The organism is Flavobacterium nitrogenifigens (assembly GCF_003254565.1).
Lineage (GTDB): Bacteria > Bacteroidota > Bacteroidia > Flavobacteriales > Flavobacteriaceae > Flavobacterium > Flavobacterium nitrogenifigens.
Genome location: NZ_QJRI01000154.1, coordinates 1 through 41,977, shown reverse-complemented (window position 1 = coordinate 41,977; position 41,977 = coordinate 1). Strand labels below are relative to the sequence as shown.

Genomic DNA, 41,977 nt, shown 5'->3' with positions numbered 1-41,977 from the left:
CGGGAGACTTTTGAGTGGTTTTCGGGTTTTTAAGAAACAATAAAAACGCAAAGTCAGAGACATTTGCGTAGCGTTTCAGTTGAAGACTTCGTGGAGCGGGTTCATTCTGCAGGCGTGAGACGCTCGCGCCAGCAGTGAAGGACTATTGTTTTACAGAAGTTTTCTTTTTTCTGAATTTTTAAAATTTGCATTTTCGATTAATAAATTGTCTAAATGTCTGATGCTAAAATTTAGACTGAACTTTTCTTGAATCTCCTTTTGCAGTTCATAGCATTTGCAAAAGAATTTTGCATATTCAATGTCAACATTTTCTAATTCAATAATATGTTTTAATGAAGAGGGAACTTTTGTTTTATAATTTCTTAATGCTTCAACTGCTCTTGTGTCATAAATAAAGAATAATTCTGGTAAATGAAAGTGCAAATATTTAGAAACTAAGGAGCGTTTATTTTGTTCAGTGATTTTATTTATAATTTTAGTAAGATAAAAATGCGTTTCCAATACAGATTTTAAATTGTCATTATTTAGTGATTTAAAATTCTTGAGTTTGTTTAAATACTTGTCAATATCAGAGTTTTGAAATGCAGGAACGACTTTATCAATGTAGAAATTATCATTAATGTCATTGTTTTTTGTCTTTCGACGTTCAATTGCAGCTGCATAAATTCGGCCTATAAACAATACTTTAGTTAAAATATGTTCATTGTTTTTATGATCAAAATTTTCGCTACACATCTTATATAGAATTTCATTTCCGAAATGCCATACATTATTTAACATAGCCTTTTCTACTTGGATTAATGACGGGTTGTTCATTCTAAAAATTATAATTATTATCTAAGATTTTCTTTAGAGCTATTTGATCTTTTTTTCAAACCTTCTCTTAGAGCGATCAAAAGCTGTCTTTTCCCATGAACTATCGAAACCATTCCAAAACAATCTAATTGTATATCCAGGAGAAGAAGAACAAATTAAAACATCCATATCATTATGTTTAAAGAAGATATTATAATTTTCTGCTTCTTGAGTTATAAATTTTTTATTTTCCTCAATCGCGGTTTGAATTTTATTTAGAAATTCAATTGCTTCATTTTTTTCAAAATTTTTAAAAGCATAACCTTGATAAACAACGCCAGCATCATTCCAATAATTGCCGAAAAAACCCAGAATTAAGCCTTCTTTTTGTTTGCTTTCACATTTATATAGTAAAGTTGTTAGTTCTCCTGAACTCGCTGCGGCTAGAGGAATTATTTCAAATTGTACGACTTCTGTACTTGAGCCTAAAACATTTTTAAACAAAAAATCTTTTGCGTTGAATAATGCTACATCCTTACTGAATTCTTTTGCAAACCAAATGTTGTCGTTTGTTTTTACTTGAGCAAAAGATTTATTAAACGCTAAAAGACAAAGTAGAAGTAATTTAATTTTCATATTTTGAGTAAGTATTTTTCATATCCTTGATTTAAAGAACAAACATCGTATTTATTCTAAAATAAGAACCAAGTAAATTCACCTGATTTAATCTCCTATTTTATATTCTTGAATATCTTGAGAGTTATAGTCGAAGGTTTGAATAATTTCAAGCTTGTTATCTTTTTCGACAAAAGTTATTTTCTCATCGTATTTTGAATCCCTCCATCTCCCGTCAATGTTTGCCCAAAGAATTTTATTTCCATCGATCTTTATTTTATAATCAAATTTCTGATGATCAGATTTTCTAATGTAAGACACGAAATATAATTCGTCTTTTTTCCTCACTTTAATTATTTTCGATGATTGTCCCATAATAGAAGCCATTGTATAGCGAGCAATATCTTCATAAGTAAAGTTCTTTAAAGTTCTTTAAAGTTATTTAAAGTTATTTCTTCCTTTTCTTTAATTTCTGGAATTTCAGTTTCAACTGTTAAATTGGTTTCAGTTTGTTCTTTCTGATTACAGCTAAAAATTAAAATAAGAAACAGGCAACATGTTAGTGATTTCATATGTAATTTAATTTTGTTTTTATGTAAAATTTATTTGCTAAAAGTAATTGCATTATATTCAATTACATTACGGAAAACCGTAAACAGAATTATGAAAACCAAAGCCCTAGCCCTGATAGAAGTGGAAATCCTTTTATGCCGGGGTTCGGCACAAAAGATTGTAACGGATAGCAGGAAACAGCTCCTAAAAATTATTACAATTCCACTAAATATTCAACTTAAATTCCGCAAAAAATGAACACTAGAATTTTCGATAAAAATTTTGTAATTTTGCCGTCCAATAAAAGGAATTAGAAAATGTTAGATAGACTTCAATATGTAAAGCAGCGTTTCGATGAGATTTCGGATTTGATTATTCAGCCGGATGTTATTTCTGATCAAAAACGTTATAAGCAGCTTAACCAAGAATATAAAGGGATAAAAGCGCTTGTTGAAAAGAGAGAAGAGTACATCATAATTTTGGCAAACATCGACGAAGCAAACGAAATTATTGCTGACGGAAGTGATGCTGAAATGGTGGAAATGGCCAAAATGCAATTGGATGAAGCAAAAGAACGTCTGCCAGAATTGGAGGAGGAAATCAAATTTATGCTTATTCCTAAAGATCCTGAAGACGCGAAAAACGTAATGGTGGAGATCCGCGCCGGAACGGGTGGGGACGAAGCGAGTATTTTTGCTGGTGACTTGTTTAGAATGTACACGAAATATTGTGAATCTATGGGATGGAGATCATCTGTTGTAGATATGAATGAGGGTACTTCTGGAGGTTTCAAAGAGGTTATTTTTGAGGTTACTGGAGAAGATGTATACGGAACTTTGAAGTTTGAAGCGGGTGTTCACCGTGTACAGCGTGTTCCGCAGACAGAAACTCAAGGACGTGTGCATACATCGGCTGCTACGGTTATGGTTTTGCCAGAAGCTGAGGAGTTTGATGTTCAGGTAGATATGAACGATGTTCGTGTAGATTTCTTCTGTTCGTCTGGACCTGGAGGACAATCGGTAAATACTACGAAATCGGCTGTACGTTTAACGCACATTCCAACAGGATTGGTGGCGCAATGTCAGGATGAGAAATCGCAACATAAGAATAAAGATAAGGCTTTGATGGTATTACGTTCTCGTTTGTACGAAATGGAATTGGCCAAAAAGCAGGAAGAAGATGCTAAAAAACGTAGTTCTCAGGTAAGTTCTGGAGACCGTTCGGCAAAAATCCGTACATACAACTACGCGCAAGGTCGTGTAACCGATCACCGTATTGGTTTAACGCTTTACGATTTAGGAAACATCATGAACGGTGATATTCAGAAAATCGTTTCTGAGCTTCAGCTGGTTAATAATATGGAGAAATTGAAGGAAGCTTCTGAGGTGTACTAAAGTACACAGGTTCAAAGGGACATAGGTTCAAAGGTTCAGAGGTTTTTTCTCTTTGAGCATAAAATATATTTAAAGCCGAACTTTGTTCGGCTTTTTTTGTGTAAAGAAATACGGAAGATTGGAAGAAACTTAGAATCTTAGCAACTTAGTATCTTAGCATCTCAAAAAAAACATAGCCAGCGGTTTCAACCGCTGGAACGCAATGAATTTGTCAAAGTTGCTGAGATTCTAAGGTTCTAAGTTTTCTTCTTCGAACATAAAATATATTTAAGCCGAACTTTGTTCGGCTTTTTTTATGGAAAAAAAAATATCAAAGATTGGAAAAAGCTTAGTTCCGATAGCTATCGGAATAGCATCTCAGAATCTCAAAAAAATAAAGAGCAATACTACAACAACAATCTTACGAAGTAAGATTTATAATACCGATTGTAAAACTTAGTCCCGATAGCTATCGGGATAGCGTCTTAGTAGCTTAGCATCTTCAAAAAAAATCTATTTTTTTTAATTTTTTTAACTCATATTTGCTGTGCTCAAAACAACTAACTAACATTAATTTATGAAGAAAACTTTACTCTTATTTTGCTTCTTTGGAAGCTTTTTTTATGCGCGGTCGCAATCGTATTTCGGGTTCAGGGATGATAATTATGCCGGAATTCAGAGTGCTATATTTAATCCGTCTAATATTGTCGAATCTAAGTATCGTGCCGATGTTACGATTTTCTCGGCAAGCGGAACAGGGCAGAATGATTTGTACGGAGTTAATATTTTAGATGCATTAGACGGCGATTATGATTTGGCGACTGATGCCAGTAAAACTTTCAAATCGAATAACAAAGGAAATTTTAATGTTGATATTCTCGGGCCTTCTTTTATGATGAATATTACGCCTGCGCACAGCATAGCACTTTTTTCGCGTGTGCGAAGCGTTACAAATCTCGTTGGCATAAACGGACAGCTTATTGATGAGGTGAACAAAGATATGGATGCTTCCAATAGTTTTTTAATCACAGGTGGGAATCCGAATGGGGTTACCAATTCTTGGGCAGAGATTGGGGCGAGTTATGCAACGGTTTTGTTGGATCGTGATGATCATTTTGTTAAAGGCGGAATAACTTTAAAATATTTAATGGCGGGAATAAACGGCTATATCAACGGAAGTGATGTGAGCGTGGCGTTCAATAAAAATAACGCAGATCCTACTTTAAGCGAATATGTATCTACAGGAACTATAAGAACTGCCGCAAGTTACGATTATGCAAACGGAGATGATCCGAAGTTTGATGCGGCTTCGGCTGGTGTAGGCGTAGATTTGGGTTTTACATACGAATACCGCACCAATTGCCATTCTTGTGCAGGAAACCGTTATAAGTTTAAAGCAGCGGCTTCTGTAACCGATATTGGAAAAGTAAATTATAAAAACATTGTCGAAAATACTTATAATATTACAGGAAGAGTAACGCAGCAAGATATCGATGATGCAGACGATATTTTTGATTTTTTCGATTCGAATTATACCAAAATCTCATCAAAAAAAGGAGTAAAAGCAAATCTTCCAACGGCTTTGCACACCAATTTTGACTGGAATATCGATCAGCGTTTTTACTTAAATCTAAGTGGTGATTTCAGCCTTGTAGACGCCAAAAAGGTAAACGGAACTGCCATTGCCAATTCAGTAACTTTTACGCCAAGATTCGAAACAAGACAATTCAGTTTTTATGTTCCTGTCACGTACATGCAATATAGCGGAACGGCAATAGGAGCAGGTTTTAGAGCCGGTCCAATATTTATTGGTTCAGGAACTCTTTTTTCGAGTCTGTTCTCAAACAATTCAAAAGGCTGTAATATTTATGCAGGTTTGAAATTACCGATTTATCAGGATTATAGGTAAAGTTGCTAAGTTGCTAAGCTACTAAGATGCTAAGCTTTTTAGTTTAAAGTATAAAAAAACAGCATCACAAAGTGATGCTGTTTTTTTTGCTTTTTCTTTAATACCAAGTCAAGGTAAAAAGATTCACAGAATCTTAAAAAAAAACTTAGAATCTTAGTATCTCAGAACCTTAGCAACTTTAAAAAAAAGCTATATCCCTAAAAATACCCTAGTATATTCAAAACATTTATATAGATTCGAGTAAACGTATACACCATTTTTTATTACTATTTCGCTAAACTTTTCCATAATAATTAAATTAAGTTAGACAAATACTCTCTAGACGGTTCGTATTAAGAATCTTCTTCTTCAGATTCATGATGAGGTTTCGAAACCAGATTGGTTACAATAAGCTGAACTATAGAACCTAGGATTCCTTTGAACATCGAATCACCTTTTCCGACAATAAATCTTTTGGCGAGATAACCAATTCCGATACTGATTGCCGATTGAGCGATATGGCTTTTAAAGCCAACAGTTTCGTTGATTTCTTCGACCGTGTTTCTAATGAGATTAATAGGTTTTAGATTGTTCTTAATCTCGTCGATTTCGTCTTTTATATCGGACCATTCTTTATCTTGGCGAATTTCTAATTCCTCAATTTTTCGATTTAACTGATCAATATTGTAAATAGCCTCCATAGATTTTTCGGTTTATTAATAAATCAAATCAGTTTTTTGTTTCTTTTAGAATACTGGAGATAATTGTATTTCCAATTGGTGTTTTTATCAATTTATGGTGTGATTTCACCACAACAATCACTAAGATAAGATAGAATAGCGCCATAATAAAAAAGCCATAGTAATACTCTCCCAGTTCTTTGCCAATCCACAAACTAATCCCGATATTTAGGAACAAAGTAAAAAATGCAACAACAATACCAATTGCTATCTTTGAAGCTAATGATGAAGCACCATCGGCAACAGAACATACTGTTTTTAATTTTAATAATTCTAAACTTGTTTTAGCATAGTTCTCTGCCTTTTCATAAAGATTTAAATTCTCGTTTGTTGTTGCATTTGGTTCCATGATATAAGGTTTTGTGGTTTCAAAATTTTACTAATTAATATTTTGATATTAATAGTTTGATTTTACTGTTTTAACATCGTCTTTCAAGGTGTTGAAATCTTCTTTAACTTGGTTAAGTTTAGATTTCCCCTCTTCGATAATATCTTTACCATTTGAAGTGATTTTGCTTACAACACCATCAAATTTTGTTTTCAGGTTATCGCTGTAATCTTTTGATTTATCTTTGATTTTTTTTCTGGTGTTTGATCCTTTATCTGGAGCAAATAAAATTCCTATTGCTGCTCCCGCCGCTGCGGCTCCTAAAATTCCTAAAATTGTTGTGCTAGTTTTCATAATAATAAATTTTAAATGGATTAATATTTAATAATTTGTTGATTTAATACATGTGGTTTTTAGACTTCGCGACCTTTAATTAAGCGAAGCAATACGGCAATAATGGCAATTACCAACAGAATATGGATAATGCTTCCGAAACTGTAAACAAAGAACCCGAGAGCCCAAAGTATCACCAGAATTACTGCGATGGTATATAATAAGTTTGACATGGCTTTTTATTTTATCGGTTAATAAATCAATTTCTTGTTAGTTTAACTTATAAGAAAGATATAATGACAGGTTACTGTTTTTTGCGTCCGGAAACGTAAAGGTTGTTCCTGCAATAGTTCGTTCTTTACCAATAGTAGTTAAACCATAATTATAACGCAATCCGATGCTGATTGGGTTAAAATCTACTCCAACACCTGCAGAAAGACCTGCATCAAATCTTGCTAGATCGTCTGCGTCAATATTTTGGTCGAAGTCAAAAGTTCCATCTCCACTTACTTTAGAGCTTACTAAATAGGAAGCATAACCGCCGGCATGAATGTTAAAGTTTTTTGTCACATTTACTCTCACTAAAAGAGGTACTTCGATATAATTCAGTCTGAATTTTGTACTTCCTGATGCAAAAGCATTATTATATTCTAATTCTGAACCTTTTGTAGTAAATAAAATCTCTGGCTGAATGGCTACAAAATCTGAAATAGGAAGTGTGGCATAAACTCCAGCATTGAATCCGTATAAAATATTTTCATCGTCAGCTTCACTTTGGTATAGGTTGGACATGTTGAATCCTCCTTTTACACCGAATTCGGTATTTACATTATTGTCCTGAGCGTGCAGCATTCCGAATGATGCTGTTAAAAAAAATGTTAAGGCGCATAAAAATTTGGCGTGTAATTTCATAGTAAAAAAATTAGTTAATAGATAGATAAATAGATAATAGACGTTTATACATTTTGTCTTTTTATTCGTTCAGTCTCTCGTAAGAGTCTGTATTGTTGTGGCAGAAAGCGAAGAACTAGTTCGAGAATTTCTTTGTCGTTTGTTTCTCTAGAAATTGCTTCGAGTAACTCAATTTGGTTGCAGATCGCATCTGTCATAGCATTTAAATAAATGCTGTTAAAATCATAACCATTGGCATCAATGAGGTTGTACAGGTCTCTTTTGTGCGTGGCATTTATTTCAGTAATGACAATGAGCTTTGATGTGGCCATTGTGGTTATTGCTTCCAGCAATTGGCTCTCTTGAACTTCTATTCTTTTGCTTAATTCCTGAACAATTACATCTGAACTTTTTTGTTGTGCAATCTGACTTTTAGAAATAATGGTCTTACTTACATTTGCCGTAGATATAAAAAAGAAAACCTCTGTTTCTTCTCGGTCATTTTTTGCAAAAGCTTGGTTCTTCAAAGTATTTTCTATCGGATTAATTTTTCTGCAAGACGTGATGCATAAAATTAAAAGGATCGAAAAAAGAACTTTGAAAATTGAAGCTTTTAAGGGGGGAATTGCTTTCATTATTACTTCCTAAAGTATTACATTACAAAGATGGCAACGAATGAAAGATTTTGCTTTACAGCATAAAAAAGAAACGTTATATAATTCCCATAACGGATTTATATAACGCTTTTTATGTGATTTTTTAATGAAGTTTAATCGGGTAGAAACACTGTAAATATAGAGCCTTTGCCTAAAGTGCTGTCGGCTACAATATGGCCTTTATGGTTCTCTACAATCTTCTTGCAGATGGCCAATCCGATTCCGGTTCCTGGATAATCTGTTTTGGAATGAAGACGTTGAAAAAGAATAAAAATGGTTTCTTTAAACTGAGGATCAAATCCCATTCCGTTATCCGTAAAAGTGATTTTATGGAACTTTTTTATAGACTGTTCTAATATTTCAGGATAATCGGCAGAGTTTACTTTTTCGCTCGAAATAGAAATTTGAGGTTCAACATTAGGTTCGCTGTATTTTAATGAATTTCCAATTAAATTGATAAACAGCTGTTCGATCTGATACGGAATAACAGAAAGTTTCGGAAGTTTTCCAATGCGCTGAATTACGGCTTTCTTTTCTTCTATAATTTCAGCCAATTCAGATTCTGTATTGTCTAGAAGTTCGTTAAGATTCGTTTTAATGAATTCCTTTTTGGTTGTATTGGTTCTTGAAAACAAAAGAAGATCGTCTATTAAAACACGCATTCTTTTTGCGGAACTCTCTATTTTGGTGATGTAATTTTTTCCGCTTTCAGACATAACTTCTTTATCAGCGCTGGAAACTCTCGAAATAAAAGTCTGTATTTTTCTAAGCGGTTCTTGCAAATCGTGACTGGCCACATGGTTAAAAGAAGCCAGCTCTTTGTTGCTTTTTTCTAGCTCTTTATTTCGTTCCTGAAGCTCAATATTCAAAAGATGTTCGTCTGTAATGTCAAAATTAATTCCAAGTAAAATTTTACTGCCTTGCTGATCAGTCACCAATTTACCTGTTGTCTTAAAATAACGTACTTCAAAATCTGGGCGTACAATTTTGTAGTATACAAACGGAAGATGTTTCTTTTCTAGGATTCCATCTATTGCTTTAGCAACAGATTCTTTGTCTTCTGGATGGACATATTTTATAAGGGTAGCTTTGTTTGGTGCAAAAGATCTAGGTTCTAGACCTAATAAACGAAACTGGTTGTCTGAAAAATCAATTTTATCAGAATCCAAATCCCACTGCCAAGTGCTGAATTTTCCAATATTTTCAGACTCAGAAATTAAACCGCTAGAAATAAGAAGTTTTTTATTGAATATTTTCAAACGCTCAAAATCACGACTAATTTGGCGATAACCCAATAGAATAAAACTCAAAGCCACCAAAAATAAAGAAATAGAAAATAGCGGACTCAAAGAGATTTCTGAATCGTAAATTTTAAGTCTTTTCTTGAGGAAATCTTTTTCGATGTCGTTCATTTCGTCCACTTTAAAGCGGATGTTTTCCATTAAAATACGACCGCCAAACATATGATTGTCCAGTTTTCTTTTGTCGTAGGTTTTTGGATTGCTGTATTTTAGACAGTTTTCAAAAGAAACAAAACGCTGGGTAATGAGTTTGAAAAGTTTTTGGAGATTATCCTGCTGTCTCGGATTATCGGCAGTCAATTTTTTTAAGGTAATAAATGAAGTATTTACCTTATCTCGAGAATAGATGTACGGAGTTAAAAAACGGGCGTTGCGAGTGATAATATACCCTCGCTGGCCCGTTTCAGCATCTTTAATAGCCGACATTAATCGTTCGAGCTGAATGTTGATTTCGTATGTATGCATAACCAGTTTGCTCGATTCATTCAAGTCCTGGTTATGTTTGTAAGCAATTGAAGAAAGGAATAACAGAATGAAAACTGCGATTACAAAAATAACTCTCAAAGAGTTTGAAGAATTAAAATTTGGTATCCACTTCATTATTGGTATGCTTTTATTTTAGTCGCAGCAAGAAATTATCACGGTTTAAACCTGAAGTATGATAATGCCAATTTACAGTCACGACTTCATTAATTATTTTTTTGAGTGTATTGAAATCGCTTGGCTTTTTGATGTAAATATTGGCGCCTTGAATAAAGGTATCTTCGATATCTTCTTCTGAAGAAGAAGTAGAATAAATGGCAATAATTATATCTTTTAGATGATCCGTTTTTTTGATTTCAATCAAACATTCTTTACCTGTTTTCTTAGGCATGTTTAAATCTAGAAACAAAATATCTGGAAGTTTATTGTCTGTGTTCATTAAATGATCCATAAGTTGCATACCGTCATGAACAAAACTTACATTAGTTTGAATTTTTATTTCTTCAAAAGCATCTTTAAAGAAAAGACGGTCATCTTCATCATCATCGGCCAATAAAATGTGTAATGCGTTTTTTTGCATTGTAATGTGGTATTTGGGTTTTTATTTTAAATTTTCTCTACGTTTCTTAATAATCCTCTGAAAAGCAGATGGAGTAATTCCGGTTGTGTTTTTAAACTGCGTACTCAAATGCGCAACACTCGAATAATTGAGTAAAAAAGCAATTTCGGTCAAACTCATTTCATTGATAATAATCAATTGTTTTGCTCTTTCAATTTTCTGTAAAATAATAAAATTTTCAATAGAAGAATAGGTTACTTCTGAGAAAACATTAGATAAATATCCGTAGCTGTGGTTTAGCTTTTCTGCCAAAAACACAGAACTTTTGTAATTATTGTTGTCATCCATGAATACAAGCTCGATAATTGCATCTTTTATTTTTTGGACTAATACACTTTTTTGATTTTCAACTACTTCAAAACCGCATGGAGCCAATTTACTTTTTAAATCCTCCAAAGCTTCGGCATCAAGATTGTCTTCAATCTCAATTTCACCAAATCCTAGAGTTGTAAAATTTACATTGTTTTGTTCCAGATTTTGTTTTAAATAAAGAGAGCAAATAGTATTAATGTCGAACTTTATAAATAGTTTCATTTTATAGAATTTGGTTAAAGATACTTAATTTATTTGGTGTTTTTGCTTTTAAATGGCACAGAATTACGTCAAAATAGGATTTTTAAATAAAATTTTCAAAAAAATACCGTCTAATATTTTTTACTAGACGGTATTTCCCTGGTTGAGTTGCAAGGGGTTACAATTCTGGCAGGATTTGATGAAATTCCTCTTTTGTTTTTTCCAGTTTCTGCTGAAGTCATCCGTACATTTCGTCTTCTTTTCCTTCAGCAAACATCAAATCGTCATCTGCTAGAGTTGCAAACTTTTGTTTCAGTTTACCTTTCAACTCGTTTCAGTTTCCTTTTATTTCGGTGATATTCATGAATATCTCTTTTAAGTTTTTTATTGTATTGTAAAATTGCAAATTATAAATCGGCTCCATGTTATATTTATTTTTCCGACTGTTGCATAATTTTCATCCCAATAAGCATTATCAATTAACAATTAACAATTAACAATTAACAATTAACAATTAACAATTAAACCTGATACCTTCTCAGAATCCAAGCCATTTTTTCGTGTTGCTGCAATAATCTTGTTACAAAATCGGCAGAACCAGCATCGTTGGTTTCATTTTCAAAAACCGGAATATAATCTCTAAATTCTGTTACCAGCTGTTCGTGATTTTCTAGAAGCTCAGATAACATGTCTTTTTGCGAAGCATATTCTTTTGGTGATTCTTTTAAGGTCGAATTATCAATAAACTCCTTCATGGTTCCAATTGTTTTTTCTCCCAATTGATTAATACGTTCGGCCACTTCATCAATTTGGGCTTCAAGAACGCGGTATTGCTCTTCAAACAATTTATGTAGTTCCATAAAACTGTTTCCGGAAATGTTCCAGTGAAATTTTCTTGTTTTTACATACAAAGTCATTTCATTTGATAAAATGGTAGCCAGTATAGAAGCGCTCTTTTTTAAGTTCTTTGGTGTAATTCCGATATTTGGGCTCATAATTGTCTTTTTAGTGGTTTATTTCAAAGTTACTTTTGATTCCGATTTTTCAATTACACAATTTTTGATAGATGTTATAGAATTCAATGTTAATTAGAGAATGGGGTAATTAGAAAATTAGATAATGAAAACTTGGAACCGCAAACCATCAACAATAAACAATAAACCATTAACTCATTCACAATTATAATTTGTAATTTTGCCGCACAAGTAAAAAAGAATATGACAACACAACAACTACACGAACAAATTCTTCAAAAAAAATCATTTTTATGCGTTGGATTAGATCCAGATCTGACTAAAATTCCACAGCATTTATTAGAAACAGAAGATCCTATTTTCGAATTTAATAAAGCAATTATTGATGCGACTCACGATCTAACTGTTGGATACAAGCCAAACACAGCTTTTTTTGAAGCATACGGAATAAAAGGATGGATGTCTTTGCAGAAAACAATCAACTATATCAACGAAAATTATCCTGATATTTTTACGATTGCAGATGCAAAACGTGGTGATATTGGAAATACTTCAAGTATGTATGCCAAAGCTTTTTTTGAAGACTTGAATTTTGATAGTGTAACCGTTGCTCCTTATATGGGAAAAGATTCTGTTGAGCCTTTTCTGGCTTTCGAAAACAAGCATACGATTATGTTGGCTTTAACTTCAAATGAAGGAGCTTTTGATTTTCAGACTTTAAATACAAACGGGAAAGAATTGTATAAACAAGTTCTTGAAACTTCTAAAACTTGGAAAAATAGCGAAAACTTAATGTACGTTGTGGGTGCAACAAAAGCAGAATATTTTACGGAAATCAGAAAAATTGTTCCAGACAGTTTCTTGTTAGTTCCAGGAATTGGTGCTCAAGGCGGAAGCTTATCTGAAGTTTGCAAATACGGAATGAATGATAAAGTTGGTCTTTTGGTAAATTCTGCAAGAGCGATTATTTACGCTTCAAAAGGAACTGATTTTGCTGAAAAGGCTAGAGAAGAGGCATTATTAGTTCAAAAAGAAATGGCAGCTATTATTGATAGCAGATTTTAATTAAATAGAAAACAGATTTAACCGCAAAGTTCGCTAAGGTTTTTCGCAAGGTTCGCAAAGGAAATAACTTTGTGTTCTTAGCGTAAGTCTTTGCGAACTTTGCGGTTAAGAAACTCAATATTAATAAATGAAACAATTAATCGATCAGCTGGGCACTGTTCACTCTTTTGAAACAGCTCCAAAACGTATTATTTCGCTAGTTCCTTCGCAAACCGAATTATTATATGATTTAGGTTTAGAAGAAAAAATTATCGGAATTACGAAGTTCTGCGTGCATCCGTTTCATTTTAAATCTACTAAGAAGACTGTTGGCGGAACGAAGAAAATTCATTTCGAAAAAATAAAGCTTTTAGAGCCCGATATTATTATCTGCAATAAAGAAGAAAATACGCTTGAGATTGTAGAACAGTTAAGTGCAATTTGCCCAGTTTGGGTTACCAATATTGTTTCTATTGAAGATAATTTTCAAATGATTTCAGATTTCGGACAATTATTCAATTGCAGAACCGAAGCCCAGAAATGGAATGATAAACTGGCTTTCGCTTTAAGCGATTTTAAAAATTATATAAAAGATATAAAGGAAAAGAAAGCAGCCTATTTTATTTGGAAAAATCCGTATATGGTGGCTGGAAATGATACTTATATCAATGAGCTTTTAAAACTCAATCATTTTAAAAATATCTACGAAGATAAAGGACGTTATCCTGAAATCGAATTAAAGAAGATGCGTCTAGAAGGCGATCCTGATATTGTTTTCCTTTCATCAGAACCTTACCCTTTCAAAGAAGAAGATGCTTTTGAAATCGGAAGATTTACGCATCACGCCAAAACGATTTTCGTAGATGGAGAAATGTTCTCTTGGCACGGCAGCAGATTGCTAAAGGCTTTCTCTTATTTTAAAATACTGCACGAAAGATTGAAGAATTAGTTTTATTTGTTTCAAGTTTCAAGTTTCAAGTTGTTGAAAGTTTAACCGCAAAGGACACTAAGTTATACGCAAAGTTCGCAAAGTTTTTTTTACAAAGCTTTGCGAACTTTGCGTTTTATACAAAACCTCTTGAGTAAAAAAACTTTGCGCTCTTTGCGTTAAAACTATGTTCAAAGTAAAGCAACCTGAAACAAAGAAAACATGAAACCTGGAACAAAATAGTATAAAAAAAGAATGCCGACATCTCGAAGACGCCGGCATTATTTAACTAACCAAAACCAAAATAATAAATAACCAGTTTATTACAGTACAAATATCTGACATATATCAAACTTATGCTGTTAAGGTCTTGTTATTACTTTGTTGGATATAAGTTAATGTTCAAAACTTGCAGTTAAAACATTTGTTTCAAGTTGTTGGAGCGTGTGGTTGAATGGAAAGAATGCAAAAGTTTAGGCAATTCAGAGTCATAGGAACAAAGTTTTTTTTACAAAGCTTTGCGAACTTTAAAACTTCTTTTAATTAAAAAATCTTTGCGCTCTTTGCGTTAAAACTAAGCGCATCGCATTGTAACTTGAAACAAAAGACTATAAAAAAAGAATGCCGGCATCTCGAAGAAGCCGGCATCATTTAACTAACCAAAACCAAAATAATAAATAACCAGTTTATTACATTACAAATGTCCGACATATATCAATTTTATGCTGTTAAGGTTTTGTTATTACTTTGTTGGTCATAAGTTAAGATTTAAAAAATGGCTGTTTTGAGCTTTCTGTAACGTAAAATAATTTTTTATTATTAAAATATAATAACAATCAATTTTACTTATGAATATGCTAATGATAAGTTTGTATATTTGATAAAATGTTAAAAATCAGCAATATGGAATCAAACAAAAAATTAACAACTGCAACAGGAACTCCCGTTCCAGACAATCAAAACATTCAAACAGCTGGCCCTCGCGGACCTGTTTTATTACAAGATTTTTGGTTTTTAGAAAAGATGGCACATTTTGACCGAGAAGTGATTCCGGAAAGAAGAATGCATGCCAAGGGATCTGGTGCCTACGGAACTTTTACTGTTACGCATGACATTACTAAATATTCTAAAGCAGACTTGTTTTCTGAAATTGGCAAAAAGACAGAAATGTTTGTGCGTTTTTCGACTGTTGCAGGAGAAAGAGGCGCTGCTGACGCCGAAAGAGACATTCGTGGTTTTGCCATGAAGTTTTACACAAATGAAGGAAATTGGGACTTGGTAGGAAATAATACGCCAGTTTTCTTTTTCCGTGATCCGATGAAATTTCCTGATTTGAATCACGCTGTAAAACGCGATCCAAAAACCAATTTAAGAAGTGCTGATAATAATTGGGATTTTTGGACTTTATTGCCAGAAGCTCTTCATCAAGTTACAATTGTAATGAGCGACCGCGGGATTCCGAGATCGTATAGAGAAATGCACGGTTTCGGAAGCCATACTTTTAGTTTCATCAATGCGCAAAACGAAAGGCATTGGGTAAAATTCCATTTGGTTTCACAACAGGGAATCGAAAATTTATCAGATGAAGAAGCTGCTAAATTGGTGGGCGGAGATCGAGAAAGCCATCAAAGGGATTTGTTTAATGCCATTGAAGAAGGAAACTTTCCGAAATGGAAAATGTTTGTTCAGATTATGTCAGAAGAGCAGGCAAGAAACTATCGTTTTCATCCATTTGATTTAACTAAAGTTTGGTTAAAAGGAGATTTTCCATTAATTCCCGTTGGAGAATTTGAGTTAAATAAAAATCCAGAAAATTATTTTGCAGAAGTAGAGCAGGCGGCATTTAACCCGGCTCACGTAGTTCCTGGAATTGGTTTTTCTCCAGATAAAATGCTTCAGGGACGTTTGTTTTCTTACGGAGATGCTCACCGTTACCGTTTAGGGGTAAATAATTACCAGATTCCAGTAAATGCTTCTAGATGTCCGTATAACAGTTTCCACAGAGACGGAGCAATGCGTGTAGACGGAAATTACGGAGGAAGAAAACACTACGAACCAAACAGTTTTGGCGAATGGCAAGAACAGCCAGAAGTAAAAGAACCACCATTGGCAATTTACGGAGATGCTTACGCTCATAATTTTAGAGAAGACGATAATGATTATTTCACTCAGCCAGGACTTTTATTCAATTTGCTGACTGAGGACAAAAAACAGCTTTTGTTTAAAAACACAGCGGCACAAGTAGGAGGGGCACAGAAATTTATTCAAGTCCGTCATGTCAGAAATTGCTACCAAGCCGATCCAGCATATGGTGCTGGCGTAGCAAACGCTCTAGGAATGACAATGGATGAAGTAAATGCCTTTGATGACCCGAGATTGGCGATTAAAGCGAGATAAGTTTTTTTAGGTTCAGAGAGGCAGAGGTTCAAAGGGACAAAGGTTTTCTGAACTAGATTTATAAAATTAAACCCGACAGGTTTTTAAAACCTGTCGGGTTTGTTATTTTGAGATAATCATTGTCAGACTGAGTGAAGTCGAAGTTTTTTAGGTAAAGAAAAGCCTCTGTACCTTTGAACCTCTGCCTCTTTGAGCCTAAGAAAATACCACCGTCTTATTACTATAAACCATCGTTTTTCTTTCAGCGTGCAGTTTAATGGCTCTTGCCAAAACGATACGCTCCAAGTCGCGGCCTTTCATGATAAAATCTTCTACAGAATGAATATGGGAAACTCTTGCAATATCCTGTTCGATAATTGGACCTTCGTCTAATTCTTCTGTAACGTAATGGCTTGTAGCTCCGATAATTTTTACACCACGTTTAAAAGCCGAATGATACGGTTTTGCACCTGGGAAAGCTGGTAAAAACGAATGGTGGATATTGATGATTTTGTTTTCGTAAAGCGAAATCACTTTTGGAGTCACAATCTGCATGTAACGGGCCAAAACAATAAAATTGATCTGATATCTTTTCAAAAGTTCAATCTGCCTTGCTTCGCCTTCTTCTTTATTGTCTTTAGTGAAAGGAACATAGTGAAACGGAATATCAAAACGCTCAGCAATAGATCGCAAATCGTTATGATTGCTTATAATCATCGGAATCTCCACACCCAATTCATCGGCACTGTAACGACCTAAAATGTCAAATAAACAGTGATCGTATTTAGAAACAAACAAAGCCATTTTGGGCTTTTGCTCCTGATTGTACAAATCCCAAGACATATCAAAGTCCGCAGCAATGGTTTTGCTGAACTCTTCTTTTATGTTTTCAATATTACTGCCCTGATTGGTAAATTCACATTCTAAACGCATAAAAAATACATTCTGCTCCACATCAACATGCTGGTCGATGTAGGTAATGTTTCCTTCTACCTTGGCAATAAAAGTAGTCACTGCGGCGATAATTCCTTTTTGGTCTTTACAATGAATGAGTATGGTAATTTTTTGCATTTCGGTCTTTTGTTTTTGGTTAGTTGCAAAGTTACAAAGGTTCAAAGTTGCAAAGGAAGCTTTGTACATTTGTAACTCTGTCTCTTTGTACCTTACTAGAAAAACTATTTTCCATCCTGCATTGCAAAAACCTTTTGTAATAAAGGAGTTGTTCGTGCAGAGATGTTATTTCTGATATCTTTTTCTTCAACAGCAATCATTTTAAAAACACCAGACAAAGCTCGATTAGTTGTATAGTCAGTCAAATCTGGGTTTACTTTTTTTACTAATGGAATAGTGTTGTATTTTGTTATAATTTTTGTCCAAACAGCATCTGCGCCTACTTTTTCGAAAGAACTTTTAATTACAGGATTAAATTTGGCGTATAATGCAGTTGTTGTGCTGTTTTGTAAATAACTTGTTGCAGCATTGTCAGTTCCTAAAAGAATGTTTTTGGCATCTGTAAAAGTCATATTTTTTACTGCTGTAACAAAAATCGGAGTTGCTTCTTTCACAGCATCTTCTGCAGCGCGGTTCAGCATTTTGATTCCTTCATCTGCAAGAGAGCTTAAACCTACTTTACGCAGAGTTGCATCTACTTTTTGCAATTCTTCTGGCATTAAAATTTTTACAGCTTCGTTTTTATAGAAACCATCTACTGCGGTTAATTTACTCACTTGTTGTGTAATTCCTTTATTTAAAGCTTCTTTTAATCCAGAAGCAATGTCAACAGTTCCTGAGCTTGGAATCTGAGATGCGATTTGAGGCAATTGATTTAAAGTCTGTTGTACCTGTGCGCAAGAAGTAAGCGAAAATGTAACGGCTAATAGTAAAATCTTTTTCATTATGGGGTTTTATTTAAGTTTCAAAAATACTACTTATTCAAAAACAACGCCACAATTTTATTTTAAGCAAACTAACATTTTGTTGTAAACTTAACATAAGAAAACTTAGCAACTTAGAATCTCATTTTCTTAGCAACTTAATTTATGGCCAAGCCATTCGAATATTATCCTGCCAATAGGTTTTGCTGGAAATATAAACAGGTTTTAGCAGCATTATAGGTTTATTATTCGCATCAAAATATTGAACGCGAATGATTTTTTCTTCAGAATCATCTTTCATATCAATATTTCCTTCGGCATCATCAATCAATTTCTTTTTTTTGAGATACAAAGAAGGTTTTTCAATACTATATTCTGTAACAGCTTCTCCGTTTAGTCTTAAGCTGCATCCAATTAAATTTCCGCTGCTGTCAAGTGATTCAATTCTTCTCAAGGTATTATTTTCATAATAATATATTTCAAAAGCAATCCTGCAAGATCCTAATTGGAGTTTATTATGCTGTAGTCGAAAACGCAGTATCTGGTTTTTAGCATTTGTAAATTCAATAGAGCCATTTCCCTGCGCATTAATATCATTGCGTAATATTTTAGCAGGCTTTGAAAACTGCTTAATTTGATTGGCGTAAACATGTAAATTTTTGGCAGATTGTGCAAAAGAAGAGATGCTCAGAAAAAGGACAAAGAAAAGACTGATAAACGATTTCATTTTAAAATTTTTGTTTGGGAGATAGATTTTTATTACTGCAATAAATCTATTTTTTCATTTGTATTCTCACTATAAACAGATATTTCACTGTATTTCTATTTTCCTCTTTTTTCGCCGTCAACAAACAAAGTTGCTTTGCCTTTTGAGTCTTTTAGTTGCACCTCATTTCGCGTTTCTTCTACATCAATTTTGTTCAGATTGATCGTGATTGTCATGCATAATAAAAGAAGGTTATTTTTTGATTTTAAGAATGTTCACAAAGATATTACTCTTCTAATCAAACAGAAACTTTTTGTGGTTTTATATAAGATATTCATCAAACAAAAAAATCATCTCATAAAAAAGATATAAGATGATTTAGATTAAGCTATGACAAGAGCAAAGAGCAATTTTTTTGTTCGAATTGTAGGTGTTTAATTGCTCTTTTGCCTTAAAGTATTATAATTTTTTGTTTGGGACAAAAAAGGCTTTAAACGTATTGTAGGCAATATAAATTTGGATTGTATATTGGGTTAATTTGATTTAGGTCGGCCAAAATGTTAGGTGGGCAATCTTTACCTCCAATTGCCAGATAAAATAAAGATTTTGAAATATAAAATGGTCTTAAAGGAAAGTTTCGCCATCCATACGATAAATTTTTCAAGAAATGTTTTAAGGCATATTTGAATGTTTTCTCTTCAGGACGAACAAAGTAAATACTTTTAAGTTTAGACATGATATTTGGAAACATTACAAATTTTCCGCCTTGTTGTATCAATAGATTAATTTCAAAAAGAGTTAATCCTTCAATATTCTCTGTTTTCATGATGTTAAAATTAGTGGTATTAATATGAAGCAAAGTTCGGAAGGATTTGAAAATTATTTTGTACGTAAAAATCTAAAAAGCAATAATTTAAGGTTTTTTTTTGAGAATAAAAAAAATCGAAAACCCGGTTGAACGAGTTTTCGATTTTAGTTTTATTTTTATAAAAATAATTTGCAGTAACAAATTTTTCAGTATTAATTAAATCGGCGTACTTTCCATAAACATGCTGAAAGAAGAAACTATTTTCACCGTTTTCATTTACTAAGGAAGTAAAATAAGTAATATAAAATTGATGTTTTTTTATTTCTGCAATAAATCTATTTTTTCATTTGTGTTTTCAATATAAACAGACATTTCACGATATTTCCATTTCCCTCTTTTTTCGCCAACAACAAATAAAGTTGCTTTGCCTTTCGGACCTTTCAACGGCACCTGTACATCACAGGTTCGTACATCATTATGTGAAGTGACAGTTCCAGAAACCATTCCGTCTGTTTCGACAGGAGAACCGAGTTTTTCAACTACGAGTTTATTATTTTCTACAGCTAACATAGATTCTTTATAGGCTTCAGAATCTTTAAGAACCGAAGTTACTTCATAGAAAATTCCTCCAATAAATAAAGCTGCTAATATGATAAGAGTTAGGCATCCGCTGGGAATAAGCCATTTCCAGTTTCGGTTTAACCAGCTTTGTTTTGGTATTAGCTCATTAGAATCTTCCATAGATTAATTAATTTTTAGGTTAAAAAGATAAAGCTAAAATAAGAATAAATTTCATTGATTTTCAGTGTTTTATATTAAATAAAAAATCACCTTATAAAATTCAATAAGGTGATTTTAGTTTTGAAATTATTTGAGTTTTATCGATTGCTAAAAGCAATTTCTTCTAGTGCTACGGGATCAGTTACAGTTTTTGAAACTTCTTGTTTTCTCATACAATCATTGTCTCCAGTTCCTGTACTTAAAATTAGTTTTTTGGGAATAATTGGTTTTTTATCGAAGATTGTGGCGTATAATAAAACAGCTTGCAAAAATCCGCCATCATTTATAAAATGCAAGGTGCTTTTGCCATCACGAAGATTATCTTTGTTGTTTGTTAAGTATTTATAACCATTTTTACCTTCATATGCATCTTTAACAGCATCGCCAACTCTTAACAAACCTGCATTTTTAATAAATGCAGCTGCCAAAATGGTATTTTTTCGTAATTCCTTATAATAATTATAGTATTCCGAATTTATATAAGATAAGGGAGACATGTTTTGATAGACATATATTGCTGCATCTGGACTGTTTTTATGTATTTTTTGCGCAAATAATTTCAAATTGTCTCTGTATTTAGAAAGATTTGTTAGTGCAATTGGTGTCGATTCCTGAATAATAACATAATCATAATAATTTCCATCCTTATCTATATTAGAAAAATTTTGGTTAGCCTCTGTTTTATTAGTAAAATAGACCTTGTCGAGGGGAACTCCCATTGTTACTAACTGCTGAATATTTACATTTTGATTATTCGCATTACATAATTCCTGAAATAAAGTAGGAGCACTTACATAATATTCTGTGTGACTATTTCCTATAAATAATATACGTGGTGGTCCAATGGCTTTTGGCGGTTTTGGTTTCCTGATTCCATCAGAAGTCATTAGATTTTCTGATGCCGAATTATGGCAGGAAGTAATAAGTGTTGAAACAATAACACTAAGAAACAAAATATGTTTTTTCATTGTTGATTTTCTATTAAAAAAAGATTTGCAAATCTCTCTTTAACGTATAATCCTATCAGTCTCAAAAGGCTTTTAAAATAATAGATTAAGACAAAAAAATCACCTTACAAAACTTATAAGATGATTTTTAGGAAAAGATTTTGAAACTATATCAATACGATAGTTCTAAGTGTGGCGTATAAATAGGTCTATTGGTGTCTAAATCTTTTAATATAGTATCAGTATAATCTTTCCCGCCTTTCATTAGATAAAATAATGATTTAGCGATATAAATTGGGGCAAAAGGGAAAATACGCCAGCTTAGGGAAACATTCAGAAAAAAGTGTTTTAAGGCATATTTGAATGTGCCTTCATTTGGGCGTATAAAATAAATATTAGATTTCTTAATCTTTTTCACCATTTTAGAAATAATGAAAGGAAATATTATAAACTTTCCTCCTTGTTGAATTAAAACGTTTATTTCAAACATGGTAAGACCTTCTGTATTATTCGTTTTCATAATAGTTTAGTTTTAAACATTTACAAAAATGGGGCTGAATTGTACTGCAAAATAAAGCAAGATCTAAAAATGTTATTACCCTTAAAAGATTTGAAAATAACACTTTACGACTTTTTTTGTTGATTAATAAAAGAGAGGATTTATCAAAACAAATTTGATAAATCCTCTCTTAAAATTATTGGCGTAAATTATTGATTTACAATTGCAGTGCCGGGAAGCGTTTCTCCGCCTGGATTGGCATCTTTTTCGTAAACATCTTGAAAGAAACCAACTTCTCCTTTTTCATTTACCAATGAAGTAAAATATGTAATGAAAATGGGTACTTTTTTTGTCAGTTTAAAACTGTTCTCTACTTTACCGTCCATAGCTTTATCGATTTTTGCCTGAGTCCATTCTGGATAATCTTTCAGCATGGCAACAGCAAGTTCTTTAGCCATTTTTACATTAATACATCCGTGGCTGAAAGTTCTTTTTTCAAAATCGAACAAAGTTTTAGATGGCGTATCGTGCATATATATATCATCAGGATTTGGAAACACGAATTTTACCAATCCTAAAGAGTTATCTGGTCCTGGTTTCTGTCTTACTTGACCGTTAACCATTTCCATATTTTTTTCTTCAAGATAATTTGGATCTTCAGCCATTTTAGATCTTAATTCATTTTGTACAATACTTTGCGGGACTGTCCAATAGGGGCTAAAAACAATTCGATCAATTTCTCCATTAAAAATGGTAGTTTTAGTCAAAGGTGCCCCGACAAATACAGGGGAAGTCAAAACTACTTTTCCGTTTTTTACATAAATCAATTCGTAAGAAGGAACGTTAACCAAAACATACTCATCGCTGGCAGCAATTTTGGCCGAAATCTCACGGCATCTTTCCATGTTAAGTTTTAAAGTTGTAAGCTTATCTTCAAGCGGAATATTCATTTCGTTAATGTGCTCTTCAGCCAAAATATAATTCGGTTTAAATCCGTTGCGGACTTTGTATTTCATTACAGCATCCATTAATTCACGATCATAAACATTGCTTTTAGAATCGGTTTTTAGATCTCCTAATAAATACAAACGAGTTCTAACTTGTGCAATAGTGCTTGAAACTGCATCTGGACGTAACTCTTTATATGGAGATTCTTCTGGAACAATAGGTCTGTATTTGCTAGATTTTTCTAATCTTTTGTATTTTTTAAGAGCATCTTGCAGTTTGTAATATTGGTCAAATTCAACTTTTTCATTTGTTGCAATTGCTGTTGTTTCTTGCTCTTCCAATGTGCTGTAGTTTAAGAAATCTTTCAGCATATCATTATAAGCCAATTTTTTCTTGTCGGCATTACTTTTTTTAGTGTAGACTATATATAATGAACTCAAAAGCATATCTGCATCGGTTTGAGAAAGTGTGCTTTTATCTGATGAAGCACTAAACAATTGATCTATTTCTTTTTGATAAGGAATAATTAAATCATTTGTTTTTTTTGCTTTTTCATACAAAACAGAACCAAACTCATTGATTTCATCTTCGTCAAACCAAATAGTTCCTAGTGTTCTGGTTTTGTACAACGACATGATATCCGATTTATATTTTTTTAAATCAGAATACCTTTTAAAGAATCCGTTCGAAATTTCGTTTACATCATTTTGACTGCGGTAAACGGTTGAATGATTTGAAGCTTTTTTATATTTAAAATTGTTGTTTTCAATTCTGTTAAAAGAAAATAGAAAAAAACTCAAACTTAAAATTACGGTGAATGAATATAATGTTTTCATTTTTTTAATTTTTACGTTATTACTTTTCTGTGTAAGTTTTTAGGTAAAAATTTGGGGTTTTTCTACACTGCTAAATTACTACTGAAGAGCTCGAAACATGTTTTCTGATTTTATTTAAATGTTGCGAAATTGCCATGTCTTTAAGCTTTCTTTAACTTATATCAACATGCGTTAAGAATTGTTACCTTTATATTGAAGAAAAAATATTTTCTTATTTATTAACATAATGTTATTTGACTGATCAAATATTAAAATAATTTGTACATTGGTCGCTTAAAATTATCATATTCATAAAATGGAACAACAAATACCATATATTCCTAAAAATAAAGTAAGAATTGTTACTGCTGCTTCGCTTTTTGACGGACATGATGCAGCCATAAATATTATGCGACGCATTATCCAGTCTACAGGTGTTGAGGTAATTCACCTTGGACATGACAGAAGCGTAGAAGAAGTGGTAAATACCGCTATTCAAGAAGATGCCAATGCAATTGCAATGACTTCTTACCAAGGCGGACACAACGAATACTTTAAATATATGTATGATTTGCTTCGCGAAAAAGGAGCTGGGCATATTAAGATTTTTGGCGGCGGAGGCGGAGTGATTCTTCCAAGCGAAATTTCAGAATTACATGAATATGGAATTACTAGAATTTATTCTCCAGACGATGGACGTTCTCTAGGTTTGCAAGGAATGATTAATGACTTGGTTCAGCGTGCTGATTTTCCTATCGGGGATAAATTAAACGGTGAAGTAGATCATATCGAAAACAAAGTTCCAACAGCAATTGCGCGTTTGATTTCGGCAGCAGAAAACTTTCCAGAAATTGCAAAACCTGTTTTTGATAAAATTCATGAAAATAATGCGACTTCTAAAATTCCAGTTTTAGGAATCACAGGAACAGGAGGAGCAGGAAAATCTTCTTTGGTGGACGAATTGGTTCGCCGATTTTTAATCGATTTCCCAGAAAAAACAATCGGATTGATTTCTGTCGATCCTTCTAAGAGAAAAACAGGAGGAGCACTTTTAGGAGACAGAATCCGTATGAATGCCATCAATAATCCTCGTGTTTATATGCGTTCGCTGGCGACACGTCAGTCAAATTTGGCTTTGTCTAAATATGTAGCCGAAGCGATTCAGGTTCTAAAAGCGGCAAAATACGATTTGATTATTCTGGAAACTTCAGGAATTGGTCAGTCTGATACTGAAATTATGGATCATTCAGATGTTTCTTTATATGTAATGACACCAGAGTTTGGAGCGGCAACACAATTGGAAAAAATCGATATGCTTGATTTTGCCGATTTAGTGGCTTTAAACAAATTTGATAAACGTGGTGCGCTTGATGCTTTGCGCGATGTAAAAAAACAATATCAAAGAAACCATAATCTTTGGGATAAAAGCCCAGACGAAATGCCAGTTTTCGGAACGATTGCATCGCAGTTTAACGATCCTGGAATGAACACGCTTTACAAGGCAATTATGGATAAAGTGGTTGAAAAAACGGCTTCAGATTTGAAATCGACTTTTACCATCACAAAAGAAATGAGCGAGAAAATCTTCGTGATTCCTCCTGGAAGAACGCGTTATTTATCGGAAATTGCAGAGAATAATAGATCTTATGACGAAATTGCACTTTCGCAGCAAAAAGTAGCTCAGAAATTATACGGAATTTTCAAAACCATTGAATCGGTTTCTGGTAAAGTTCCTCAGATTACAAAAGCAGGAATTGACGATTCGACTGTTTTACCAAGCGGAATTGCAGAACACGACGAAAACAGAATCTTTTTAAATCTTTTACTAAATCAATTCGATAAAGTAAAAATGGACTTAGATCCGTACAATTGGGAAATTATTCTGAATTGGGATGAAAAAGTAGCGAAATACAAAAATCCGGTTTACTCGTTTAAAGTCCGTGATAAAGAAATCAAGATTGCAACGCATTCTGAGAGTTTATCACATTTACAGATTCCGAAAATTGCTTTGCCTAAATATGAAGGCTGGGGCGATATCTTGCGTTGGAATTTACAGGAAAATGTTCCTGGAGAATTTCCGTTTGCTTCGGGACTATATCCGTTTAAACGTGAAGGCGAAGATCCTTCAAGAATGTTTGCGGGCGAGGGCGGACCAGAACGAACCAATAAACGTTTTCATTATGTGAGCGCGGGAATGCCTGCAAAACGTCTTTCGACAGCTTTTGACAGCGTAACTTTATACGGAAACGATCCAGATTTGCGTCCGGATATTTACGGTAAAATTGGAAATGCAGGAGTTTCAATCTGCTGCCTTGACGATGCAAAAAAACTATATTCAGGTTTCGATTTGGTTCATGCTTTGACTTCGGTAAGTATGACCATTAATGGACCTGCGCCAATGCTGTTAGGTTTCTTTATGAATGCCGCAATCGATCAGCAATGCGAGATTTATATCAAAGCAAATGATTTAGAAAAAGAAGTTGAGGCAAAAATCAACAAACTTTATAAAGATAAAGGAATCGAAAGACCGAAATACCAAGGCGAACTTCCTGCCGGAAACAATGGTTTAGGATTGATGCTTTTGGGTGTTACGGGAGATCAGGTTTTGCCTTTGGAGGTTTATAACGAAATAAAAGTAAAAACGTTAGCTCAAGTTCGTGGAACGGTTCAGGCCGATATTTTAAAAGAAGATCAGGCGCAAAACACTTGTATTTTCTCCACCGAATTTGCACTGCGCTTAATGGGCGACGTTCAGGAATATTTTATCACTAAAAACGTTCGTAATTTCTATTCAGTTTCGATTTCAGGATATCATATTGCCGAGGCGGGAGCGAACCCAATTACGCAATTGGCCTTTACGCTTTCAAATGGTTTCACTTACGTGGAATACTATTTGAGCCGCGGCATGAACATCAACGATTTTGGACCAAACTTATCTTTCTTCTTCTCCAACGGAGTAGATCCAGAATATTCAGTAATTGGTCGTGTGGCGCGTAAAATTTGGGCAAAAGCCATGAAAAACAAATACGGAGCCAACGAGAGAGCACAAATGCTGAAATATCACATTCAAACTTCTGGACGTTCGTTACACGCGCAGGAAATTGATTTCAATGATATTAGAACGACTTTACAGGCTTTATACGCGATTTATGATAACTGTAATTCATTGCACACAAACGCTTATGACGAAGCGATTACAACGCCAACAGAAGAATCTGTTCGTCGTGCAATGGCGATTCAGTTGATTATTAATAAAGAGTTAGGTTTAGCGAAAAACGAAAACCCAATTCAAGGTTCGTTCATCATCGAAGAATTAACTGATTTAGTTGAAGCTGCAGTTCTTCAAGAATTCGATAGAATTACAGAACGTGGCGGAGTTCTTGGCGCAATGGAAACGATGTACCAAAGATCTAAAATTCAGGAAGAAAGTTTGTATTATGAAACTTTAAAACACAACGGAGATTTCCCAATCGTGGGTGTAAACACGTTCTTGAGTTCAAAAGGTTCGCCAACGGTAATTCCAGCTGAGGTTATTCGTGCAACCGAAGAAGAAAAACAATACCAGATTACGATGCTGGATAACTTGCACAATTTCCACGAAGCAAAAGTAAACGAGCATCTAAATACGTTACAGCAAGCCGCTATTAAAAACGAAAACTTATTCGATCATTTAATGGAAGCGACAAAGGTTTGTTCTTTGGGTCAGATTACTTCGGCGTTGTTTGAAGTTGGTGGGCAGTATAGAAGGAATATGTAATTTTTGATTTTTAATTATATGGAAAAACCTCTCAGAAATGAGAGGTTTTTTATTTGAATGAACCTTTAATAAGGCCAAAGGCCTATAATCATCCAGCATTGGGCAAAGCCCAATGTCTGTAATAACATCCAATAAGAAAGCGCTGAAGGGGCGCAAGCTATTAGATAATGAGAATATCTATCGCCCTTTCAGGGCTTAGAGTTACATTGAGTGTTATGTGATAGGACATTCTGATAGGGTTGATAGGGCGTTGCCCTATTTTATAGCTGTTAACCTTTCAAGCTTTTATGCAGGTTTTTAAGAATCTGAGTCATTTAATAAATTTCATAGAATAATCCTATTATCAAATATAGCCCGTGGTTTCAACCACGGGTACACAATGCAAGCAAGACAAATATTACGTTCCCGTGGTTGAAACCACGGGCTATGTTTATATCGTTTTGGAATAGCAAATAAGAAAATGGTATTATTTTCTCCTTACGTCAGAAATGACAAATATTGTGTCTAAATGTTGCAGTTAAATATTCTCACCCATTTGGCTTATATCGCAACGCATCGTTGTGAGTATTGGTTCAAATCCTGCCTTTTTATAAGCGTTGACAGCGGCTTCATTATCATGATATACATCTAATCTAACTTCGGTTATTCCCTGAGATAAAACCCATTTCTTAAGATGATCGATTAATAGATTATTAAGGCCACGTCCTCTAAATTCTGGATCTACAAACATAAAACCAAGATACCCGAAAAATTCATGTTTTTGATAAGGTTTAGCTTGTCTGATTTGTGCATATCCACAACCAATAATTTGATTGCTAAAGTCTATAACCAAAAGTTCTGACTTGGGGTCAGAAATAAATTCCTCTATACTATAATAAAAAATCTCTCCTTCTTTTAATGTTATGTCAAAGGGTCTTTCTGCATTTACTAAAAATTGAAGAAATTCGGCAAGTTTAGGTAAATCTGTATTTACAGCTTGCCTGATCGATATATCTTTTGTGTTGTCATTCATATCTCAAATATATTGAAAATAAATTTGCTTCGCTATTGTGAATGTCTTGCTTGTGAACATAAAGTTTATTTTATCCAGTTTGTCATAAATGACAAGATTGTGGGGATCTTATTTTAAATAACAAAAAGCCTCATTTCTAAAAGCTTTAGTTGTCTAAACATATTTTAAAAGTAATATATTTGAGCGAATTTATTTATATAAAAAAAAGATGAATATTCCGCAGTTACTTATTCTTTTAAGACTTTTAATGGCGCCGGTAATTTTATTTCTAGGCTGGAAATTTGGAGAAAACGGTGCTTTAGCAATTTTGATTCTTATGTATATCGGTTTGTTTAGTGATATTTTTGATGGAATAATTGCCCGAAAACAAAATATTTCAACAGAAAAATTACGACGATTGGATAGCCAGGTCGATATGCTGTTTTGGGTTTCAATAGGAGTTAGTTCGTGGTTTATATTTCCTCAACTTATCAATGCAAACATCTATTATATAGGTTTGCTTTTTGGTATGGAAATTTTATGCTACATAACCAGTTTCGTTAAATTTGGGAAAGAAACCTGTACGCATGCTTTTCTTTCTAAACTTTGGGGCTTAACGCTACTTGCTGCTTTTACGTCAATTTTAGGATTTGGACATACAGGATTTCCATTTGCATTAGCAATAATTATGGGATTAATATCTCATTTGGATGTAATACTGATCATTTTAATATTGCCGAATTGGCAGCATGATATTCCAAGTTCTTATCATGCTTATTTAATTAGAAAAGGTATTGCGTTTAAAAAGAGTAAATTATTGAATAGTTAAGAAATTGAATTAACTAATTTAAATGAAAGTAGTACTAGAAAATAAAGGCATTAAAACAGATACTTATTATATACCACCTTTTACTTTGTATGAAGGTGAAATAATTGTTTTGTATTTGTACAATGGAAAACATTTATATGATACTGAGATTTTTCTCAGAAATATTTTTTGTGGTAAAATCAAGCATGAAAATGTGACCTTGTATAGAAAAATGACCTTTGCTGAGGATTTGAAAAGATCTTACTTCAGGGATACTTTTTTTCCTTTAACAACAGTAAAAAGATACCTTCAGAAAAGTGCAAATCGTAAGAGTCCATTGTATCAAAAAATATTTGAAGATAAATGGAAATGGATAACGCCTGAAACAAGATTGGAGAAAATACCAGGTACGCCTAAAAAGCTGTTGACCTTATATGCGGCGCTTTCAAAGACGAAAGATATAGTATTTGATCTTGGAGCATTGGATGATGAAGGGTATGAGTATTCCTTTAAAGCAATAGAAGGAATTATAAAACAAGATGGCGGTTCGGCAATTTTATTGCATTGTTTTGATAATATGGAAGAATATGCATCTAATATTGTTTCCCTTGAATGGAACGCGGGTTATCCTCCGGAGGGAAATGAATTTCAATTCAATATTTAAATAGAAAGTTATTTCTTTAAAATAAAAAACCTCTCAGAAATGAGAGGTTTTTTTGTTTATAGATTTTTACTTATATATTTACATTTAATAAGAAACTTACTAAATAGACCCCAATGAATAGAAAACTACTTTTATTTTTTATACTGTGTATTTTTATCGAAACCAGTGCTCAACAGAAAATATATGATTTCACGAGCCATACATGGGGATTTAGGCAATTTAATGGAAAGCTGATATTCGAAGCAAGTGAAGCTGATACTGGACGCGAAATATGGGAAAGTGATGGGACTACTTCTGGCACAAAATTAATAAAAGATATATACCCAGGTTTAGAATCTTCTGTTACAGGACTAGAAACAGGTACAGCAATCAATAATATTTTTTATTTTATTGCAAAAGATGAAAGTTCTTCTGGAGAGATATGGAAAACAGATGGAACAGAAGCTGGAACTGTAAAAGTTACAAATTTTATTGATGGAAGAACTTCGAGTCTTACAGCTGTTGGAAATTCAATTTATTTTTTAATTCAGGAAGAATATAAATTGCAGGTTTGGAAAACAGATGCAACAACAGGAGTATCAGTATTGATTAAAGATAATATGCCAATTTGGAATACACCATCTTTTCAAGGCAAATGCAATAACACCTTTATATTTACATTTCAGCCTTATGGAACAAATGATTCCAGAGTTTGGAGGAGTAATGGAACTTCAGAAGGTACTTTTCCAATAACAGGCGAAATAGATGGAAATGGATCTTATCCTAGTGGCACATCTGGATTAACACAATATATAGAACATAATAATAAATTGTATTTTGTTAGTAGAAATTATTTGCATGAAACTGATGGAACCCTTGAAAACACAAAAGTGATAGGTGACGTTTGGATAGCCCAACAGTATTTGGTGCATCATAGTAGTGTTATCGAGGCAAACAATAATTTGTATTTTATGTTTTTTTCTGCCGATTTGAACAAATTGTCGATATGGAAATTTGATTCAGTTAATAGCAATGTAGCCGAAATATACAGCAAAACAAGTAATCACTATTTTTCTCCCTCAAATTTTACTAAAACAGATAATTCTTTGCTTTTTTCAAGCGCAAATGAAACAGGAGGGGCGTCTTTAGTGTCATTAAATCTTTTAGACAATACAGTGAAAAATTTTGGAGAAATATCAAACGGTATAGAAAAGCCTTTTATTTTTATAGACATGATAGACGCCTCTACACTTTTGAAAATTAATGATAACGAATATTATATAGCATCAGTAGTCGAAGATAATTTTACAAAAGGGTTTATTTTAAATTTAAGTTCAAATTCGCTTCAGCAAATTAGTGCATTGGAAAATGTGGTAAGATTTGTTTCTTTCAATGATTATCTCTATTATTCTAAAGATAAGATGTTCTGGAAGTATGCTAATAACTTAAGTGTTCCAGTAGTAGAGAATAAATTGTCTTTAGTTTTCTATCCAAATCCTTCAAGAGATTTTATAAGTATAAAGGCCGAAAATGATACTCAGATTGAAGGTTTGCAAATTTTTGATTTGAACGGAAGATTGGTAAGTACTCCATCATTGGATTTAAATAATAAAATTGATATTTCTAAATTGAATCAAGGTTCATATCTATTGAAAGCAAAAGTGAATGGAGCTTTGATTTCGAAGAAAATAATCAAAAACTAACGGGAGCATAAAGTAATGTGCGAGACACTTATGGAATGAGAACAATAAAATTTTTAAGTTATCCTGTAAATAAAAAACCACTCAAAAATGAGAGGTTTTTTTATATCTGTTTCAAGAAATTAAACTTTCTTTTTTATCGTTGTTTTCGGTTTACGTTTTAGTTTTTCTATTAAAGCATCGGCTTTTGCATTTTCACAAATAAAACGTAACGATTCTGCGTAGCGGTAATAATATACAGGTTCTAAATCTGTGGTAAGGGAAAATAGTTTGGAGTACCATTCGGCCGCTTTTTCGAGTTCGCAGTTTGAATACGATGAATTTCCAAGTTTTTGAAACAAGTCTACAGATCTGTACCCCTTTGCAGCAACCTTCTCGTAGGTTTTTATAACGTCGACATAAGCGTATTTTTCGCCGACTTTATCGGTTCTATAATAGGTTTCATTTTGCGCAGCTGCACGAAATGAAAATACGATTAACAGTACTAAAATAGCTAGTTCTCTCTGCATAGGTTTTTAGTTTTGGTTGTGGTATTTAATCGTATTCATTAATTGTTTTTGAAAATCTTAAAACTGCAAAAAGCAGTTAAAAACAATTATAAACTTCACTTATTTATTTTTATTGTATGCTTAATGCAATTTTAGTGTACAAATATATGTAAATCAATAATATGAAGTAAGTTTAGACGATGTTTTGTAAATAAAACCTGTTATATTACATTTTTAAAAGCAATTGATTTTAAATGTTTTGCAGAAATTGGCAGAAAATGATTTACAGCTTCATTATTATATAATAACTTTATATAAGTAAAGAATATCAAAATGACAATACAGGAATATCTGAATAGAATAGAGGCCTTGCACAATGAGAAAAGCAAAACTGCATATCCAAATGATTCAGATTTGGAATTTTGCATTCAACAAATAAAAGAAATCAATACTGAGCCATCTTTTTCTTTTGATGTTTTATTTCAAACGCCAGCTTCGGAAATAATAATTGTAAATAATGATGTTATAAAAATCTTTGCAGATCATTTAGGGTTGCTCTTCTTAGAAGAAAAAGAATCTGGAAATGTTTGTTTTGCCAACAGTGAAGAGGTGCGTCCGGAATATCGACAGAGTTTCAACCTGATAGATTTCTTAGATTATATTTATGCTTTTATGCATTCTTCTGTATATAAAGAATCGAAAATAATAATGATTTCATCAGAGACCACGCTTTTTTGGAAGCTGGTAAAAATGGGTTCGGATTTGAAAGGAAAATATAAATAAGGAGATAATTTATTTGAGTTGCTTACTGCTTAAATTTGTTGCTGAGAATTATCATTTAAAAGTTATTATTGAAAAAAAATGAAGGTTTTTTCTTATTTTTGTAAAATAGAATAATATAAAGAAAAATGAAAGAAGAAGGAGTTATTCAAATATTTGAAAAGAAGAAGGTAAGGACAGTTTGGGACGAAGAACAAGAAAAATGGTATTTTTCTATTATTGATGTTATACAAGTATTAACTGATAGTCTTAATGCAAGAAAGTATTGGAGTGTACTAAAACTTCGCCTAAAGAAAGAAGGCAGTGAGTTGACTACAAATTGTAGTCAACTGAAAATGCAAGCCACCGATGGTAAATATTATAAAACAGATGTCGCAGATACGGAACAATTATTTAGATTAATACAATCTATTCCTTCTCCAAAAGCAGAACCCTTTAAATTATGGCTTGCACAAATTGCATCTGAACGTTTAGATGAAATGCAAGATCCTGAAATAACGATAGATCGAGCTTTAGAACAATATATGCAGCTAGGTTATTCAGAAAGTTGGATTAATCAGAGATTAAAAAGTATCGAAATTCGAAATGAATTAACTAGAGAATGGAAAAACAGAGGTGTTAAGGAAGGAATGGAGTTTGCCATTTTAACAGATATTATTTCAAAAACCTGGTCTGGAAAAACAACAAAAGAATATAAAATACTAAAAGGACTGAAAAAGGAAAATTTGCGAGATAATATGTCTAATACTGAATTAATTTTGAATATGCTTGCAGAAGCGTCTACTAAAGATATTTCAAATGCGACAAAACCTGAAAATTTTGATGAAAGTAGGGAAGTAGCAAAACAAGGAGGGAATGTTGCTAAAGTTGCTCTAAACGAATTGGAATCTAAAACAGGAAAAAAAGTAGTAACTTCTTTGAACTCGAAAGATTTTATCGAGAAAAGAATTGAGAAATAGAATGAAAACAAAAAAAGCAGCTCCTGGTACGAGCTGCTTTTCTAATTTTTAGGGCAAAAAATTAACGACGGAAAGATGGACTCTGGTTTACAGATTGGTCTAACTTTACAGTCTTAACTTTTTTCGCAGCGACTTTAATTTCGTGTTTTGCAACTTTGTCGTTTGCTTTCACTTCAAGAACATAAGTTCCAGCAGGAAAACTTTCTAAACTAATTGTTTTTGAAACTTCTAATTTGTCTGCTGCAGATTCTCCCGCATAAAGTAAGTTGTGATTCTCGTCGTAGATTGAGAAAGATGCATTTTCTACAGTGTCTAAAGTAAAGCTAACTACTTTTCCGTTTCCTGTTTTGATATTTAAAATGTAATCACCTTTTCCATCAATGGCGTAGGTAAACACAGTCGCTAAAAAAAAGGCAGCAACTAAACCAGCTTTGGTAAATTTTGTCATGTTTTTTTTAAATTGTTAATTACTAAATGTGGAACGCGTAAAACTACAAATACAAATTTAATTTTTAGCAATAAAAAGGTGTTTTTAAATCATTAAGTTATTGAATTGTAATCATTTCGGCATTTTGTTTAAACTATGTACGTATTTACTGGGCTTTTGGATTGCTTTTTAGAAAATAATTTTTAACACTTAAAAATCAAATAGTTGTAATTAATAAGAATAATTTTCAGAAAATGATCCTTGCCTATAATTTTATATTTGCCATAAAATAAAAAAACAGCTCCTATAACCACAAAGAGCTGTTTCTTAAAACGTAATTTTTAAATTTTCTAACCTCGATTTATACCTTTTTTGTGCGTATAGATTCTTAGCGTGAAGCAACACTTGAATTTTTAGCAAAACCAGCTTTATAGACCAATGAAACTGCATTTCTTGATAAAGATGCATTATCATCTATTGTAATTTCATATTTTGCTTTTTTCATGTTGTCTTCTACTTCTAAGAAATAAGTCCCTTCAGGAAATTCTTCTAGACTGAAAGTTCTTAAAATTCCATTTTTTCCAGATGCACTTTCAGAATAAATTAAAGTTCCATCCTTGTCATAAATAGCTAAATTGGCTTTCTGTACTTTGTTAAGTGCGAAAGTGATCAGTTTTCCATTAGCTTTTAATACATGAAGATTAAATTCTCCATTTCCATCAATTGCGTAAGTGCTTATTCCTGTGAAAAGCAACGCTGCTACTAAACTCAATTTTGCAATCTTTTTCATGGTACTTAGGTTTTAAATTATTAGTTCTAATTCTCTGATGCTAAATTACTTATGTATTGCGTGAAAAAGCGCAACTGTATTTTCCTATTTCTATGCTATATTCTCATTTACGAAACCGTTATAGGTTAAAACGTGAATTATTTTTAATGTTTTTGTTAATTCATTTATTATTTTTCAATGTTTTTCTTGATTTTGAATTTACAATGAGCTAAGAATTTATTTACATATAGAATGTGTGTTTAACCGCAAAGCTCGCAAAGATTTACGCAGAGAGCGCTAAGAATTATTATACAAGAGTTTTATAAAAGCTAAAAAGTTCGCAAAGCTTTGCCAAAAAAACTTTGCGAACTTTGCGTAGACCTTTGCGTCTTTGCGGTAAAAAAAACAAAAAAAACAGCTCAATAACCACAAAGAGCTGTTTCTAAAACTTTTGAAAGTTTTTAAACTTACTAACTATCTAACCTCACTTTTATACTTTATGAAAGCATAAACTTTTTTAGCGTGTTGCCACACTTGTATTTTTAGCAAAACCTGCTTTGTAAACTGAAGAAACAGCGCTTTTAGATAAAACAGTTGAATCGTCAGTAATAGTGATTTCGTATTTTGCTTTTTTTGTATCGTTTTCTACTTCTAAGAAATAAGTTCCTTCTGGAAACTCTTCTAGACTAAAAGTTCTTAAAATTCCATCTTTACCTGAAGCGGTTTCAGAATAAATTAGAGATCCGTCTTTGTCATAAATAGCTAAGTTGGCTTTTTGTGTTTGGTTAAGACCAAATGTGATCATTTTACCATTAGCTTTAATAACATGCAGATTAAAATCTGCTGTTCCATCAATTGCATATGTGCTAATTCCTGTAAAAAGCAACGCTGCTACTAAACTCAATCTAATAATCTTTTTCATGGTATTTAGTTTTTAAATTAATAGTTCTAATTCTCTGATGCTAAATTACTTTAGTTGTAAGTAAAAAATCAATACTATATTTGCTGATTTCGATGCTATATTCTCATTTACGAAACCGTTATATGTTAAAATTTGAATTATTTTTAGCATTTTCACTAAAACGCCTATTATTTTTCAAAGTTTTTAATGGTTTTTAATTTACAATGGCATAATGATTTCTTTAAAAAATGTAGGAAGTTTTGAAAGATGCTAAGGTTTTGAGATACTAAGATTCTAAGTTTTTATTTGGATTGTGTATTGTAACGCAAAGGGTGCAGAGGTCACGCAAAGTTCACAAAGGTTTATTTGAGTAATTTTATAGAATAAAAAAAGTTCGCAAAGCTTTATGAAATAAAACTTTGCGAACTTTGCGGTTAAAATAAAAAAGTATAGAGCAAAAAAAAAACAGCTCAGTAACCACAAAGAGCTGTTTTTAAAACTTTTGAAAGTTTTTAACTTACTAACTATCTAACCTCACTTTTTATACTGTATTAGAGTATAAAGTTTTAAGTGCCGTGAAGAATTGCACTTAACCTTAATATTTTCTTAGTTAAGAGAAACAGTTCCTTTTGAAGACAAAACAGAACTATTAGCGTTAACAGTAATATCGTATTTTACTTTTTTGAAGCTATCAGCAACTTCTAAAATATATTTTCCTTGTGGGAATTCTTCTAAACTGAACGTTCTTAAGATTCCGTCTTTACCAGAAGCGTTTTCAGTATAGATTAAATCACCATTTGTATCGTATATACTAATAACTGCTTTTTGCAATTGATTAATTCCAAAAGCAATTACCTTGCCATTTCCTTTTAATACGTGAAGATTTAACGTTTCATTGCCATCAATTGCATAAGTACTCATTCCTGTTAGAAGTACTGCACATACTAAACTTAATTTCATAATCTTTTTCATATTCTATAGTATTAAATTTTTTTTGTTCATTTCTCTGATGCAAAGTTATAGCAGCATATGTGGTATTTTAACATCTGTATTTTCCAATTTATATGCTATATTCTCATTTACGAAACCGTTATATGTTAAAATTTGACTTTAATGTTGTGTTTTTGTTAATTTGATTGTTTTTATTCAAAGTTTTTAAAAAACGCATTGCTTATTAAAATTTCTATTTTTCTTACAATTTTTAGCATATTTATATAAAATCAGGTTTTAAATAGGATAAATAGAAAAAAAGTGATGAAAAAAAATAAGACTCTAAAAAAAAGCTGATTTTGATATAAATTTTTCAGCGTTAAGAATGTTATTTTAATGTAAAATTCGCATTTACGAAACCGTTATAGGTTAAAATTTAAATTATTTTAGGTGATTTTGTTAAATTTGCTATTATTTTTTAAAGAAATTATCATGAAGACTATTGCCCCAGCTCTAGAAGTGATAACTAACTCATACGGAAGTTCTTTTACCTACACTAAACACGCCGAAAAGACCAATAGCAAAGCTCATTTATGGCATTATCATCCAGAAATTGAGTTGGTTTATATAAATGGCGGGGCTGGAAAAAGACAAATAGGAAGCCATGTTTCTTATTATACCAATGGTAGTTTACTTTTAATAGGAGCTAATTTACCGCATTGCGGTTTCACAAATGAACAAACAGGAAATACAAATGAAACTGTTATTCATATAAAACCTGAATTTTTGGGAAGCGATTTTTTTGTTGCTCCCGAAATGAAAAAGGTGCAAAATATTTTGAAACAAGCTAAGGGCGGAATTGCTTTTGGTGGTGAAACGAAAAAGCGTATCGGAAAGAAAATTGAAATGATGGAAAACGAACCTCCATTTCAAAGATTAATGACGCTTTTGAATGTTTTAGACGAACTGGAATCAGCTGAGGAATATACCATTTTAAATGCTGACGGATTTTCGATGGAATTGCAAACTCAAGACAATGATCGTATGAATGTGGTTTTCAATTTTGTAAAAGATCATTTTCAGGAATCTATTTCTATAGATGAGGTTTCTAGTTTGGTAAGCATGACCACGCCATCATTTTGCCGTTATTTTAAGAAAATTTCAAACAAAACATTTACTGAGTTTGTAAATGAATATCGTTTAGTGCATGCTTCTAAGCTTCTGGCAGAACAGCCAATCAGTATAAATGAGGTTTGTTACGAGAGCGGTTTTAATAATTTCAGCCACTTTAGTAAATCATTTAAGCAATATACTGGTAAAAGCGCTTCGCAATACCGTCACGAACATAAGATTATAATTAGCTAGTTTTAGCTTGAATTTTTTTAGCCACGAATTCACGAATTTTTTATTATTAATTCGTGAATTCGTGGCTTTTTTTTTATTCCATGATTTACGCAAATTGTTATAAAGTAATTAGTGAAATTCATTTTGTATTAAGGTTATTTAATAAAATTCGTGAATTCGTGGCTATTTTTTTTTACTACAAAGCAGGTGGGATTTTTCATATATTTTATTCTGAAAAAAGTTATATTTACAAACCCTAATCAGAAAAAAAATATCAAAATGAAGAAATTTAAAACGCTATTGTCTGCATTTTTGCTTTGTCTTACCACCATGACATACGCTGCAAAAGTAGACACACTTCAAGTTGCCAGTACCGCAATGGGAAAAACTTATAAAGCTGCGGTAGTTTTACCAAATTCTTATGCGAAGAGCAAATCAACTTTTCCTGTAATGTATCTGCTGCATGGTGCATACGGACATTTTAGCGATTGGCTTAAAAATACTCCAAACAAAAAACTGGTTCACAATCTAGCAGACCAATATAATATGATTATTGTAATGCCAGAAGGAGAGACGTTCAGTTTTTATATTGATAGCCCTGTAAATAAAGAAAGTCAGTTTGAGACTTTTGTTACGCAGGAAGTAATTCAAAAAGTCGACAAGACATACCGAACAATTGCCAATAAAAACGGAAGAGTAATCACGGGACTTTCTATGGGAGGCCACGGCGCTTTGTATTTATCGGCTAGACATCCCGATTTATTTTGTGCTGCCGGAAGTATGAGTGGTGCTGTAGATATGAGCACGATGCTCAATAGAGATTCTTCGGCTCAAATCGTAAAATTAATGCAACCTGTTTTTGGTGATAAAAGTGGTAGTACTGAATTGTATGAGCAAAATTCTGTTTTAAGAATGGCTGATAAAATAAAAGCGAACAAATTGCCACTTATAATAGATTGCGGTGTAGACGATTTTTTGATTGAGCCAAATAGAGAATTGCACAGAAGATTGGTTTACAATAAAGTTGATCATGATTATACAGAACGTCCTGGAGCTCATACATGGGATTATTGGGAAAACTCACTTCCGTATCACGCATTATTTTTTAATAAAATATTGCTTAAAACCAAAACGAAGTAATTACGGAATTAATATTTTTTAAACAGTAAATATTATATTGTTTTATTTTTGAGTTATGTTTTTTAAGAAATTGATAAGATAGACCTTTTGTTTTAAAAAATAAAAGGTCTTTTTTTATTTGCAAAAATCATTGCGTACTACTTTTCTTTCTTCTTGCATTCCGTTCATCGATTATTTTTGAATGATATCGATTTTACTTCTTTTTAATGGAGAGCAGTTGTGTTATTAACTAATTTTAACAAATGTTTTTCCCCCCTGATCGATAATGTCAGATTTATTTCTGAGGGTCAAGTCTTTTTTATAAGAGTTTTTTAGATTTTGTGCTTCATAATTTTTGAAGATGGTTTATTATTTACATGTAATTGCCAAATCTGCAAACTATCTGGTTTTTTGCTAATGTAATGGTATTCTAAATACTATTATTATGAAAAAAACTATTCTTTATCACATGAAGATTATACATGAATTGTGTAAAATCTTTCGTTGTTTCTTTATTAATTTGGTTTTCCCAAATTTTAGTTTGGTGAAAATTATGGTGCATAAAAAACATCAGTTTTTTTTGATGGTTCTTTTTATGCTATTTGCTTTCCAACCTTATTTGCATTCACAAGCTATATCTGGAGCAGCTGTACAAGCTAATTTTGGTATTGATGCAGATGTTTATGCAAACAAAGAACAATTTTTAGTTCCCCCAACGGTTTCTGGTATTTATGATGACTGGTTTTTTAGCGCTGCTTTTGCTAATGGAACTGGTCAAAATGTTATCGATCAGACTAATGCGGCGGGACTAAAAACATCAATCCAAGCTAATAATAATTTTACATTCGAAAAAAGAATGTCGAAACCCAAAAATACCATGGTTGGTAATTATTTGTGGATTGATGCTGTGTACGGGCGTGATGGAAATTCAACGCAGAGTAACAACGATTCTAATACTTTTTCTGGAAATTCTAACAAGAATGGTGATAACCCGACAACTTGGGCTTTAGGTTCAGGTAGTATCCCTCAAAAAGATGATATTGTAGATGTATACGGCTATTTAAGAAGAGACTTATCTCCAGCCGCATTAGCAATTAATCCTAATGGAGTTTTATGGGGGTATGGAGGAGCGTCTAAAATTTCTTCAGATGGGAATTCACATTTTGATTTTGAATTTTTTAGAACAGAAGTAAGTTTTAACGGTAGTGCATTATTGGGTACTGGTAGTCAAGCAGGACACACAGCCTGGACTTTTGATGCCACCGGAAAAATACTTGTCCCTGGTGACGTGCTTGTTGCCATCGATTTTGAAAATGGTGGAACAAAACCACTTGGTAGTGTAAGGGTTTGGATGTCTAGTGCTGATATCGCTAATTTTAACTCAAGACCTAACAGACCATTTGATCTTACTGGTGTTTTTGACCAAGGTAATGGTGCACCTCCTTACGGATATGCTGAAATAAAAGCAAAAGGAGGAGGTATACTTACAAATGTTTTTGCAGTTGTTAATGTATCGGCTGCTACATTAGGACCACCTTGGGGAACTTTAGAAGGTTCGCAAGCCTCTTTTCAGGATAATTATAAAGCTTTGCAGTTTACAGAGTTTGGACTTAATTTGACAGCGTTAGGACTGGATAGCCGAAATGTTAACCAAAGTCCTTGTTCAAATTTATTAGGTTCTCTGATCGTAAAAACAAGATCTTCATCTTCATTTACTGCAGAGTTAAAAGATTTTTCAGGGCCTTATTTATTCGGAAATATTACGGATGTAGCCGTAGTAGGTAATGTTAGTAACCCATTAACCTGTAATAATACAACGGCTACTTTAACAGCAACACCAACTCCAGCAAATGCTACTATAAAATGGTACGGGCCTTCACCTGATGGTATAGCCGATGGACCTTTTATACCAGGGAATGCGCCAGTTGTATCTGTTAAGGGAGTTTATACAGTATATGCTTATACAAATTTAGAAGGCTGTTTTGCTAAAAAAACAGTCACAGTTCTTGAAAATAAAGAACCGCCAAATGTTAATGCAGGGGGTGATAAAGCCTTAACTTGTTTGATAACGTCAATAAAACTGTCGGGTTCATCAAGTACGCCTAATGCTACTTATTTATGGAGTACATTGGACGGAAATATTGTTTCAGATGGTACAACTCTGACACCAACTGTAGATAAGGCTGGAACTTATACATTAACAGTCACTGATCCTGTAAACGGATGTAAAAAATCAGATGATGTAGTTGTAACAAATACTCCGCCAACACCTATTAATATAACCTGTCCTGGAGATAATATAAAAAGTTCTTGTTTTTATGCCGATCAGGCAGCAGTTAATGCTGCTTTTGAAATCTTCAAACAAGGTTTTACAGCTTCAGGAGGTAACGGAACTTTAGTGACCTCTGGATTGGAAAATTTAACTCCTCCACTTTTATGTGGTGGAACCGTAACAGTAAACTTCAAAGTGACTGATGATTGCGGTTTAGAGAAAACATGTTCAGCAACTTTCACCATCACAGCTCCAGCGGCAGTTACTCCTGAAGCTCCGACAGCGGTTAACGCTTCAGCCTGC

The 41,977-nt window shown here is 32.8% G+C and carries 41 protein-coding genes and 1 pseudogene; 14 read left to right on the top strand and 28 right to left on the bottom strand.

Translation table 11 applies throughout. The annotated features are described in order from the left end of the window. Positions 1-150: 150 nt before the first annotated feature. The 4 genes from DM397_RS01985 to DM397_RS23765 form a co-directional block, all read right to left on the bottom strand. Positions 151-816 (bottom strand): hypothetical protein, encoded by a 666-nt coding sequence (locus tag DM397_RS01985; protein WP_111375948.1) that lies wholly within the window; start codon positions 814-816, stop codon positions 151-153. A gap of 39 nt (positions 817-855) precedes the next feature. Continuing rightward, on the bottom strand, positions 856-1,431 hold the full coding sequence (locus DM397_RS01980; RefSeq protein WP_111375947.1) for a hypothetical protein: 576 nt from the start codon (positions 1,429-1,431) through the stop codon (positions 856-858). A gap of 87 nt (positions 1,432-1,518) precedes the next feature. Then, the gene (locus DM397_RS01975) at positions 1,519-1,785 is read right to left on the bottom strand and encodes a hypothetical protein (RefSeq protein ID WP_142479050.1); all 267 of its coding nucleotides are present in this window, start codon (positions 1,783-1,785) and stop codon (positions 1,519-1,521) included. A gap of 47 nt (positions 1,786-1,832) precedes the next feature. Further along, on the bottom strand, positions 1,833-1,982 hold the full coding sequence (locus DM397_RS23765; RefSeq protein ID WP_162615451.1) for a hypothetical protein: 150 nt from the start codon (positions 1,980-1,982) through the stop codon (positions 1,833-1,835). Between the two features lie 297 nt (positions 1,983-2,279). On the opposite strand from DM397_RS23765, the gene prfA reads away from it, so the two are divergent. Further along, entirely contained in the window at positions 2,280-3,356 is a 1,077-nt protein-coding gene (prfA, locus tag DM397_RS01970) for a peptide chain release factor 1 (RefSeq protein ID WP_111365195.1), read from the top strand. A gap of 556 nt (positions 3,357-3,912) precedes the next feature. Then, the gene (locus DM397_RS01965; RefSeq protein ID WP_111375945.1) at positions 3,913-5,244 is read left to right on the top strand and encodes a DUF5723 family protein; all 1,332 of its coding nucleotides are present in this window, start codon (positions 3,913-3,915) and stop codon (positions 5,242-5,244) included. Between the two features lie 332 nt (positions 5,245-5,576). Here the strand turns inward: DM397_RS01965 and DM397_RS01960 are convergent, their stop codons facing one another. The 10 genes from DM397_RS01960 to DM397_RS01915 all read right to left on the bottom strand — a co-directional run bounded on the left by DM397_RS01960 (position 5,577) and on the right by DM397_RS01915 (position 12,082). Continuing rightward, complete coding sequence (locus DM397_RS01960; protein WP_111375944.1) at positions 5,577-5,924, bottom strand: hypothetical protein; 348 nt, start codon at positions 5,922-5,924, stop codon at positions 5,577-5,579. A gap of 28 nt (positions 5,925-5,952) precedes the next feature. Continuing rightward, a complete protein-coding gene (locus DM397_RS01955) occupies positions 5,953-6,312 on the bottom strand; it encodes a hypothetical protein (RefSeq protein ID WP_008462338.1) in 360 nt (119 codons plus the stop codon). 48 nt (positions 6,313-6,360) lie between these two features. Then, the gene (locus DM397_RS01950) at positions 6,361-6,645 is read right to left on the bottom strand and encodes a YtxH domain-containing protein (RefSeq protein WP_111375943.1); all 285 of its coding nucleotides are present in this window, start codon (positions 6,643-6,645) and stop codon (positions 6,361-6,363) included. Between the two features lie 59 nt (positions 6,646-6,704). Further along, positions 6,705-6,857, bottom strand: a complete 153-nt coding sequence (locus DM397_RS01945) for a lmo0937 family membrane protein (protein ID WP_111365189.1) — start codon at positions 6,855-6,857, stop codon at positions 6,705-6,707. 37 nt (positions 6,858-6,894) lie between these two features. Next, positions 6,895-7,536 carry a porin family protein gene (locus DM397_RS01940; RefSeq protein ID WP_111375942.1) on the bottom strand — a complete coding sequence of 214 codons (642 nt, stop codon included), beginning with the start codon at positions 7,534-7,536 and terminating at the stop codon, positions 6,895-6,897. Between the two features lie 44 nt (positions 7,537-7,580). Next, on the bottom strand, positions 7,581-8,150 hold the full coding sequence (locus DM397_RS01935; RefSeq protein ID WP_111375941.1) for a DUF4142 domain-containing protein: 570 nt from the start codon (positions 8,148-8,150) through the stop codon (positions 7,581-7,583). Between the two features lie 134 nt (positions 8,151-8,284). Next, positions 8,285-10,072, bottom strand: a complete 1,788-nt coding sequence (locus DM397_RS01930) for a sensor histidine kinase (protein ID WP_111375940.1) — start codon at positions 10,070-10,072, stop codon at positions 8,285-8,287. A gap of 13 nt (positions 10,073-10,085) precedes the next feature. Then, on the bottom strand, positions 10,086-10,535 hold the full coding sequence (locus tag DM397_RS01925) for a response regulator (RefSeq protein WP_111375939.1): 450 nt from the start codon (positions 10,533-10,535) through the stop codon (positions 10,086-10,088). Between the two features lie 21 nt (positions 10,536-10,556). Then, positions 10,557-11,108: a helix-turn-helix domain-containing protein gene (locus DM397_RS01920; RefSeq protein WP_111375938.1), complete on the bottom strand. Its 552-nt coding sequence runs from the start codon at positions 11,106-11,108 to the stop codon at positions 10,557-10,559. Between the two features lie 500 nt (positions 11,109-11,608). Further along, positions 11,609-12,082, bottom strand: coding sequence for a Dps family protein (locus DM397_RS01915; protein WP_111375937.1), 474 nt, complete (start codon positions 12,080-12,082; stop codon positions 11,609-11,611). A gap of 222 nt (positions 12,083-12,304) precedes the next feature. Between DM397_RS01915 and pyrF the strand changes: the two genes are divergently transcribed. From pyrF to DM397_RS01900, 3 genes are all read left to right on the top strand, one after another. Then, positions 12,305-13,126, top strand: coding sequence for an orotidine-5'-phosphate decarboxylase (pyrF, locus tag DM397_RS01910; protein ID WP_111375936.1), 822 nt, complete (start codon positions 12,305-12,307; stop codon positions 13,124-13,126). 127 nt (positions 13,127-13,253) lie between these two features. Next, positions 13,254-14,054: an ABC transporter substrate-binding protein gene (locus DM397_RS01905; protein WP_111375935.1), complete on the top strand. Its 801-nt coding sequence runs from the start codon at positions 13,254-13,256 to the stop codon at positions 14,052-14,054. An 882-nt stretch (positions 14,055-14,936) separates the two neighbouring features. After that, positions 14,937-16,430: a catalase gene (locus tag DM397_RS01900; RefSeq protein ID WP_111375951.1), complete on the top strand. Its 1,494-nt coding sequence runs from the start codon at positions 14,937-14,939 to the stop codon at positions 16,428-16,430. 195 nt (positions 16,431-16,625) lie between these two features. Here DM397_RS01900 and purU read toward each other — a convergent pair whose 3' ends face one another. The 8 genes from purU to DM397_RS01860 form a co-directional block, all read right to left on the bottom strand. Next, a complete protein-coding gene (purU, locus tag DM397_RS01895) occupies positions 16,626-17,480 on the bottom strand; it encodes a formyltetrahydrofolate deformylase (RefSeq protein WP_111375950.1) in 855 nt (284 codons plus the stop codon). 104 nt (positions 17,481-17,584) lie between these two features. Further along, complete coding sequence (locus DM397_RS01890) at positions 17,585-18,304, bottom strand: DUF4197 domain-containing protein (protein WP_111375934.1); 720 nt, start codon at positions 18,302-18,304, stop codon at positions 17,585-17,587. 142 nt (positions 18,305-18,446) lie between these two features. After that, complete coding sequence (locus DM397_RS01885; protein WP_111375933.1) at positions 18,447-19,010, bottom strand: hypothetical protein; 564 nt, start codon at positions 19,008-19,010, stop codon at positions 18,447-18,449. Between the two features lie 469 nt (positions 19,011-19,479). After that, positions 19,480-19,815: a hypothetical protein gene (locus tag DM397_RS01880; protein ID WP_111375932.1), complete on the bottom strand. Its 336-nt coding sequence runs from the start codon at positions 19,813-19,815 to the stop codon at positions 19,480-19,482. A gap of 300 nt (positions 19,816-20,115) precedes the next feature. Beyond that, positions 20,116-20,538 carry a cytochrome c oxidase assembly factor Coa1 family protein gene (locus DM397_RS01875; RefSeq protein ID WP_111375931.1) on the bottom strand — a complete coding sequence of 141 codons (423 nt, stop codon included), beginning with the start codon at positions 20,536-20,538 and terminating at the stop codon, positions 20,116-20,118. A 137-nt stretch (positions 20,539-20,675) separates the two neighbouring features. Next, positions 20,676-21,545 (bottom strand): hypothetical protein, encoded by an 870-nt coding sequence (locus DM397_RS01870; RefSeq protein WP_111375930.1) that lies wholly within the window; start codon positions 21,543-21,545, stop codon positions 20,676-20,678. A gap of 151 nt (positions 21,546-21,696) precedes the next feature. Further along, a complete protein-coding gene (locus tag DM397_RS01865) occupies positions 21,697-22,044 on the bottom strand; it encodes a hypothetical protein (RefSeq protein WP_111375929.1) in 348 nt (115 codons plus the stop codon). 188 nt (positions 22,045-22,232) lie between these two features. Continuing rightward, positions 22,233-23,807: a L,D-transpeptidase family protein gene (locus DM397_RS01860; protein WP_111375928.1), complete on the bottom strand. Its 1,575-nt coding sequence runs from the start codon at positions 23,805-23,807 to the stop codon at positions 22,233-22,235. Between the two features lie 295 nt (positions 23,808-24,102). On the opposite strand from DM397_RS01860, the gene DM397_RS01855 reads away from it, so the two are divergent. Further along, the gene (locus tag DM397_RS01855; protein ID WP_111375927.1) at positions 24,103-27,543 is read left to right on the top strand and encodes a methylmalonyl-CoA mutase family protein; all 3,441 of its coding nucleotides are present in this window, start codon (positions 24,103-24,105) and stop codon (positions 27,541-27,543) included. A 517-nt stretch (positions 27,544-28,060) separates the two neighbouring features. Here DM397_RS01855 and DM397_RS01850 read toward each other — a convergent pair. Beyond that, positions 28,061-28,555 (bottom strand): GNAT family N-acetyltransferase, encoded by a 495-nt coding sequence (locus DM397_RS01850; protein WP_111375926.1) that lies wholly within the window; start codon positions 28,553-28,555, stop codon positions 28,061-28,063. A gap of 208 nt (positions 28,556-28,763) precedes the next feature. Between DM397_RS01850 and DM397_RS01845 the strand changes: the two genes are divergently transcribed. From DM397_RS01845 to DM397_RS01835, 3 genes are all read left to right on the top strand, one after another. Next, positions 28,764-29,363: a CDP-alcohol phosphatidyltransferase family protein gene (locus tag DM397_RS01845; RefSeq protein WP_111375925.1), complete on the top strand. Its 600-nt coding sequence runs from the start codon at positions 28,764-28,766 to the stop codon at positions 29,361-29,363. A 22-nt stretch (positions 29,364-29,385) separates the two neighbouring features. Further along, a complete protein-coding gene (locus DM397_RS01840) occupies positions 29,386-30,006 on the top strand; it encodes a hypothetical protein (RefSeq protein WP_111375924.1) in 621 nt (206 codons plus the stop codon). Between the two features lie 113 nt (positions 30,007-30,119). After that, positions 30,120-31,688, top strand: a complete 1,569-nt coding sequence (locus DM397_RS01835; RefSeq protein WP_111375923.1) for a T9SS type A sorting domain-containing protein — start codon at positions 30,120-30,122, stop codon at positions 31,686-31,688. A gap of 119 nt (positions 31,689-31,807) precedes the next feature. Here DM397_RS01835 and DM397_RS01830 read toward each other — a convergent pair whose 3' ends face one another. Next, positions 31,808-32,194 (bottom strand): flagellar motor protein MotB, encoded by a 387-nt coding sequence (locus DM397_RS01830; protein ID WP_111375922.1) that lies wholly within the window; start codon positions 32,192-32,194, stop codon positions 31,808-31,810. Between the two features lie 312 nt (positions 32,195-32,506). Here DM397_RS01830 and DM397_RS01825 point away from each other — a divergent pair, with 312 nt between their 5' ends. Both DM397_RS01825 and DM397_RS01820 read left to right on the top strand, forming a co-directional pair. Continuing rightward, positions 32,507-32,956, top strand: coding sequence for a hypothetical protein (locus DM397_RS01825; protein WP_111375921.1), 450 nt, complete (start codon positions 32,507-32,509; stop codon positions 32,954-32,956). A gap of 125 nt (positions 32,957-33,081) precedes the next feature. Then, the gene (locus tag DM397_RS01820) at positions 33,082-33,912 is read left to right on the top strand and encodes a BRO-N domain-containing protein (protein WP_111375920.1); all 831 of its coding nucleotides are present in this window, start codon (positions 33,082-33,084) and stop codon (positions 33,910-33,912) included. 61 nt (positions 33,913-33,973) lie between these two features. Here the strand turns inward: DM397_RS01820 and DM397_RS01815 are convergent, their stop codons facing one another. The 4 genes from DM397_RS01815 to DM397_RS01800 all read right to left on the bottom strand — a co-directional run bounded on the left by DM397_RS01815 (position 33,974) and on the right by DM397_RS01800 (position 36,981). Continuing rightward, the gene (locus DM397_RS01815; protein ID WP_111375919.1) at positions 33,974-34,360 is read right to left on the bottom strand and encodes a secretion protein; all 387 of its coding nucleotides are present in this window, start codon (positions 34,358-34,360) and stop codon (positions 33,974-33,976) included. A gap of 367 nt (positions 34,361-34,727) precedes the next feature. Continuing rightward, entirely contained in the window at positions 34,728-35,129 is a 402-nt protein-coding gene (locus tag DM397_RS01810) for a T9SS type A sorting domain-containing protein (protein ID WP_111375918.1), read from the bottom strand. Positions 35,130-35,625: 496 nt separating this feature from the next. Beyond that, positions 35,626-36,030 carry a T9SS type A sorting domain-containing protein gene (locus DM397_RS01805; protein ID WP_111375917.1) on the bottom strand — a complete coding sequence of 135 codons (405 nt, stop codon included), beginning with the start codon at positions 36,028-36,030 and terminating at the stop codon, positions 35,626-35,628. 585 nt (positions 36,031-36,615) lie between these two features. Further along, positions 36,616-36,981 (bottom strand): secretion protein, encoded by a 366-nt coding sequence (locus tag DM397_RS01800; protein ID WP_111375916.1) that lies wholly within the window; start codon positions 36,979-36,981, stop codon positions 36,616-36,618. A 450-nt stretch (positions 36,982-37,431) separates the two neighbouring features. On the opposite strand from DM397_RS01800, the gene DM397_RS01795 reads away from it, so the two are divergent. From DM397_RS01795 to DM397_RS01785, 3 genes and pseudogenes are all read left to right on the top strand, one after another. Then, positions 37,432-38,304: an AraC family transcriptional regulator gene (locus DM397_RS01795; protein ID WP_111375915.1), complete on the top strand. Its 873-nt coding sequence runs from the start codon at positions 37,432-37,434 to the stop codon at positions 38,302-38,304. A gap of 258 nt (positions 38,305-38,562) precedes the next feature. After that, a complete protein-coding gene (locus DM397_RS01790) occupies positions 38,563-39,423 on the top strand; it encodes an alpha/beta hydrolase (RefSeq protein ID WP_111375949.1) in 861 nt (286 codons plus the stop codon). 424 nt (positions 39,424-39,847) lie between these two features. Then, a pseudogene (locus DM397_RS01785) lies at positions 39,848-41,977 on the top strand (immunoglobulin domain-containing protein); the annotation flags it as partial.

Coding starts and splice junctions, on each gene's coding strand:
- DM397_RS01975 (WP_142479050.1), bottom strand. CDS start 1,785: ATGGGACAATCATCGAAAATAATTAAAGTGAGGAAAAAAGACGAATTA.
- pyrF (WP_111375936.1), top strand. CDS start 12,305: ATGACAACACAACAACTACACGAACAAATTCTTCAAAAAAAATCATTT.
- prfA (WP_111365195.1), top strand. CDS start 2,280: ATGTTAGATAGACTTCAATATGTAAAGCAGCGTTTCGATGAGATTTCG.
- DM397_RS01855 (WP_111375927.1), top strand. CDS start 24,103: ATGGAACAACAAATACCATATATTCCTAAAAATAAAGTAAGAATTGTT.
- DM397_RS01955 (WP_008462338.1), bottom strand. CDS start 6,312: ATGGAACCAAATGCAACAACAAACGAGAATTTAAATCTTTATGAAAAG.
- purU (WP_111375950.1), bottom strand. CDS start 17,480: ATGCAAAAAATTACCATACTCATTCATTGTAAAGACCAAAAAGGAATT.
- DM397_RS01835 (WP_111375923.1), top strand. CDS start 30,120: ATGAATAGAAAACTACTTTTATTTTTTATACTGTGTATTTTTATCGAA.
- DM397_RS01825 (WP_111375921.1), top strand. CDS start 32,507: ATGACAATACAGGAATATCTGAATAGAATAGAGGCCTTGCACAATGAG.
- DM397_RS01960 (WP_111375944.1), bottom strand. CDS start 5,924: ATGGAGGCTATTTACAATATTGATCAGTTAAATCGAAAAATTGAGGAA.
- DM397_RS01985 (WP_111375948.1), bottom strand. CDS start 816: ATGAACAACCCGTCATTAATCCAAGTAGAAAAGGCTATGTTAAATAAT.
- DM397_RS01795 (WP_111375915.1), top strand. CDS start 37,432: ATGAAGACTATTGCCCCAGCTCTAGAAGTGATAACTAACTCATACGGA.
- DM397_RS01880 (WP_111375932.1), bottom strand. CDS start 19,815: ATGAAAACAGAGAATATTGAAGGATTAACTCTTTTTGAAATTAATCTA.
- DM397_RS01890 (WP_111375934.1), bottom strand. CDS start 18,304: ATGAAAAAGATTTTACTATTAGCCGTTACATTTTCGCTTACTTCTTGC.
- DM397_RS01915 (WP_111375937.1), bottom strand. CDS start 12,082: ATGAGCCCAAATATCGGAATTACACCAAAGAACTTAAAAAAGAGCGCT.
- DM397_RS01840 (WP_111375924.1), top strand. CDS start 29,386: ATGAAAGTAGTACTAGAAAATAAAGGCATTAAAACAGATACTTATTAT.
- DM397_RS01945 (WP_111365189.1), bottom strand. CDS start 6,857: ATGTCAAACTTATTATATACCATCGCAGTAATTCTGGTGATACTTTGG.
- DM397_RS01920 (WP_111375938.1), bottom strand. CDS start 11,108: ATGAAACTATTTATAAAGTTCGACATTAATACTATTTGCTCTCTTTAT.
- DM397_RS01935 (WP_111375941.1), bottom strand. CDS start 8,150: ATGAAAGCAATTCCCCCCTTAAAAGCTTCAATTTTCAAAGTTCTTTTT.
- DM397_RS01800 (WP_111375916.1), bottom strand. CDS start 36,981: ATGAAAAAGATTATGAAATTAAGTTTAGTATGTGCAGTACTTCTAACA.
- DM397_RS01820 (WP_111375920.1), top strand. CDS start 33,082: ATGAAAGAAGAAGGAGTTATTCAAATATTTGAAAAGAAGAAGGTAAGG.
- DM397_RS01900 (WP_111375951.1), top strand. CDS start 14,937: ATGGAATCAAACAAAAAATTAACAACTGCAACAGGAACTCCCGTTCCA.
- DM397_RS01965 (WP_111375945.1), top strand. CDS start 3,913: ATGAAGAAAACTTTACTCTTATTTTGCTTCTTTGGAAGCTTTTTTTAT.
- DM397_RS01805 (WP_111375917.1), bottom strand. CDS start 36,030: ATGAAAAAGATTATTAGATTGAGTTTAGTAGCAGCGTTGCTTTTTACA.
- DM397_RS01980 (WP_111375947.1), bottom strand. CDS start 1,431: ATGAAAATTAAATTACTTCTACTTTGTCTTTTAGCGTTTAATAAATCT.
- DM397_RS01925 (WP_111375939.1), bottom strand. CDS start 10,535: ATGCAAAAAAACGCATTACACATTTTATTGGCCGATGATGATGAAGAT.
- DM397_RS01875 (WP_111375931.1), bottom strand. CDS start 20,538: ATGGAAGATTCTAATGAGCTAATACCAAAACAAAGCTGGTTAAACCGA.
- DM397_RS01940 (WP_111375942.1), bottom strand. CDS start 7,536: ATGAAATTACACGCCAAATTTTTATGCGCCTTAACATTTTTTTTAACA.
- DM397_RS01830 (WP_111375922.1), bottom strand. CDS start 32,194: ATGCAGAGAGAACTAGCTATTTTAGTACTGTTAATCGTATTTTCATTT.
- DM397_RS01950 (WP_111375943.1), bottom strand. CDS start 6,645: ATGAAAACTAGCACAACAATTTTAGGAATTTTAGGAGCCGCAGCGGCG.
- DM397_RS01905 (WP_111375935.1), top strand. CDS start 13,254: ATGAAACAATTAATCGATCAGCTGGGCACTGTTCACTCTTTTGAAACA.
- DM397_RS01815 (WP_111375919.1), bottom strand. CDS start 34,360: ATGACAAAATTTACCAAAGCTGGTTTAGTTGCTGCCTTTTTTTTAGCG.
- DM397_RS01810 (WP_111375918.1), bottom strand. CDS start 35,129: ATGAAAAAGATTGCAAAATTGAGTTTAGTAGCAGCGTTGCTTTTCACA.
- DM397_RS01930 (WP_111375940.1), bottom strand. CDS start 10,072: ATGAAGTGGATACCAAATTTTAATTCTTCAAACTCTTTGAGAGTTATT.
- DM397_RS01850 (WP_111375926.1), bottom strand. CDS start 28,555: ATGAATGACAACACAAAAGATATATCGATCAGGCAAGCTGTAAATACA.
- DM397_RS01790 (WP_111375949.1), top strand. CDS start 38,563: ATGAAGAAATTTAAAACGCTATTGTCTGCATTTTTGCTTTGTCTTACC.
- DM397_RS01860 (WP_111375928.1), bottom strand. CDS start 23,807: ATGAAAACATTATATTCATTCACCGTAATTTTAAGTTTGAGTTTTTTT.
- DM397_RS01885 (WP_111375933.1), bottom strand. CDS start 19,010: ATGAAATCGTTTATCAGTCTTTTCTTTGTCCTTTTTCTGAGCATCTCT.
- DM397_RS01845 (WP_111375925.1), top strand. CDS start 28,764: ATGAATATTCCGCAGTTACTTATTCTTTTAAGACTTTTAATGGCGCCG.
- DM397_RS01870 (WP_111375930.1), bottom strand. CDS start 21,545: ATGAAAAAACATATTTTGTTTCTTAGTGTTATTGTTTCAACACTTATT.
- DM397_RS23765 (WP_162615451.1), bottom strand. CDS start 1,982: ATGAAATCACTAACATGTTGCCTGTTTCTTATTTTAATTTTTAGCTGT.
- DM397_RS01865 (WP_111375929.1), bottom strand. CDS start 22,044: ATGAAAACGAATAATACAGAAGGTCTTACCATGTTTGAAATAAACGTT.